Source organism: Streptomyces sp. NPDC001450 (assembly GCF_053597295.1).
The window spans coordinates 109,001-163,836 of the sequence record NZ_JBSFHY010000004.1 but is presented as its reverse complement, the minus strand read 5'-3'; the positions used below and the strand labels follow the sequence as shown (position 1 = coordinate 163,836).

At 72.2% G+C, this 54,836-nt stretch carries 53 protein-coding genes and 2 pseudogenes (2 of these 55 running past the window's edge); 24 read left to right on the top strand and 31 right to left on the bottom strand.

The window, feature by feature from the left end:
* Positions 1-1,801 carry the 3' portion of an ATP-dependent Clp protease ATP-binding subunit gene (locus tag ACWC5O_RS05760; RefSeq protein WP_450582571.1) on the top strand. Its footprint begins 677 nt before the window's first position, so the window shows 1,801 of its 2,478 coding nt (coding positions 678-2,478); the start codon falls outside the window, past its left edge; its stop codon occupies positions 1,799-1,801.
* A gap of 5 nt (positions 1,802-1,806) precedes the next feature.
* Here the strand turns inward: ACWC5O_RS05760 and ACWC5O_RS05755 are convergent, their stop codons facing one another.
* Both ACWC5O_RS05755 and ACWC5O_RS05750 read right to left on the bottom strand, forming a co-directional pair.
* The gene (locus tag ACWC5O_RS05755; protein ID WP_450582569.1) at positions 1,807-2,811 is read right to left on the bottom strand and encodes an LLM class flavin-dependent oxidoreductase; all 1,005 of its coding nucleotides are present in this window, start codon (positions 2,809-2,811) and stop codon (positions 1,807-1,809) included.
* A gap of 139 nt (positions 2,812-2,950) precedes the next feature.
* A complete protein-coding gene (locus tag ACWC5O_RS05750; RefSeq protein WP_450582567.1) occupies positions 2,951-3,334 on the bottom strand; it encodes a (2Fe-2S) ferredoxin domain-containing protein in 384 nt (127 codons plus the stop codon).
* 60 nt (positions 3,335-3,394) lie between these two features.
* Between ACWC5O_RS05750 and ACWC5O_RS05745 the strand changes: the two genes are divergently transcribed.
* Entirely contained in the window at positions 3,395-3,886 is a 492-nt protein-coding gene (locus tag ACWC5O_RS05745; protein ID WP_450582565.1) for a phosphatase domain-containing protein, read from the top strand.
* Between the two features lie 6 nt (positions 3,887-3,892).
* Here ACWC5O_RS05745 and ACWC5O_RS05740 read toward each other — a convergent pair whose 3' ends face one another.
* Positions 3,893-4,108: a dodecin gene (locus tag ACWC5O_RS05740; protein ID WP_450582562.1), complete on the bottom strand. Its 216-nt coding sequence runs from the start codon at positions 4,106-4,108 to the stop codon at positions 3,893-3,895.
* A gap of 218 nt (positions 4,109-4,326) precedes the next feature.
* Here ACWC5O_RS05740 and ACWC5O_RS05735 point away from each other — a divergent pair, with 218 nt between their 5' ends.
* Positions 4,327-5,583, top strand: a complete 1,257-nt coding sequence (locus tag ACWC5O_RS05735) for an extracellular solute-binding protein (protein WP_450582560.1) — start codon at positions 4,327-4,329, stop codon at positions 5,581-5,583.
* Between the two features lie 6 nt (positions 5,584-5,589).
* On the opposite strand, the gene egtD is transcribed toward ACWC5O_RS05735, so the two are convergent.
* The 4 genes from egtD to egtA are packed head-to-tail and all read right to left on the bottom strand — an operon-like array spanning position 5,590 to position 10,014.
* A complete protein-coding gene (gene egtD, locus ACWC5O_RS05730; RefSeq protein WP_450582558.1) occupies positions 5,590-6,552 on the bottom strand; it encodes an L-histidine N(alpha)-methyltransferase in 963 nt (320 codons plus the stop codon).
* Positions 6,549-7,364 carry an ergothioneine biosynthesis protein EgtC gene (gene egtC / locus ACWC5O_RS05725; RefSeq protein WP_450582556.1) on the bottom strand — a complete coding sequence of 272 codons (816 nt, stop codon included), beginning with the start codon at positions 7,362-7,364 and terminating at the stop codon, positions 6,549-6,551. Before egtC ends, egtD begins: the two co-directional genes overlap by 4 nt.
* On the bottom strand, positions 7,364-8,701 hold the full coding sequence (gene egtB, locus ACWC5O_RS05720; protein WP_450582554.1) for an ergothioneine biosynthesis protein EgtB: 1,338 nt from the start codon (positions 8,699-8,701) through the stop codon (positions 7,364-7,366). The genes egtC and egtB overlap by 1 nt, the downstream gene beginning before the upstream one ends.
* The gene (gene egtA / locus ACWC5O_RS05715) at positions 8,698-10,014 is read right to left on the bottom strand and encodes an ergothioneine biosynthesis glutamate--cysteine ligase EgtA (RefSeq protein ID WP_450582552.1); all 1,317 of its coding nucleotides are present in this window, start codon (positions 10,012-10,014) and stop codon (positions 8,698-8,700) included. Before egtA ends, egtB begins: the two co-directional genes overlap by 4 nt.
* Positions 10,015-10,289: 275 nt before the next feature.
* Between egtA and ACWC5O_RS05710 the strand changes: the two genes are divergently transcribed.
* Positions 10,290-11,117 (top strand): TIGR02452 family protein, encoded by an 828-nt coding sequence (locus ACWC5O_RS05710; protein WP_450582550.1) that lies wholly within the window; start codon positions 10,290-10,292, stop codon positions 11,115-11,117.
* A gap of 6 nt (positions 11,118-11,123) precedes the next feature.
* Here ACWC5O_RS05710 and ACWC5O_RS05705 read toward each other — a convergent pair whose 3' ends face one another.
* The 7 genes from ACWC5O_RS05705 to ACWC5O_RS05675 form a co-directional block, all read right to left on the bottom strand.
* Positions 11,124-11,570 (bottom strand): type II toxin-antitoxin system PemK/MazF family toxin, encoded by a 447-nt coding sequence (locus tag ACWC5O_RS05705; protein ID WP_450582548.1) that lies wholly within the window; start codon positions 11,568-11,570, stop codon positions 11,124-11,126.
* 80 nt (positions 11,571-11,650) lie between these two features.
* On the bottom strand, positions 11,651-12,889 hold the full coding sequence (locus tag ACWC5O_RS05700) for a hypothetical protein (protein ID WP_450582547.1): 1,239 nt from the start codon (positions 12,887-12,889) through the stop codon (positions 11,651-11,653).
* Complete coding sequence (locus ACWC5O_RS05695) at positions 12,886-13,374, bottom strand: hypothetical protein (RefSeq protein WP_450582545.1); 489 nt, start codon at positions 13,372-13,374, stop codon at positions 12,886-12,888. Before ACWC5O_RS05695 ends, ACWC5O_RS05700 begins: the two co-directional genes overlap by 4 nt.
* A gap of 61 nt (positions 13,375-13,435) precedes the next feature.
* On the bottom strand, positions 13,436-14,314 hold the full coding sequence (locus ACWC5O_RS05690; protein WP_450582543.1) for a polysaccharide deacetylase family protein: 879 nt from the start codon (positions 14,312-14,314) through the stop codon (positions 13,436-13,438).
* Between the two features lie 247 nt (positions 14,315-14,561).
* The gene (locus ACWC5O_RS05685) at positions 14,562-16,052 is read right to left on the bottom strand and encodes an SPFH domain-containing protein (RefSeq protein WP_450582542.1); all 1,491 of its coding nucleotides are present in this window, start codon (positions 16,050-16,052) and stop codon (positions 14,562-14,564) included.
* A 133-nt stretch (positions 16,053-16,185) separates the two neighbouring features.
* The gene (locus ACWC5O_RS05680) at positions 16,186-16,404 is read right to left on the bottom strand and encodes a hypothetical protein (protein WP_386576775.1); all 219 of its coding nucleotides are present in this window, start codon (positions 16,402-16,404) and stop codon (positions 16,186-16,188) included.
* A gap of 26 nt (positions 16,405-16,430) precedes the next feature.
* A complete protein-coding gene (locus ACWC5O_RS05675; RefSeq protein ID WP_450582541.1) occupies positions 16,431-17,852 on the bottom strand; it encodes an amidase in 1,422 nt (473 codons plus the stop codon).
* 507 nt (positions 17,853-18,359) lie between these two features.
* Here ACWC5O_RS05675 and ACWC5O_RS05670 point away from each other — a divergent pair.
* The 3 genes from ACWC5O_RS05670 to ACWC5O_RS05660 all read left to right on the top strand — a co-directional run bounded on the left by ACWC5O_RS05670 (position 18,360) and on the right by ACWC5O_RS05660 (position 21,635).
* A complete protein-coding gene (locus tag ACWC5O_RS05670) occupies positions 18,360-18,662 on the top strand; it encodes a hypothetical protein (protein WP_450582539.1) in 303 nt (100 codons plus the stop codon).
* Positions 18,663-19,071: 409 nt separating this feature from the next.
* Positions 19,072-21,150 (top strand): molybdopterin cofactor-binding domain-containing protein, encoded by a 2,079-nt coding sequence (locus ACWC5O_RS05665; RefSeq protein WP_450582768.1) that lies wholly within the window; start codon positions 19,072-19,074, stop codon positions 21,148-21,150.
* A gap of 26 nt (positions 21,151-21,176) precedes the next feature.
* The gene (locus ACWC5O_RS05660) at positions 21,177-21,635 is read left to right on the top strand and encodes a (2Fe-2S)-binding protein (protein ID WP_450582537.1); all 459 of its coding nucleotides are present in this window, start codon (positions 21,177-21,179) and stop codon (positions 21,633-21,635) included.
* 3 nt (positions 21,636-21,638) lie between these two features.
* Here ACWC5O_RS05660 and ACWC5O_RS05655 read toward each other — a convergent pair whose 3' ends face one another.
* Entirely contained in the window at positions 21,639-22,619 is a 981-nt protein-coding gene (locus ACWC5O_RS05655; RefSeq protein ID WP_450582535.1) for an alpha/beta hydrolase, read from the bottom strand.
* Complete coding sequence (locus ACWC5O_RS05650; RefSeq protein WP_450582533.1) at positions 22,559-23,962, bottom strand: MFS transporter; 1,404 nt, start codon at positions 23,960-23,962, stop codon at positions 22,559-22,561. Before ACWC5O_RS05650 ends, ACWC5O_RS05655 begins: the two co-directional genes overlap by 61 nt.
* Positions 23,963-24,018: 56 nt before the next feature.
* Here ACWC5O_RS05650 and ACWC5O_RS05645 point away from each other — a divergent pair, with 56 nt between their 5' ends.
* Positions 24,019-24,996 (top strand): metalloregulator ArsR/SmtB family transcription factor, encoded by a 978-nt coding sequence (locus tag ACWC5O_RS05645; protein ID WP_450582531.1) that lies wholly within the window; start codon positions 24,019-24,021, stop codon positions 24,994-24,996.
* Positions 24,997-25,056: 60 nt separating this feature from the next.
* Here the strand turns inward: ACWC5O_RS05645 and ACWC5O_RS05640 are convergent, their stop codons facing one another.
* Positions 25,057-25,614, bottom strand: a complete 558-nt coding sequence (locus ACWC5O_RS05640) for an NAD(P)H-dependent oxidoreductase (RefSeq protein WP_450582529.1) — start codon at positions 25,612-25,614, stop codon at positions 25,057-25,059.
* 102 nt (positions 25,615-25,716) lie between these two features.
* On the opposite strand from ACWC5O_RS05640, the gene ACWC5O_RS05635 reads away from it, so the two are divergent.
* Positions 25,717-26,397, top strand: a complete 681-nt coding sequence (locus tag ACWC5O_RS05635; RefSeq protein WP_450582527.1) for a TetR/AcrR family transcriptional regulator — start codon at positions 25,717-25,719, stop codon at positions 26,395-26,397.
* Between the two features lie 7 nt (positions 26,398-26,404).
* Here the strand turns inward: ACWC5O_RS05635 and ACWC5O_RS05630 are convergent, their stop codons facing one another.
* Together ACWC5O_RS05630 and ACWC5O_RS05625 are read right to left on the bottom strand one after the other, a co-directional pair.
* Positions 26,405-27,553, bottom strand: a complete 1,149-nt coding sequence (locus ACWC5O_RS05630; RefSeq protein WP_450582525.1) for an FAD-dependent oxidoreductase — start codon at positions 27,551-27,553, stop codon at positions 26,405-26,407.
* Positions 27,554-27,578: 25 nt separating this feature from the next.
* Entirely contained in the window at positions 27,579-28,241 is a 663-nt protein-coding gene (locus ACWC5O_RS05625; RefSeq protein ID WP_450582524.1) for a TetR/AcrR family transcriptional regulator, read from the bottom strand.
* Between the two features lie 149 nt (positions 28,242-28,390).
* On the opposite strand from ACWC5O_RS05625, the gene ACWC5O_RS05620 reads away from it, so the two are divergent.
* Both ACWC5O_RS05620 and ACWC5O_RS05615 read left to right on the top strand, forming a co-directional pair.
* A complete protein-coding gene (locus ACWC5O_RS05620) occupies positions 28,391-29,437 on the top strand; it encodes a LacI family DNA-binding transcriptional regulator (protein ID WP_450582522.1) in 1,047 nt (348 codons plus the stop codon).
* Positions 29,438-29,611: 174 nt separating this feature from the next.
* Positions 29,612-31,045, top strand: a complete 1,434-nt coding sequence (locus tag ACWC5O_RS05615) for an aldehyde dehydrogenase family protein (protein WP_450582521.1) — start codon at positions 29,612-29,614, stop codon at positions 31,043-31,045.
* A 46-nt stretch (positions 31,046-31,091) separates the two neighbouring features.
* Here ACWC5O_RS05615 and trxA read toward each other — a convergent pair whose 3' ends face one another.
* Positions 31,092-31,466: a thioredoxin gene (gene trxA, locus ACWC5O_RS05610; protein ID WP_450582519.1), complete on the bottom strand. Its 375-nt coding sequence runs from the start codon at positions 31,464-31,466 to the stop codon at positions 31,092-31,094.
* A gap of 175 nt (positions 31,467-31,641) precedes the next feature.
* Between trxA and ACWC5O_RS05605 the strand changes: the two genes are divergently transcribed.
* Positions 31,642-33,072: a dihydrolipoyl dehydrogenase family protein gene (locus tag ACWC5O_RS05605; protein ID WP_450582517.1), complete on the top strand. Its 1,431-nt coding sequence runs from the start codon at positions 31,642-31,644 to the stop codon at positions 33,070-33,072.
* A 9-nt stretch (positions 33,073-33,081) separates the two neighbouring features.
* On the opposite strand, the gene ACWC5O_RS05600 is transcribed toward ACWC5O_RS05605, so the two are convergent.
* Positions 33,082-33,726 carry a peptide deformylase gene (locus ACWC5O_RS05600; protein WP_450582516.1) on the bottom strand — a complete coding sequence of 215 codons (645 nt, stop codon included), beginning with the start codon at positions 33,724-33,726 and terminating at the stop codon, positions 33,082-33,084.
* A gap of 134 nt (positions 33,727-33,860) precedes the next feature.
* On the opposite strand from ACWC5O_RS05600, the gene ACWC5O_RS05595 reads away from it, so the two are divergent.
* The 3 genes and pseudogenes from ACWC5O_RS05595 to ACWC5O_RS05585 all read left to right on the top strand — a co-directional run.
* Positions 33,861-35,273: a PepSY-associated TM helix domain-containing protein gene (locus ACWC5O_RS05595; protein ID WP_450582514.1), complete on the top strand. Its 1,413-nt coding sequence runs from the start codon at positions 33,861-33,863 to the stop codon at positions 35,271-35,273.
* 205 nt (positions 35,274-35,478) lie between these two features.
* A complete protein-coding gene (locus tag ACWC5O_RS05590) occupies positions 35,479-35,910 on the top strand; it encodes a BlaI/MecI/CopY family transcriptional regulator (protein ID WP_450582512.1) in 432 nt (143 codons plus the stop codon).
* 6 nt (positions 35,911-35,916) lie between these two features.
* Positions 35,917-36,578 (top strand): annotated as a pseudogene (locus ACWC5O_RS05585) (M56 family metallopeptidase); the annotation flags it as partial.
* A gap of 223 nt (positions 36,579-36,801) precedes the next feature.
* On the opposite strand, the gene ACWC5O_RS05580 reads toward ACWC5O_RS05585, so the two are convergent.
* The 8 genes and pseudogenes from ACWC5O_RS05580 to ACWC5O_RS05545 form a co-directional block, all read right to left on the bottom strand.
* Positions 36,802-37,158: a tetratricopeptide repeat protein gene (locus tag ACWC5O_RS05580; protein WP_450582766.1), complete on the bottom strand. Its 357-nt coding sequence runs from the start codon at positions 37,156-37,158 to the stop codon at positions 36,802-36,804.
* Positions 37,159-37,220: 62 nt separating this feature from the next.
* A complete protein-coding gene (locus ACWC5O_RS05575; protein ID WP_450582511.1) occupies positions 37,221-37,694 on the bottom strand; it encodes a MarR family winged helix-turn-helix transcriptional regulator in 474 nt (157 codons plus the stop codon).
* Positions 37,695-37,964: 270 nt separating this feature from the next.
* Entirely contained in the window at positions 37,965-38,822 is an 858-nt protein-coding gene (locus ACWC5O_RS05570; RefSeq protein ID WP_450582509.1) for a Cgl0159 family (beta/alpha)8-fold protein, read from the bottom strand.
* 30 nt (positions 38,823-38,852) lie between these two features.
* Positions 38,853-39,146 (bottom strand): annotated as a pseudogene (locus ACWC5O_RS05565) (PfkB family carbohydrate kinase); the annotation flags it as partial.
* Positions 39,147-39,382: 236 nt separating this feature from the next.
* Positions 39,383-40,963 carry an alpha/beta hydrolase gene (locus ACWC5O_RS05560; protein WP_450582507.1) on the bottom strand — a complete coding sequence of 527 codons (1,581 nt, stop codon included), beginning with the start codon at positions 40,961-40,963 and terminating at the stop codon, positions 39,383-39,385.
* A 198-nt stretch (positions 40,964-41,161) separates the two neighbouring features.
* On the bottom strand, positions 41,162-41,290 hold the full coding sequence (locus ACWC5O_RS05555) for a hypothetical protein (RefSeq protein ID WP_450582505.1): 129 nt from the start codon (positions 41,288-41,290) through the stop codon (positions 41,162-41,164).
* Positions 41,291-41,417: 127 nt separating this feature from the next.
* Positions 41,418-41,606 (bottom strand): hypothetical protein, encoded by a 189-nt coding sequence (locus ACWC5O_RS05550; protein WP_450582503.1) that lies wholly within the window; start codon positions 41,604-41,606, stop codon positions 41,418-41,420.
* A gap of 519 nt (positions 41,607-42,125) precedes the next feature.
* Positions 42,126-42,548 (bottom strand): pyridoxamine 5'-phosphate oxidase family protein, encoded by a 423-nt coding sequence (locus ACWC5O_RS05545; protein ID WP_450582501.1) that lies wholly within the window; start codon positions 42,546-42,548, stop codon positions 42,126-42,128.
* 290 nt (positions 42,549-42,838) lie between these two features.
* Between ACWC5O_RS05545 and ACWC5O_RS05540 the strand changes: the two genes are divergently transcribed.
* From ACWC5O_RS05540 to ACWC5O_RS05505, 8 genes are all read left to right on the top strand, one after another.
* Positions 42,839-44,098, top strand: a complete 1,260-nt coding sequence (locus ACWC5O_RS05540; RefSeq protein WP_450582499.1) for a nitrate/nitrite transporter — start codon at positions 42,839-42,841, stop codon at positions 44,096-44,098.
* Positions 44,099-44,116: 18 nt separating this feature from the next.
* Positions 44,117-44,590, top strand: coding sequence for a hemerythrin domain-containing protein (locus ACWC5O_RS05535; protein WP_450582497.1), 474 nt, complete (start codon positions 44,117-44,119; stop codon positions 44,588-44,590).
* 344 nt (positions 44,591-44,934) lie between these two features.
* Positions 44,935-45,915, top strand: coding sequence for a LysR family transcriptional regulator (locus ACWC5O_RS05530; protein WP_450582495.1), 981 nt, complete (start codon positions 44,935-44,937; stop codon positions 45,913-45,915).
* 148 nt (positions 45,916-46,063) lie between these two features.
* Entirely contained in the window at positions 46,064-47,665 is a 1,602-nt protein-coding gene (locus ACWC5O_RS05525; RefSeq protein WP_450582493.1) for a M4 family metallopeptidase, read from the top strand.
* A gap of 362 nt (positions 47,666-48,027) precedes the next feature.
* The gene (locus tag ACWC5O_RS05520; RefSeq protein WP_450582491.1) at positions 48,028-48,168 is read left to right on the top strand and encodes a hypothetical protein; all 141 of its coding nucleotides are present in this window, start codon (positions 48,028-48,030) and stop codon (positions 48,166-48,168) included.
* A 187-nt stretch (positions 48,169-48,355) separates the two neighbouring features.
* Positions 48,356-49,654, top strand: coding sequence for a phosphatase PAP2 family protein (locus tag ACWC5O_RS05515; RefSeq protein WP_450582489.1), 1,299 nt, complete (start codon positions 48,356-48,358; stop codon positions 49,652-49,654).
* 136 nt (positions 49,655-49,790) lie between these two features.
* A complete protein-coding gene (locus tag ACWC5O_RS05510; RefSeq protein ID WP_450582488.1) occupies positions 49,791-50,075 on the top strand; it encodes a hypothetical protein in 285 nt (94 codons plus the stop codon).
* A 464-nt stretch (positions 50,076-50,539) separates the two neighbouring features.
* Positions 50,540-51,178: a hypothetical protein gene (locus ACWC5O_RS05505; RefSeq protein WP_450582487.1), complete on the top strand. Its 639-nt coding sequence runs from the start codon at positions 50,540-50,542 to the stop codon at positions 51,176-51,178.
* Between the two features lie 167 nt (positions 51,179-51,345).
* Here the strand turns inward: ACWC5O_RS05505 and ACWC5O_RS05500 are convergent, their stop codons facing one another.
* Together ACWC5O_RS05500 and ACWC5O_RS05495 are read right to left on the bottom strand one after the other, a co-directional pair.
* Positions 51,346-53,040, bottom strand: a complete 1,695-nt coding sequence (locus tag ACWC5O_RS05500; protein ID WP_450582485.1) for a DEAD/DEAH box helicase — start codon at positions 53,038-53,040, stop codon at positions 51,346-51,348.
* Positions 53,041-53,126: 86 nt separating this feature from the next.
* The gene (locus ACWC5O_RS05495) at positions 53,127-53,330 is read right to left on the bottom strand and encodes a cold-shock protein (RefSeq protein WP_020943502.1); all 204 of its coding nucleotides are present in this window, start codon (positions 53,328-53,330) and stop codon (positions 53,127-53,129) included.
* A 462-nt stretch (positions 53,331-53,792) separates the two neighbouring features.
* On the opposite strand from ACWC5O_RS05495, the gene ACWC5O_RS05490 reads away from it, so the two are divergent.
* A protein-coding gene (locus ACWC5O_RS05490; RefSeq protein ID WP_450582483.1) for an SLC13 family permease crosses the window boundary here: on the top strand, positions 53,793-54,836 show its 5' portion. Its footprint extends 213 nt past the window's final position; 1,044 of the gene's 1,257 nt are visible here — the first part of the coding sequence; its start codon is at positions 53,793-53,795; its stop codon lies beyond the right edge, outside the window.

Below are 54,836 nucleotides of genomic sequence, written 5' to 3'. Positions count from 1 at the left end.
CAACCCCGTCCTCATCGGCGACCCCGGCGTCGGCAAGACGGCCGTGGTCGAGGGCATCGCCCAGCGCATCGTGGCCGGTGACGTGCCGAAGACCCTCGAAGGCAAACGGCTGGTCTCGCTGGACCTGGCCGGGATGGTGGCCGGCACCAAGTACCGGGGCGAGTTCGAGGAGCGGCTGAAGAAGCTGCTGGAAGAGGTCCGCGGGCACGCCGACGAACTGGTGCTGTTCCTCGACGAGCTGCACACCGTCGTCGGCGCCGGAGCCGGCGGCGAGGGCGCCATGGACGCGGGCAACATGCTCAAACCCGCTCTGGCCCGCGGCGAGTTGCACCTGATCGGCGCGACGACCGTGGACGAGTACCGCAGGCACATCGAGAAGGACGCCGCCCTGGAGCGCCGTTTCGCGCCCATCCTCGTCGGCGAGCCCAGCGTGGACGACACCATCGAGATCCTGCGCGGCCTGCGCGACCGGTACGAGGCCCACCATCAGGTCCGCATCACCGACGAGGCGGTCGTCGCCGCGGCCGAGCTGTCCGACCGGTACATCACCTCCCGCTTCCTGCCCGACAAGGCCATCGACCTGATGGACCAGGCCGCCGCCCGGGTCCGGCTGCGCGCCAGGACCCCCCTGGCCGACACCCGGGAGATCGAGGACCGCATCGCCGCCCTCAACCGGGAGAAGGACCAGGCGGTCGCCGACGAGGAGTACGAGCGCGCCAGGGACCTGCGCGACCGGATCAAGGAGGCCGAGGCCCAGCTGGCCGCCGCGGGCAAGGCGGAGGAACACGTCCCGAAGGTCACCGCCGAGGACATCGCCCAGGTCGTCTCCCGCACCACCGGCATCCCGGTCTCCCAGCTCACCGAGGAGGAGCGGGAACGGCTGATGAAGCTGGAGGAGCACCTGCACGAGCGGGTCGTCGGCCAGGACGAGGCGATCACCGCCGTCGCCCGCGCGGTGCGCCGCGCCCGCGCCGGCATGAGCGACCCCAACCGCCCCATCGGCAGCTTCCTCTTCCTCGGTCCGACCGGTGTCGGCAAGACCGAGCTGGCCCGCGCCCTCGCCGCCGCCCTCTTCGGTGACGAGAGCCGCATGACCCGCCTCGACATGAGCGAGTTCCAGGAACGGCACACGGTCTCCCGCCTGGTCGGGGCGCCTCCCGGCTACGTCGGCCACGAGGAGGCCGGCCAGCTCACCGAGGCGGTGCGCAGGCAGCCGTACACCGTGCTGCTGCTGGACGAGGTGGAGAAGGCCCACCCGGACGTCTTCAACACGCTGCTGCAGCTCCTGGACGACGGCCGGCTCACCGACTCCCAGGGCCGCACGGTCGACTTCAAGAACACCGTGGTCATCATGACGTCGAACATCGGCGCCGACCGCATCCTGGCCGCCGGCACCGAGGACTACGCCAAGGTCCGCGACGCCGTCATGCCCGCCCTCCAGCAGCACTTCCGGCCCGAGTTCCTCAACCGCATCGACGAGATCATCGTCTTCCGCGGCCTGGACCGCACCCAGCTGCGCCAGATCGTCGACCTGCTGCTGGAGCACACCCGGCGCCGGCTGCACGCCCAGGACGTCACGATGGAGGTCACCGACGCGGCCGCCGAACTCCTCTCGAACATCGGCTACCAGCCCGACTTCGGCGCCCGCCCGCTGCGCCGCACCATCCAGCGCGAGGTGGACGACCGCCTCGCCGACATGCTGCTGTCCGGGCAACTCGTAGCGGGTGACCGCGCCGTGGTGGACGCGGTGGACGGCTCCATCGTGATGCGCGCGGACAGGCCGGCCGACGTGCAGGGCTGAGCCGCTCAGCCGCGGGGTGCGATGAGGGCGGCGAGGCGCCGGTAGGAGTCCAGCAGCGCCGTACGGTCGTACGAGCTGGTCGTGACGAGGACCTCGTCCGCGCCCGTCTCCTTCAGCACCGTCTCCAGCTCGTGCGCGACCTGGTCCTCGGTGCCGGCGAGATGACCGGCGAGACCGGACTCGTAGAAGTCCCGCTCCTTCGCGGTCATCGCGCGGGCCTCGATCCCCTCGGCCGGCGCCAGGGGCGGGAAGGTGCCGTGGGTCCGCGCGTGCGCCATGGCCCAGGCCTCCGGGACCAGCAGCCGCCGCGCGGCCTCCGGGGTGCCGGCGACCGCGATCGTGCCCGAGATCACCACGTACGGCTCGGACGCCCACGGGGAGGGGCGGAACTGGGCGCGGTACCGGTCGACGCCGCGCAGCATCTTCTCGCGGCCCCGCAGGTCGCCGATGACCATCGGCAGGCCGGCGCGGGCCGCGATCCGCGCGCCCTCGCCCATGGCCAGCACGAACGGCGGCACCCGCAGGCCCTCCGCCGGCCGGGCGTGCACCCCGGTCGACGAGGTGCCCTCGAACCAGCCGAGCAGCTCGCCGAGTTGCGCCGCGAAGTCCTCGGCGTCGTCCTTGTCCCGCCCGAGGGCCTTGCGCACCCCGTCCGTGAAGCCCACGGAACGGCCGAGCCCCATGTCGACCCGGCCCGGGAAGAGCGACTCCAGCACGCCGAACTGCTCGGCCACGACCAGCGGTTGGTGGTTGGGCAGCATGACCCCGCCGGTGCCGACCCGGATCGTGCGGGTCGCCGCGGCCACGGCGGCGGCGAGCACGGTCGGCGCCGACCCGGCGACCCCGGGCACGCCGTGGTGCTCGGACACCCAGAAACGGTGGTAGCCGAGCGCCTCCGCCTCCCGCGCCAGCGCCACCGTGTCCCGCAGCGCCTCGCCTGGCGGGTGTCCCGCACGGGTGCGGGAACGGTCGAGGACGGAGAAGCGGGTCGCGGCGGTCACGGAACTCATACGAGGTTCAACACCCTGGAGCCCGCAGGATTCCTCACGGCGCGATGTTGTGGTTCGGACGGAACAGGTTGCCCGGCTCGTAGCGCCGCTTCGGCTCGACCGGACGGGGCGTGGGCTCGCCTTCCAGCGGGCGCGGCACTCACCGTCCCGACCGTGTCCGTGCGCCTCGTGGGGCCTCGATCATCTGCAGCTCCAGGGCGAGCGGCGGCTCGGCCAGCCCGGGCCCGCCCGTCCGGGCCCATTCGGCGACCTCGGCCGTGCAGTCGTCGTCCAGGGCGAAGCCGATCCACACGGGCCTGCCGCCCGCCCGCCGCCCCTCGGTGGAGGGGCGTACGACCACGACGTTCGCCTGGTCGCACGGCCCCAGGCAGTCGGTCGTGCGCACCGCGAAGCCGCCCTCGGCCGCGGCGGCCCGCAGCCGGTCCAGCTGACTGTCGTGGTCGGTACCGGGGTGCTTGACCGGGTCGCCGCAGCAGCAGCCCCGGCAGACGACGAGGGTGGGAACAGAGGGCACAGAAGGCATGGGACAAGCATGAGGCCCGCACCCCTGGGGAGTTGGCGCAGGGGTGGCTAGGCTGGCTCCGTGACAGACAGCAGTGCGCGCCCGGTTGCCGTGTTCGACCTGGACAACACCCTTGCCGACACCGCCCATCGGCAGCACTTCCTGGAGGACCGGCCGCGGAACTGGGCCGGGTTCTTCGCGGCCGCGCCCCAGGATCCGCCGCTCGCCGAGGGCGTGACGCTCGTCCTGGAGCAGGCCCGCGAGTGCGAGATCGTGTACCTCACGGGGCGGCCCGAACGGTGCCGGCGCGACACACTCGACTGGCTCGCCGGGCAGGGGCTGCCCGAAGGGCGCATCCACATGCGCAGCAACGCCGACCGCAGGCCGGCCCGGTTCACCAAGCTGGAGATCCTGCGTCGGCTCGCCCGCGACCGCGAGATACGGTTCCTCGTCGACGACGACGAACTTGTCTGCGACGACGCCGAGCGCGCCGGATTCGCCGTCGTACGGGCCCGCTGGGCCGCGAAGTCCGCCGCGCTGGAGGACGCCCAGGAGCGCGAGGGGCGGACCTGAAGTCTTCTACTCGCCGTCCTCGAGGCGGAAGCCCACCTTCAGGCAGACCTGCCAGTGCTCGATCTGCCCGTTGTCGAGCTGGCCGCGGATCTGCGTCACCTCGAACCAGTCCAGGTTGCGCAGGGTCTGGTGGGCGCGCGCGATTCCGTTGCGGATGGCCTGGTCGACGCCCTCGTGCGAGCTGCCGACGATCTCGGTGAGCCGGTAGGTGTGGTTCGTCATCAGGGTGCTCCTCTCCGCTGTTCCGCCGTGACGGGTGTGTCACGCGTCACTCCACGGTGCCGTATGCGGGGGCGGAGCGCGAGGCGTCGCGGCCGTACCCCCGGTAGCCCTTGACCGCCGCATTGGTCCATACCAAAATCCAGACACCCGTACGAGCCCTGGCTCGTCCCCCCATGTCGGGCCCCTTCCCCTGTCCGTCAGACAGAACAGGACCCCTCGTGAGACGTCGTCTGCTCGCCCTCCTCTGCGTCACCGGCTCCCTCGTCAGCGGCTGCGGTCTCCTCCCGGGTGGCCAGGACCGGCACACCGTCACCGTGTGGCTGATGAAGGGCAGTGCCTCGAAGGAGTTCCTGCGGCGCTTCACCGAGGACTTCGAGCGCACCCACAAGGATCTGCGGCTCGACATCCGCATCCAGGAGTGGACCGGCATCGTGGAGAAGGTCCAGAAGGCGCTCAAGAGCGACGCGAAAGACGGCCCCGACGTCATCGAGGCGGGCAACACCCAGGTCCCGCAGTACGTCGACGACGGCCGGCTCGCCGACCTGACCCTGGAATCGATGCGCGACTGGGGCAAGGAGCACTGGCTGCCCGGCCTCGCCGAGCCCGGCAAGGACGGCAACAAGCAGTACGGCGTGCCCTGGTACGCGGCCAACCGGGTCGTCATCTACCGCAAGGACCTCTTCGCACAGGCCGGCATCACCGCCCCGCCGAAGACCCGCGACGAGTGGCTCGCCGACACCCGCAAGCTCGACTCCGGCGGCAATCAGGGCATCTACCTGGCCGGACAGGACTGGTACACCCTCTCCGGCTTCATCTGGGACGAGGGCGGCGAGCTGGCCGAGCAGAAGGACTACGAGTGGCGCGGCACCCTGGACACCCCGCCGGCCCTGCGCGGCATGGACTTCTACCGGCGGCTCCAGGCGCTCGGCGAAGGACCCAAGGACGCGGACGAGGAACACCCGTCCCAGGCCGGGGTGTTCGCGGGCGGCAAGGTCGCGCAGATCGTCGCCGTACCCGGGCTCGCCCAGTCCGTCGTGCAGCAGAACCCCGGACTCAAGGACGAGCTCGGCTTCTTCCCGGTGCCCGGCAGGACCGCCGCCAGGCCCGGCACGGTCTTCACCGGCGGCTCCGACCTCGTCGTCCCGCAGAACACCGACGACCAGTTCGCCGCGACCGCCGTCGTCGGGGCGCTCACCGGCGCCAAGTGGGACACCGAACTCGCCCGCACCATGAACTACGTGCCCAACAAGACGACCCTGGCGGGCGCGGTCGCGGGGGAGGAGGGGGTCGCCGCCATGGCGGCGGGCGCCGCGCACGGCCGGGCGACCCCCAACAGCCCGCAGTGGGCCGCGGTCGAGGCCGACAACCCGATCAAGGGCTACATGACCAAGGTCCTCGGCGGCGCCGCCCCGGCGACCGAGGCGCGCCGGGCCAGCCGGAAGATCACCGAAGCCCTCACTGTGAACCTGGGCTGACCCGACTCACCGCGCCACGCTGAGCGACAGCGCGAAACGGCCCTTGGCGTCCGTCCACCAGTGGGTCAACTCCAGCCCGGCCGCGTCGAGTTCTGCGGTCACCCCTTCCTTGCGGAACTTCGCCGACACCTCGGTGCGCAGCTCCTCGCCCGCCGCGAAGTCCACGGCGAGGTCCAGCGCGGGCACCTTCACGGTCTGCGCGGTGCGCGAGCGCAGCCGCATCTCGATCCACTCCTGCTCGGTGTCCCACAGCGCCACATGGCCGAAGGCGTCCGGGTCGAAGTCGGCGCCCAGCTCCCGGTTCATGACGGCCAGGACGTTCTTGTTGAACGCGGCCGTCACCCCGGCCGCGTCGTCGTACGCCCGGACCAGCACCCGTTCGTCCTTGACCAGGTCCGTGCCGAGCAGCAGTCCGTCGCCCGGTGCGAGCAGGGCGCGCACCGAGGCCAGGAACTTCGCCCGTTCGGCGGGCAGCAGGTTGCCGATCGTGCCGCCGAGGAACGCCAGCAGCCGGGGTCCGGGCGTCTCGGGCAGCGTCAGCGGGGCGGTGAAGTCGGCGACCAGCGCGTGCACGTCGAGTCCGGGACGCTCCTCGATGAGCGCCTGCCCGGCCTGGGTGAGGGCGCTCTCGCTGACGTCGACGGGGACGTACGCGGCCAGCGAGGTGAGCGCGTCGATCAGATGGCGGGTCTTCTCCGAGGAGCCGGAGCCCAGCTCGACCAGGGTGCGCGCGCCGCTCGCGGCGGCTATCTCGCCGGACCGGGCGACGAGGATCTCGCGCTCGGCCCGCGTCGGGTAGTACTCGGGCAGTTCCGTGATCTGCTCGAACAGCTCGCTGCCCCGGGCGTCGTAGAACCACTTGGGCGGCAGTGTCTTGGGGTTGACGGTGAGGCCGGCGAGGACGTCCGCGCGCAGGGCGGCGTCCGTCGCGTCCTCGGGGAGAGTGCGGGTGACGCGCAGGGGACTCACGTACAGGGCTCCTTCGGTGATGGGGCTGCCCCCGCTCGAGCGGAGTCGGGAGTGGGGCAGGACGCCGGGTCCTCGATCGGGGCGAGCAGCACGCCGGCGCGGCTCGCCGTGAGCACGGTGCGGTCGGGGACCTCCTGCCAGAGCGGGTCGTCGTCATACGGTTCGGAGGCGACGACCGTGCCGGTGCCGGGCTCCGTGCGGTACCAGAGGCTGTCGCCCCAGGCGGTGGCGGTGATGGTGGTGCCGTCGGTGAGCAGCAGGTTCAGCCGGGAGGCGGGGGCCGCCTCGGCCAGCTCGCGAACCGTTGCACCGAGGGCGTCGACGGGATCGTCACCGAGCCGCAGCCGGTGCAGCACCAGCGCCCAGACGAACGCCGAGTCGGTGCGCGCCTCCAGCGACAGCAACTCGACCGGGGGCAGGGCGGACACCAGCGGTGCCGCCGAATCCGGCCAGCCCGCGATCGCGCCGTTGTGGCTGAACAGCCACCGGTCGGCGGCGAAGGGTGCCGCCGCGGCCTCGGCGTCCGCGCCCGCCCGGGTCGCGTCGCGTGCGGCCGCGAGCAGGGCACCGGCGCGCACGACCCGCGCCAGGTCGGTGAAGGAAAGGTCCGCCCAGATCGGCCCCGACCGCCGGTAGCGGGCCGGGACCGGATCGCCCGGGGCGTACCAACCCACACCGAAACCATCGGCGTTGACCGTCCCGTACCGCTGCCGCCGGGGCGCCCACGACTGCCGGAACAGGCTGTGCGGGGGCTGCACGAGGACCCGGCCGAGCGGCTCCTCGGGTCCCAGGTAGGCCAGATGACGGCACATCAGAGGGCCTCCGAGCGGGCGGTGCGGAACCCGGAGAAGATCTGCCGCCGGATCGGGTAGTCCCAGTTGCGGAACGTACCCCGGCAGGCCACCGGGTCCACGGCGAAAGAGCCGCCGCGCAGCACCTTGTGGTCGGAGCCGAAGAACACCTCCGAGTACTCCTTGTACGGGAACGCCTGGAAGCCCGGGTACGCCAGGAAGTCGCTCGCCGTCCACTCCCACACGTCCCCGATCAACTGCCGCACGCCGAGCGGGGACTCGCCGGCCGGGTAGCTGCCGGCGGGGGCGGGCCGGAGATGCCGCTGGCCCAGGTTGGCGTGCTCGGGTGCCGGGTCGGCGTCGCCCCACGGGTAGCGGGTGGAGCGGCCGGTGGCCGGGTCGTACCGGGCGGCCTTCTCCCACTCGGCCTCGGTGGGCAGCCTGCGCCCGGCCCAGCGGGCGTAGGCGTCCGCCTCGTACCAGCACACGTGCAGCACCGGCTCGTCGGGCGGCACGACCTCGGTGATCCCGAAGCGGCGCCTGAGCCACTGGCCGCCGTCGCGGCGCCAGAACAGCGGGGCGGTCAGGGAATGCTGCCGGATGTGTGCCCAGCCCTCGGGCGTCCACCAGCGTTCGGTGTCGTAACCGCCGTCCTCGATGAACGCCCGGTACGCCGCGTTCGTCACCGGGGTCGTGTCGATCCAGTACGGCGCCAGGTCCACCGGATGCGCCGGGCGTTCGTTGTCCAGCGCCCACGGCTCGGTGGAGGTGCCCATGGTGAACGGGCCGCCGGGGACGAGGACTTCCGCCGGGCCCGTGAACAGCGGGGCCGGTTCGGGTTCGGGGGCGGTCAGGGCCTGCGGGCCCTTGCGGAGCTGATGGGTGATCAGCATGGTCTCGTCGTGCTGCTGTTCGTGCTGCGCGATCATCCCGAAGGCGAACCCGGCCTCGGTCAGCCGGCTGCCGTGGAAGTCCGCGGCCCCCAGCAGGTCCAGGGCCCGGCCGCGCACCTCGGCCGCGTAACTCCGGGCCTCGGCGGGCGGCAGCAGCGGCAGCGAGGGCCGCTCGGAGCGCGGGTGCTCGAAGGCGTCGTACAGGCCGTCGATCTCCGGCCGCATCGCCTCCCGGCCGCCGACCGCCCGCACCAGCCACAGCTCCTCCTGGTTGCCGATGTGGGCGAGGTCCCACACCAGCGGCGACATCAGCGGGGAATGCTGCGCGGTGAGGTCGGGGTCCTCGACGCAGCTGGTCAGCAGTGTGGTGCGGGCGCGGGCGGTGGTGAGCGAGGCGAGCGCCCGCTCGCGCAGCGCCTCGGTGTCGGGCTCGGCGTCCGTGACCTCGGTCTCCGGGGCGGTCATGTGCGGATGTCCTTCCTCCCGTGGGCACGACGGTCCGTGTCGCGCAGGCGGTCCAGCAGGTCGTCGGCCGGGCAGCGGCCCCGGGCGACGTAGCGGTGCAGATACGCCGCCACGGCGTCCATGACCGCGGGTGTGGCGCCGAGCCGGGGCAGGGCCTCGAGCGCCGCCGCGAAACAGGCGACGGCGGCCTCGCGCAGCTCGGGGTCGGCGAGCCCGTGCCGGGCCGCGTCGATCCACAGCGGATTGTGCGGGGCCGGCAGGTTCAGCGTGCGCTCCGCCAGGGGTTTCACCGCCTGGTGCGCGGACTCGGTGGCCTCCGGGTCGTCGAACAGCGCCGCCGTCACCGCGAGCGGCACGATCCAGCCGTCCTCGCCGGGCTGCGCGTCGATCATGCGCAGCTCCAGGTGGCCGCGCGGCCGGACGGGCGGGAACAGGGTGGTGAGGTGGTAGTCGAGATCCGCCCGGGTGGGCGGCCGGGGTGTTTGCGAGCGGGTCCACTCGCGGAAGGTCAGGCCCTCGGGCACCTCCCACGGGCCGCCCTCGCGGCGGACGCACATCACCGGGGCGTCCAGCACATGCCGGGCCCAGGCGTCCCGCGGCTCCCCGTCCGGCGAGGGCCCGCCCGCCCGGCCGGCGACGCCGATCTCCATCCACAGCAGCTGCCGGGTGGACAGCCAGCCCGTGGGCTGCCGGCCGATCAGCGGGGAGTTCGCGAACGCGGCCACCAGCACCGCGCCCAGCAGGTGCGCCAGCTGCCAGCGCCGCTCGTGCCCGAGCAGCCCGGGCTCCTCGTAGCCGGCGTCCACACACACCTGGACGGAGGCCGAGGTGCACATCATGTGCCGGCCGGCCGTGCCGGTGCGGTCGAGGCAGGCCTCCATGGCGTCGTAGCGCGGTTCGTGCAGGAACCGGCGGGGTGGGTGCCAGGGGTCGTGGCCGACGCCGACGAGTCCCAGGCCGGCCTCGGCGAGGACCGCGCGGACCGTGTCCAGGTCGGCCGAGACGGTGTCCACGCACTCCGTCAGGGAGGTGGCGGGCGGTGAGCTCAGCTCCAGCTGGCCGCCGGGTTCGATCGTCAGCGGCGACTTCAGGGGCACGGCCCGCAGGGTGGCGTAGGCCCCTTCGAGCCGCTCGGGTGTCACCGGGAGCTGCGGCTGCCGCAGCTCGTGGACGAGCCATTCCACTTCGACCCCGAGCGTGCGGGGCGGGCCCGTCTTGAAACAGATGCCGCGGACGAGAGCCTCGACCTCGGCCTCGGTGACCGCTGTGCGGTGCTCCTTACAGTCGCCGCCATCGGTTATTGAGTCGGACATGTCGGGATCCTCCTGAGATTCCACCATGTCACCGGCCCGGCGTTCGGTGAGCCGGGCAGGCACTCGTTCCACCCAAGACCCTCGGAACGATTCGCACAAGGGTGCCCATCGGGGCGTTCCGGATCGGTAATCTCCGTTTTCTTGGGCGTTTCCAGGCCGTTCCGGGGCCCGGAAACTCCGTTGCACCGCATCACCAGCATCACCCAGGATGCGTGCATGAGCACGACGGGGGAGGCTGCGCGGGCCGCGGTCATGGCGCCCACGGGGGTGGCGCCGTGAGCGCGCGCCTGCGCGCCATCGCCACGGAGACCGAGCAGATCGTGGCGTCAGGGATGTACCGCCTGCCGGACGGCCGGGAGGTGTCCCTCGTGGCGGCGATCGAGGCCGCCCGGGCGGGCACGCGGCTGTACGGTCCCGGGCCGGTGCCGGTGTCCGCGACGGCGGATGCGGAGACGTCTTTCCAGGTCACGGGCGAGAGCAGCATGGAAGCCGCCCGTCGGCTCGCCGACGCCCCGGTCGCGGTCCTGAACTTCGCCTCGGCCCGCAATCCCGGCGGCGGCTATCTGAACGGCGCCCAGGCCCAGGAGGAGGCCCTGTGTCGCGCCTCCGCGCTGTACACCTGCCTGCTCCAGGCCCGGGAGTTCTACGACCACCACCGAGCCCACCGCGACCCGTTCTACACGGACCGGGTGATCCACACCCCCGCCGTGCCGGTGTTCCGCGACGACCAGGGCCGCCTGCTGCCGGAGCCGTACCTCGCGGCCTTCCTGACCGCCGCCGCCCCCAACGCGGGCGTCGTACGGCGTACGGCACCGGAGCGTGCCGGTGAACTGCCGGCCGCCCTGGCCCGGCGGGCCGAGCGGGTCCTGGAGACCGCCGCCGCGCACGGCTACCGGAGGCTGGTGCTGGGCGCCTGGGGGTGCGGTGTCTTCCAGAACGACCCGGCGCAGGTCGCGGGCACCTTCCGCACGCTCCTCGGGCCCGGCGGCAGATTCGCTCGGGCATTCGAACAGGTGGTGTTCGGCGTCCTGGACCGTACGCCGGGAGCGACGGTCCGGGAGGCCTTCGTACGGGCGTTTCCGCAGCGCCTGGCGCAGCCCTAGGGGATGTCAGGTCCAGCCGTACCGCTCGTGGAGCCGCTGGCGGACCAGGTTGAACCGCATCCGGTCGAGCGCGCACGCCTCCCGGCGCATCCCTTCCTCGTGCAGCCGCAGCACACGGTCCACGTCCACCCACGAGTCACGGCCGGACCGGTCCCACGGCCCGCTGCCTATGGCCACCCACTCCCGGTCGCCGTCATGCCGCTTGCTGGACAGTTGGACAGCGAGGAACGTTCCCGCTGCCTCCCGGGCCACGACCAGCACCGGGCGGTCCTTGCCCCGGCCGTCGTTCTCCTCGAACGGCACCCAGGTCCACACGATCTCGCCCGGGTCGGGGTCGCCGTCATGGGCGGGGGAGTACTCGGTCCGCACCTTGCCGACCTCGCGCGGGTCGGCCTCCATGGTGGCGGAGGGGCCGTGGCGGCCGGGGATGTCTTCGTCGGTAAAGGCAGTCACGGGGGCACCCTAGGGCGTACGCCGAGGAGTTGGGCAACCGCCCTCCGCTCGCGGTCCGTGACCGTCACCGGCCGGAGCTCTCACGTCGACGTGGGCGGCACGGGCCCCGGGTCGCCGGTCTCCTTCGGGATGGTCCGCCAGGTCCGGGCCGTCGGCACCCCGCGCCGGTGCAGACCCAGCAGGGCCGGGCGGGTGCGAGCCCACAGTTCGCGGATGATCTGCCCCTGGATGTCGGCCAGTTCGAGCGCCACCCGCACCCTGCCGGCATCGGCCGTCTGCGGCAGGACCGCGCGGAGGCGCTCCTTGCGCAGATCGGACGGCGGGTGGGAGCCCAGTTGACGGGCGTGCTCGTCGCCCGTCTGGAGCAGGGCGACGGCACGGTCCATCACGTCCAGGGCGTCGAAGAACAGACTGACGCCCAGGAACCCCACCCACAGGTCGCGGTTGTCGTGCTCGATCCCCGCGTTGAGGGACAGGACCATGCCGATCAGGTCGGCGTCGAACTCCTGCCGCCACGAGTACGCCAGCACCTCGGCCTCCTCGACCGGCAGGACGCCCTTGCGCCGGACCGCGGAGTCCAGGTGGCCGCTGATGATGTGGGCGTACTCGTGGCCCATGACGAAGTACTCGAGGGAGTCACGCAGCATCCCGGCGAGGTTGAACGGGCCCGGCGGCAGCAGGTGGTGGCCGGCGTCGCCGACCCGGCCCGTGACGGCGTAGGCCACGACGATGTCCGTGAAGCGCTCGGCGACCTCCGGCACGGTCTCGATCCGCTCGACCGCGGCGGGCAGGTTCCACCGGACGTCGATCCGGCCCTCGGCGTCGGCCGGTCCGTGGGGGAAGGCCCAGGCGACCGCCTTGCTGAGTTTGGAGGCGAAGAGCGGCATCTGGTCCTCGACGAGCACCAAGTGGGCACCGTGGCGGCCGGGCACGCGCATGCTCACCGCGTTGAGCTGCCCGGTCCGCAGATGGCCGATGAGCGGGCGCACGGCTGCGAGGTCCAGGCCGTCGCCCTGTATCCGGTCCTTGGCCGTCCGCTCGATGTGGTCCTGCATCCCCGCGAACATCTCGGCGAACACGTCGTCCTGGTTCCGCAGGTTGCGGGCGGCCTCCTGCTCCACCAGCGCCCGTACGTGAGGGTCCTCTCCCTGCTCGGCGTCGAAGCTGTCACGCAGGAGCCGTTCCGTCAGATCCCGCACGGCGGCCCCGGTTCCCGGCGGCCGGCCGGACGTGCCCTGTTCGGCCTGTGCCTGCGCCCTGAGCAGGGCGAGGAAGTCCTGTGCCTCCTGCTGCCGCCCCCGCTCCGTCTCCCCGCTCATGCCTCACCGCCCGGCGTCGGTCGCCCGGCCGCGGGCCGGACCTCCACGTCGGCGCCGAACGTCGCCGAGACGGTCGCCGTGATCTGCCCGGTGCCGCTCCCGCCGGCGGAGAGGAGGTTCGGCAGGGCGGAGATCACCTTGCCGAACATGCCGTCCGGTTCCTTGACCTCCACGGTCACCGAGCCGTCGGCCGCGAGGACGACCACCGTTCCGTAGACGACGTCCGGGGTGCGGTAGACCGCCCGTGGCGCGCCCGGTCTGAGGTCGATCACCTGGCCGCCCTTGCGCTGTTCCAGGGCGTGTTGCAGGGCGCCGACGGCGGTCGCCGCGCCCATCAGGACCAGAGTGGCGGTGGTGACGGGTTCGATGCCGCGCCGCGGGACCTCCTGCAGCTCGACGCCGTGGGCGGCCGCCAGCTCACGTGCGGCGGGCAGGTCCGCGGGGTCGAGAACGACGAGGGCCTGCGTCTGAGCCGACTCGGCCACCTGAACTCCCCTTTGTCCGACGGTTTTTCACGCCAGAAGCATGCCATCCCGGTGCGCCCGGTCAGTGCAGCGCGTCAGAGAGGCGGACGAAGTCATGGCCCGCCGCCTGGAGACGGGGGACGGCCGCGGTGATGCCTCGGGCGGTGCCGCTCTCGGGGTGGTTCATGTGGCAGATGACGATCGAACCGGCCCGGGCGGAGGAGACGGTGGTGCGGACCTGCTCGGGAGTGAAGGTGGCGCCGCCGTCGCCGTTCACGGAGAAGCTGATGAAGCGCTCCCCGAGGTCGCCGACGATCCGTGCCGCGACGTCGTCGCAGTACGCCGTGCCGGAGCGGAAGAAGCGCGGTGGGGTACCCAGCAGGTGGGTGAGCTTGGCGCGGTTGCCGGCGATCTCGTCGTACACCTCGCCGGCGCCGCGGGTGCCGGGGATGCCGTAGGCGGAGCGTCCGGTGACGGACAGCGGGCGGTGCCGGGTGCCGTGGTTGGCGATCTCGAACAGCGGCTCGGCGGCCAGCCGGCGGAAGGCGGCCGGGTTGGCGTCGATCCAGCGGGAGTTGATGAAGAGGGTCGCCGGTATCTCCCGCCCGCGGAGGAAGTCGATCAGAGCCCGGTCGTAGCCACTGCCGCCCGGGCCGCCGCAGGCGTCGAAGGTCAGCGCGACCGCCCGTTTCGTGGTCGGCAGCGCGTGTGTCACTCCGGGCGCGTCGAACCCCCAGGTGTGCGGCACGGAGTGTCCGTAGCGGGCGACGATCTCGGCGCGGGTGACGGTGGGCGCGGTGGCGGGTGCCGTGGCCGAGGGGGCGGCGGGGGTGCGGGTGGCGGTCGCCGAGGGTGTGGGCGGCGTGGGCGCACCCAGGCTGGTCGAGCTCTTCGGGCCCGCGCAGCCGGCGAGCACACTGCCCGTCAAGCCGGCCAGCACCGCACGACGACTGGCAGTCATCCACGCCCCCACCTGGTCGAAGTTCCTCCACCGGGGCCGGCCGACGCCCGTCCCGGAAACCGTACGTGGTGGCGGTGCCGCAACCGGAAAGGGGGCGGTAAGGGTTCGGTTGGGGTTGCCCCAGACGTCGCCCCGGACGTCGCCCCGGACATCGCCCCAGACATCGCCTTCAGCGGACGGGTGCCCCAGGACAGCCCGCCGGGGCCCTCGAGACCGAGAGCCCCGGAACGGATTGCTGGATCGGTGTTCAGTCCTCGTCCTGCTCCACCGGCACCTTCTGCGCCGGCGGTGCCGCGTGCCCGTTGAGGGACGGTGCGGTGCCGTTCTGCGCCTGCCCGTTCTGGTTCATCGAGGAGAGGAGCTGACGGGCGAGCCCGAGGCCCGTGCCGCCCATGGTGAGTGCCTTGGCGAACAACTCGGCCATGCCGTCGGCGCCGTTGAGCAGCACCATGTTGTCCACGTTGCCGAAGGCGGACGCGCCGGCCTGGACGATCTCCGGCCAGTTCTGGGCGAGTTGCTGGGCGACGACCGCCTCCTGGTTCTCGGCGAGGGCGGCGGCCCGGGCCTTGATGGCCTCCGCCTCCGCGAGACCCTTGGCCCGGGTCGCCTCGGCGTCGGCCAGACCCCTGGCCTGCGCGGCCGCGGCCTCCGCCTCGCCGGTGGCCCGGGTCGCCGCGGCCGTGGCCGCACCCCGGGTCTGGGTGGCCTCCGCCTCGGCGCCCGCGGCCGTCTTGACCCGGGTCGCCTCGGCCGCGGCCGCCAGTTCCGTCTCCTTCGCCTTGGCCTGGGCCGCCGAGATCCGCGCGTCACGCTCGGCCTCGGCCAGCGTGCGCTTCTCGTAGGCCTTGGCGTCGGCCGGCTTGCGGACGTCCGCCTGGAGCTGCTGTTCCCGCCGGTGCGCCTCCAGCTCGGCGACCCGCGTCTCCTGGACCACGACCTCCTGCCGGGCGCCCGCGTCGGCGAGCGGACCGGCCTGACGGGCGCGCGCCGCCGCCTTGTCCCGCTCGGCCTGGTAGCCCGCCTGCAGGATCTCGCTGTCCCGGGTGGCCTCCGCCATCCGGGCGAACGACTGCTGCTCGGCCTCGGTGGCGAGACGATTCGACTCCGCCTGCGCGATGCGCGCGTCCCGCTGGACGGCGGCGGCGTGCGGGGCGGCCAGGTTCTGGATGTACCCCGTCGGGTCCTCGATCTCGTGGATCTGCAGCGAGTCGACGATCAGACCGAGCTTCTCCATCTCCGTACCGCAGGCCGCCCGGGTCTGTCCGGTCAGCTTCTCCCGGTCGCGGATCATGTCCTCGACCGTCAACCCGCCCACGATGGACCGGAGATGACCGGCGAAGACGTTGTGCACCCGCTCCGACATCATCCGCTGCTGGTCCAGGAAACGGCGGGCCGCGTTGGCGATCGACACGAAGTCGTCGCCCACCTTGAAGATGACCACCCCCCGCACCTTCAGCGGAATGCCCTGGTGCGTCACGCAGTCCACGTGCAGCTCGGTCTCGTTCAGGTCCAGAGAGAGTTTGCGCACCGCCTGCACCCCGGGCAGCACCAGCGTGCCGCGCCCGGTGACGATGCGGAAGCCCATGCCCTCCTCGAGGCCCTCGGTGCGGTGCTTGGACCCGGAGATGATGAGCGCCTCGTTCGGTTCGGCGACCCGCCACATCATCTTGAACAGACCGATCAGAACGAGGACGGCAACGACGACCGTCCCCGCAACGACGCCGACAACCATCGGCATTCGCCCCCTTTGCATGGTGCCCTTTCGGCACCGAACGAAGGGAGTGTGCGCCTGCGGGGACACACCGAGAAGACGCTGGCGGATCCTTGTTGCAATCTTGACGCACACGCCCCTCACCTGGGGCGGAGTCCGCTCAACTGTCGTATGCGGCAGTGACGTAGACCGTCCTCGGCGGCAGGTACTCCACCACCATCACCACCGTGCCGCGCTCGATCCGGCCGGTGCCGTCGGCCGCGTAGGCGAGGAAGTGCTCCGCACCGCCGCGCACCCGGACGATCACCTCGCCGACCAGCCCCGGCCCGATCGTCCCCGTCACCCGTCCCACGAGCCCGACCATCGACGCATCGTCCATGGTCACAGGGTACGGGCGGAGGGCGTTCATGCCGCCGTGCCGTCGGCGTCCGCCTTCTGCGGCGGCCATCGCTCGTGCCAGCGCAGCTCCGCCTCCAACTGGGCGGCCAGGGAGACCAGCAGGGGTTCGCTGTTGGCCGGACCGAGCAGTTGGGCGCCCACCGGCAGGGCACCGACGAACCCGGCGGGTACGTTCACGCCGGGCCAGCCGAGGACGTTCCAGGGCCAGGCATACGGGCAGGCTGCGATCATCGCGCGGTCCGTGGCGAGCCCGCCGAGCCGGTACAGGGCGCCGATCGCGGGCGGGGGAGCGGCCGTCGTCGGGGCCAGGACGACGTCGTACGACCCGAAGAACGCGCCGATCCGCCGGTGCAGGACCGCCTCGGCGCGCCGGGCCGCCCGCAGCGGGGCCCCGCCGAGCAGCCGGCCGAGCCGGGCCGCGTCCCGGGTGCGCGGGTCGAGCAGGGCGGGGTCGGGGGTCTCGCGGACGTGGTCGGCGATGCCGGCGGTGGCGCGGGGCACGAAGGTCAGCCCGATCTGGCCGTAGGGCGGGTCGGCCTCCTCGACGGTGTGCCCCAACGTGCTGAGTTTCTCGGCGAGTTCGAGGATCCGAGCCCGGACCTCCGGGCGCAGCCGCGCGGGTACCGCCGTGAATGGCGGCTTCAGCGACAGGGCGATGCGCAGCCGGCCGGGGTCGCGGCCGACCGCGTCCGACACCGTGAGCGCGGGCGGCCGGTGCGGGTCCCGGTCGTGGTTGCCGCTCGCCGCGTCCAGCAGCAGGGCCGCGTCGGCGACCGTTCGGGCCAGGGTGCCGTTGACGGTGATGCCGTGGAAGGCCTCGCCGCGCGGCCAGGTCGAGATGCGGCCGCGCTGCGGCTTGATGCCGATCAGATGGGTCCAGGAGGCCGGGATCCGCACCGATCCGGCGCCGTCCGAGCCGAGCGCGGCCGGGACCAGCCCGGCGGCGACCGCCGCGGCAGAGCCGCCCGACGAACCGCCGGGTGTGTGGCCGGTGTGCCAGGGATTGCGGGTCTCCCCGAACGCCGGGCCCTCCGTGAACGGCCACTGCCCCAGCTCGCAGGTGTTCGTCTTGCCGACGATCACCGCTCCGGCCGCCCGCAGCCGGCGTACCGCCTCCCCGTCCCGGGCGACCGGCGGAAAGTCGCCGGGGCAGCCGAACGCGGTCGGCTCGCCGGCCACGTCCATGTCGTCCTTCACCGCGACCGGCACCCCGAGCAGCGGGCGCCGCGCTCCGGCGGCCAACTCCCGGTCGGCGGCGTCCGCTTCGGCGAGCGCGACCTCGGTGCGTACGATCCGGAAGGCGTTCAGGGTCGGCTGGGTGGCCTCGATCCGGGCCAGCGCCCGCTCCACCAGGGCGCGGGAGCTCACCACCCCTTCGGCGAGCGCACGGGCGGACTCCGCAAGGCCTGCGGCACGGTCGGGCGTCATTGCGGGAGCACCTCCGGGAGCCTCCTGACACGATGTCTACTGAACGGTAACCGCAGAGCGGCCGGTGCCGTACAGGTTTCGCACAGGTGGCATCGAGTCAAGTTCAAAGCATTGACGTGAACCTGCCCGCATCTTAGTTTCTGGGAGATTTATCGAACCGTTGTCGAAATATCGTACGCACGAGTTCAGGAGAGCCGCCCGTGAGTACGGCCCCCACCCCGTCCCGCCGCACCCTGCTGCGCGCTGTGGCCGCCCTGCCCGCCGCCGCGGTCCTCCTGGGCGAGACACCCGGCCTGCTCGGCAGGCACTGGCCGCCGCGCCCCCGAACGCACGGACGAGCGCTGGCTAGGATGAGTCATGAAACCGAACTCCATGCATTCTGAAACGAATTGGAGCCTCGGGCGCGCGGCGGCTCTGGCTTCCTTGCTGAGTGCGGCGGCCCTCGGATGGACTGCGGTCGCACTGAGCGTGCACACGACCGGCTCGAGCGCACCGGAACCCGGCGGCGTGACCGATGCCGATCTGGCCCGGCTGGGCGCTGCCGTGATGGCCGGCATCGCGGCGGTGGCCGCCGGACTGTGGTGGCGCCACTGGGCGACCGTACGTCGGCCGATGACCGGCGGGGGCTGGGCTCGGGGCGCGTTCGCCGTCTCCGCCGTCCATTCGATCTTCGTCCTGCCGGTGATCGGGCTCGCCTCCTGGGAGTGGAGTGCCCCTGCGATCCTGTTCACGTGCGCGGTGATCGCCGGCGGTGTGCGGGAGGCCGCCCGGGTGAGCGCGCCGGCTACCGGGGCCGTCGCTTCGGGGTGAGGACGTCGCGCGGGGCCGGCACCGGTTCGGTCCCGGCGCGTCGGCCGGATCGGAGCGTTGTTGAACCCGGCGACCACGGCGGCGCGGACGGCACGCATGGGGCGGCCGACGCCGGCACCCGGTGCGCGACGAAGGAGGAGGCCGCGGCCCGTGCGGGGGCCTCCGGAAGGTGCACGCCCTCAGCCGGGCCTGAGGTGTGCCTCTTCGGTCATCTGCGGGTTGACGGACCGGATCGGGATCCGTCAGGCAACCGGTGCGCGGTCAGGGCCCTCCTACCTGTCGAGTGAGCCGACCCCAGGACAGGTGCCGCCCTGCGTGCCGTGTCCCGACCGCCCCACGCGCCGACAGGAGCCCTCGTTTGGACCGCACCGAGCCCCTGCCCTCCGCAGGCCCGTCCCGCCGTGGATTCATGGTGTACACGGTGGCCGCGGCCACCTTGACGGTCGCCGCCCCGCTCGCCTGCACCCCCTCGCGCGCGGAAGGCGCCGAGCCCGACCGGGCCGACGCCGGCTCCCACGTCCTGGTGACCGGTACCGACGAGGAGATGCTGGTCCTGGAGGTCACGGAGGCCAATCACGTCGTCGTGCGGCTGCCCCGGGCCGAGGTCGGCCAGGGCATCACCACCGCTGTCGCCATGATGATCGCCGAGGAGCTGGACGCCCGCCTCGCCGATGTGCGCATCCCGCTGGCCGACGCCCGCACCAAGGGCAACCAGTACACCGGCGGTTCCAGTTCGGTGAGTTCGCTGTACGGCCCGGCCCGGCAGCTCGCCGCCACCGCCCGGGCCAAGCTGGTGACCGCCGCCGCGCGCCGCTGGCACCTGCCCGCCCGGACCCTGCGCACCCGCGACACCATGGTCGTCGCCCCGGACGGGCGCACGGCCACCTTCGGCTCGCTGACCGCGAGCGCGGCCCGTGTCCACCGGCCCGCCGTCCCGAGCACGCCCAAGCCGGCGTCCCGGCACCGGGTGATCGGCCGGCCGACGACCAGGATCGACGCGCGGGACATCGTCACCGGCCGGGCGAAGTACGCCGGGGACGTGGCGGTGGCCGGGGCGAAGCCCACGGTGGTGGCCCGGCCGCCGACGATCCGGGGCAAGCTCGTCTCGGTCGACGACCGGGCCGCCCGCGCCCTGCCGGGCGTCCACGCGGTCGTCCGGCTGCCCGGCGGTGTCGCCGTCGTCGCGGACACCTTCCACCACGCCTTCCGCGCCCGGGACGCCCTCCGCCTCACCTGGGCGCCCGGCCCGCTGCACGCCCTGTCGGACGCGCAGATACGCTCCCGGCTCAAGGCCGCCGTGCCCCGGCTCGGCACCCCGCCGCACGGATCGACCCCCGTGGAGGCCGAGTTCGCGTTCGCCTTCGTCGGGCACGCCCCGATGGAGGTGCTCACGGCGGTGGCGGACGTCCGCGCCGACCGCGCGGAGCTGTGGTTCTCCTCCCAGACCCCGATGGACGCGCGGGACGCGATAGCCCAGGCCGTCGGCCTGCGCCCGTCGAAGGTCAAGGTCCATGTGGTGCGCGCCGGAGGCTCGTTCGGCCGTCGGCTGAACTACGACGCGGCGATCGAGGCGGCGCTGGTCTCCAAGGCGGCCCGCCGCCCGGTGAAGCTGATGTGGAGCCGCGGCGACGACATCCGGCACGGCCGTATGCGCCCCGCGAGCCACCATCGGATCCGGGCCAGTGTGGCCGGGGGCCGGGTGGTGGCCTTCGAGCAGGTGATGGCCTCGGTGTCGGAGTCGTACGACGGCGCCGGGCTGTCCGCGCAGGGGGGTGTGCGGGCCGCGTCCGGCCCGCTGCCCAGCCGGTCGGGCCTGTACAACTTCGGGCGCGTGTCCGGTGATTCGGGCGGCATCGAGCTGGCCGTGCCGCTCGGCGCCTGGCGGTCGGTGGACTCCGGGACCGTGCGGACCGCCGAGGAGATCGTCGTCGACGAGATCGCCCGCAAGCTCGGGAAGGACCCGGTGGCCTTCCGCCGGACCACCTTGCGGAACAAGGCCGTCCGGGCCGTCCTCGACAAGGCGGCGGCCGCGGGCCACTGGGGCCGTTCCATGCCGGCCGGACGCGCCCAGGGCATCGCCGTGCACGAGGAGTACGGCTCCTGCGTGGCCTGCCTCGCCGAGATCGACGCGACCGACCCGAAGAACCCCCGGGTGACCAAGGTGGTGATGGCGGCCGACGTGGGCACCGCGGTCAACCCTCGTGGCCTGGAAGCCCAGTTGATGGGTACCGCGATCGACGGCATCTCCGTGGTCCTGCAGGCGGGCCTGCACATCGACCGGGGCGCCGTACGCGAAGGCAGTTTCGCCGACTTCCGCTACGCCCGCCAGCGCCACGCCCCGCTCGTCTTCGAGGCGCACATCCTGCCCTCGACCGGGGAGCCGGGCGGCGCCGGCGAACTCGGCGTCCCCGCGGCGTCCGGCGCGGTCGCCAACGCCTACGCCCGCGCGACCGGCACCGCACCGCGCAGCTTCCCGCTCACCTTCTGACCGCCGACTCACCTTCCGAGGCACCCATGCGTTCGTACTCCTTCACCCTCAACGGCAGACAGGTGACCGTTCAGGCCCCCGCCGACATGCCCCTGCTGTGGGTCCTGCGCGACCTGCTCGGCGTCACCGGCCCCAAGTACGGCTGCGGAGTGGGCGTCTGCCGTGCCTGCACCAGCCACCTCGACGGCGCCGAGATCCAGCCCTGCGTGGTCCCGGTCTCCGACTGCGCGAACCGCACCGTGACCACCATCGAGGGCCTGGCCGACGGCGACACCCTGCACCCGGTCCAACAGGCCTGGCTGGACTGCGACGTGGCCCAGTGCGGCTTCTGCCAGCCGGGCCAGATCATGGCCGCCACCGCCCTGCTGAAGCGGACCTCGCACCCCACGGACGCCGACATCGACGCCATCGAGAACATCTGCCGCTGCGGCACGTACGCCCGCATCCGGGAGGCGATCAAGAAGGCCTCGGAGAGCGGTGGCTGACCCTCAGTCGGTCAGCAGCCGCCGCAGCCAGTCCAGTCGGGCCGTCCGGGCCGCCTGGGACAGGGCCGCCTGCGGGACGAAGCCGTCGAAGCCGTGGAAGCCGCCCGGCCAGACGTGGAGTTCGGCCGTGCCGCCGGACTGCCAGATGCGGGAGGCGTAGTCGACGACCTCGTCCCGGAAGGTCTCCGCGGAGCCGACGTCGAGGAAGGCCGGCGGCAGGCCGGACAGGTCGGTCGCGCGTGCGGGGGCGGCGTGGGGCGGGACGTCGGGGCGGCCCCGGCGCTCACCCAGCAGCGCCGTCCAGGCGGTCTCGTTGGCGGTGCGGTCCCAGGCGCCGAGGCCCGCCATCTGGTGGCTGGAGACCGTTTCGTTGCGGTCGTCGAGCATCGGGCACATCAGCAGTTGGCCGAGGACCGCCGGGCCCCGGCGGTCGCGCAGGAGGAGGGCGAGCGCTGCGGTCAGGCCGCCGCCGGCGCTGGCGCCCGCGATGACGATCCGGTCCGGGTCGCCGCCGATCTCCCCGGCGTGCGCGGCCGTCCACAGCAGGCCCGCGTGGACGTCGTCGATCGGCGCCGGGTGCGGATGTTCGGGCGCGAGGCGGTACTCGACCGACACGACGACCGCGCCCAGCTCGCGCGCCCAGGTCAGCGGGCCGTCCACGCCGGCCCGGTTGTCGCCGAGGACCATGCCGCCGCCGTGCACGTGGTAGATCACCGGCAGCGCGGTGGCCGGGTCGGCGGACGTGGGGCGGCAGACGAGCAGGGAGATCTCCGGCGCCCCCTGCGGGCCCGGCACCGTGCGGTCCTCCGTCCCGAAGGCGCCGCCCATCGTGAGGTCGAGTTGTCCCGGCAGCTCGATGCCCGCGCCCTGCCGGACGGCGGCGATCTCCTCCATGGTGAGGCCGGGCGAGATCTGGTCCTTGATCAGCTCCAGCGCGGCGGCGAGTTCCGGGTCGAACGGGGGCGGGGGCGGGACCTGGGGCATGGCTTCTCCTCACCTGACTCATGCGGCTCGGGCCACCCGTCGCGCGACTCGTCCGACCGGCGATGGCTCCTGCGGCCATGATCCGCGTATCCCGAGGAGCCCGGAGGCCGACGGACGGCGGAACCTGTCCGCCGGACGGCGGGGGCCCGGAACAGGCCCAGGTGCCGCAGCAGCCCCAGCGCGGTGAGCAGGGCGACCAGGGCGCAGACCCCGGCCCAGCCGAACCGCCCGTAGGCCCGCGTGGCCAGCCACGACCCCAGGCTGCCACCCAGGTAGGCGCACGTCATGTACGCGGTGTTGAGGCGGCTGCGGACCTCGGAGCGGAGGGTGTAGATCCGGACCTGGTTGGCGACCATGCCCGACTGCATGCCGACGTCCAGCAGGAGCGTGCCCGCCACCAGGGCGGCCAGACCGGATGTGCCGCCGAGCGAGCCCAGGGCCAGCACTCCCGCCGAGCCGGCGACCAGCAGGAAGCACACCAGGTTCACCCCGTCCGGCCCCCGCCGGTCCACCAGGCGTCCCGCGAACGGCGTGACGACCATGGTCGCGGCGTTGACCAGCGCCAGCAGCCCGACCGCGTCCGCGCCCAGGCCGTACACCGGGCCCGTGAGCAGCAGGGCGACGCCCGTCCACGCGGCGGAGAAGCCGGCGAACACCGTCGCCTGGTAGAGGCAGGAGCGGCGCAGGGCCGGTTCCGTGCGCAGCAGGCGCAGCGGCTCGGTCAGCAGCCGGGGGTACCGCTGCCGGGAGGGCGGGGCCGAGTCGGGGAGCGCGCGGGCCAGGAGGAGGGCGGCCGCGAGGGTGAGCAGGGCCGCGAGGACGTACGGCGCCCGCCAGCCCAGCCGCTCGCCCAGGGCGCCGCCCGCCGTGCGGGAGAGCAGCATGCCCGCGATGGAACCGCTCAGCAGCGTGCCGCCGACCACGCCCCGGCGCTCCTCGGGCACCAGGCCGGCCGCCAGCGCCCCGGCGAGCGGGGCGATCACCGTCGTCGCCCCGACCAGCACGCTCGCCGCGAGCAGCGGCGACAGCGCGGGCGCCCCGGCCGCGGCGCACAGACCCAGGCCGGTCAGCGTGAGCAGGGTGACCAGCAGCGGGCGGGGCGCAAGCCGGTCGCCGAGCGGGACGAGCAGGAAGATGCCCGCCGCGTAGCCGAACTGGGTCGCGGTGACCACGCCGGCCGCCGCGTCGGGGGAGACGCCGAGGCCCGCCGCGGTGAGCGGGACGACCGCCTGCGGGAAGTACACGTTGCCGACCCCGACCGCGCAGGCCATGGCCAGCAGCGGAATCAGCCGGGAGGAGCGGGGAACGGGCGCGGTACGCTGCGCTGCGCTGTGATCCGACATGTGCCGAAGTCCACGGCACGCACGGGCCGTTGCCAAAGGATTTAGGCCGGGACTACATGATCAGCTTCCTGCTCGGTGTCGACGACCTCGCCGACACCCGGTTCGCGATCTCCCCGCTGTCCGAGGTCATGGGCAGCCTGCGTGCGCTGCGCGCCCCCGCCCTCTACCCGCTGCACGCCCGGTGGCGCGCGTCCGTCCTGCGCATGCTCGACCCGGCCGACCTGCGGCTGCTCTCCGCCCTGGTGGGCGACACCCTGACGCTGCCCGACTTCCTGACACCGAGGCCCACGGCGTTCGCGCCCACGATCGAGGACGAGCTGACCGTCGTACGGGCCACACCCGTGGAGGTCGTACGACGCGACCTGTACGCCGCCCACGTACCGAGGCCCCTCCCGGACGCCCTGCGCCAGGCCGCGGCCCCCGGCGACCCGGACGTCCTCGAACTGGTCGAGGGGATCTGCTCGTTGCTGCGGCGCTACTGGGAGTCGGCCCTGCTGCCGCACTGGCCGCGGATCCGGCTCGTGCTGGAGGCCGACATCACGCACCGCGCCCGGCAGCTGGCCACGGGCGGTGCGCGGCTGCTCTTCGCCGAACTGCATCCGAACCTGCGCTGGCGGGACGGCGTCCTGACCATCGACCAGATGATCGGCCACCACCAGGTGGACGGATCGGGGCGCGGTCTGCGGCTGGTCCCGTCCCTGTTCGCGCACAAGCCGGCACCGCCGATCAGTGCCGAGGAACCCCCGATGGTGGACTATCCGGGCCGGGGCGCCGCCACCCTGTGGGAGCCGGAGCCCGACCCCGACGCCTCGGCGCTCGGCTCGCTGCTCGGCGCACCCAGGACCACCCTCCTGCGCCTGCTCGCCGAACCCCTGCCGACCGTGGAACTCGCCCGCCGCCTGGGCGTGACACCCAGCGCCGTCTCCCAGCACCTGCGGGTGCTGCACGCCACGGGCCTGGTCACCCGCGCCCGGGACGGCCGCCGGGTGCTGTACCGCCGCAGCCCGCTGGGGGAGCGGCTGGCGTCGGCGTGACCTCGGTGACGCGCGAAAGGGGCCGGAGCATGGCTCCGGCCCCTCGCTGGTGCCCACGAGTCAGGCAGCCGCGCCCACGTTGCCGTGCAGGCGGGCGACGACCTCGGTCAGCTGGGCGGCGACCTCGGCGTCGTCGGCCGGGTGGGTCTCGGCGAAGCGGGTCACGGAGCCCGGGATGGACAGCTTGATGTCCTCGATCACCTTGCCGCCGGCGATGCCCACGGCCTTGCGGGCCTCGTCCTGCGCCCACACGCCGCCGTACTGGCCGAAGGCGGTGCCGATGACGGCGACGGGCTTGCCGCCGAAGGCGCCGGCGCCGTAGGGGCGGGACAGCCAGTCGATGGCGTTCTTCAGGACGGCCGGGATCGTGCCGTTGTACTCGGGGGAGAAGAGCAGGAAGGCGTCGGCGGCCCGGGCGGCCTCACGCAGCTTGGCGGCGGTGGCCGGGACGCTGCCCTCGACGTCGATGTCCTCGTTGTAGAAGGGGATCTCGGCCAGGCCCTCGAACAGGTCGACCTCGGCACCCTCCGGAGCGAGCTTGACGGCTGCCTCGGCGAGCTGGCGGTTGTGCGAACCGGCGCGAAGGCTGCCGACGAGCGCGAGGATACGAACAGACATGGCGGTACTCCAAGGGGGCTGAAACATCGCTCTTACGATCCGGACCGGGGTCCGCTTAAGTTTGTACCAGGCTAACCGGACCGCGGTCCAGTTTCATTCCCGATGCTTTACGCTGGCTTCATGTCCAGCGCCCTGCCGCCCTTCCCGAAGCCTCAGGAGCCCCTCGAAACCCCTCAGCTGCTGGAGGTCGAGTCGGCTCCGGACGAGCCGTGCCTGCGTGCCGACGCGGCCCGCAACCGGGCCCGCCTGCTGGAGGCCGCCGCCCGGCTGATCGCGGAGCACGGAGTGGCCGCAGTGACGATGGAGGCGGTGGCCGCCGCGGCCCAGGTGGGCAAGGGCACGGTCTTCCGCCGCTTCGGTGACCGCAACGGGCTGCTGATGGCGCTGCTCGACCACTCGGCACGGCAGCTGCAGGCCGACTTCCTCGGCGGGCCGCCGCCGCTGGGTCCCGGGGCGCCGCCCCTGGAGCGACTGCGGGCCTTCGGCCTGGCCGTGCTCTACCGGTCGGCCGAGCAGCTGGAACTGCAGCTGGCCGCCCAGCCGGAGCCGGCCCGCCGGTTCTCCCACCCCTCGTTCCAGGCCCTGCGCACCCACGTCGCGATGCTGCTGCGGCAGATCGTGCCCACCGCCGACTGCGAACTCCTCTCCCAGACGCTGATGGCGTACCTCGACCCCGCGCTGGTCCATCACCTGACCCGGCAGCGCGGGATGCCGATGCGGCGACTGGAGTCCGGCTGGTGCGACCTCGTGGCCCGGGTGACGTGCACGGAGCGCTCCGGCTGAGGCGCGGTCAGCCGTGGTCGGCGGTGAACATGTCGAGCAGCCCCTGCGGCGCGTCGGCGCGGAACAGCATCGCGGCGCTGCGCGCGGACTGCGACGCGGAGAACTCGGCGCGCGGGAACATCCTGTCCTCGTAGGCGGCCAGCGCGGCCTCGGTGTCCCCGGGGTGCGCGGCGAGCGCGAGTCCCAGTTCGGCGCCGTCGAGCAGCGCGAGGTTGGCGCCCTCGCCCGCGAACGGCGACATCAGGTGCGCGGCGTCGCCGAGCAGGGTGACCCCGGGGATCCGGTCCCAGCGGTGACCGGCCGGCAGGGCGTGGATCCGCCGCGGCACCAGCGCGCCGTCCGCGTCCGCGACCAGTGCCTTCAGACTCTCGTCCCAGCCGTCGAACTCCTTGAGCACGGCCGCCTTGGCCGCTTCGGTGTCGGTGAAGTCGATGCCGTCCAGCCAGTCCGCAGGCGCCTGGACGGCGGCGTAGACGTGCAGGCTGCCGTCGGACTCGCGGTGCGCGAGGAAGCCCCGGCCCGCGCCGAGCGCGAACAGCATGCCGCCGCCGACCACCCGGGCGCTCTCGGGGTGGCGCACCCCGGCCTCCAGCAGGTCCGCCTCGACGAACGACACGCCGGTGTAGGCGGGCTGTGCGCAGGAGAGCAGCGTACGGACGCGGGACCAGGCGCCGTCCGCGCCGACCAGCAGGTCCGTGGTGAAGGCGCTGCCGTCCGCGAGCGTCACCTCGTGCCGGCCGGCGCCGAGCGGGCGCGCGCCGGTCACCTTCACGCCCCAGCGGACCGTCCCCTCCGGCAGGGAGTCCAGCAACAGGTCGCGCAGGTCGCCGCGGTCGATCTCGGGGCGCCCGCCGGTGCCGTCGTCGGGCTCCTCCAGGCGGACGGTCCCGTCCTGGTCGAGCACCCGCGTGGCCTCGCCGCCGACGTGGACGCGGGCCAGGAACTCCTCGTGCAGCCGGGCCGCGCGCAGCGCCTCCTGGCCGGAGTCGTCGTGGATGTCGAGCATGCCGCCCTGCGTCCGCGCGGCCGGCGAGGCGTCCAGGTCGAACACGGCCGCCTCGATGCCGTGCACGCGCAGCACCCGGGCGAGCGCGAGCCCGCCGAGTCCGGCGCCGACTACGGCGATGGGGTGGTGGGTGAGGGCAGGGGTGGTCATGGTGGCCTCCTGGGAGGTGAGGGGGTCAGTCGGGGACGGCGGTGCGCTCGATGCCGTTGATCAGTGCCTGGAAGGCCCAGGACAGCCGGGCCTCGGGGGTGCCTGACAGCAGCGCGCCACCGGTCGAGGCGATGTGCGGGTGGGTGTCCTCGGACGCCCCGCGCAGGGCGCTGTCCAGCGCCTGCCAGTCGCCCGGGGATTCCTCCCCGGCGTGCTCGGCGGCGGTCGCCGTGGCGTGCTGCAGCAGCAGGTCGACGCCCCACGCCGCCCGCTCGCGCGGCACCCCGCCCTCGTCGAGCAGGGCGAGCAGCGTCTCGATCAGGTTCAGGTAGTGCGGGCCGCTCGGCCGGGCGGTCAGCGCCGAGCGGGCGAGGCTCGGATGCTCCAGCAGCATCCGCGTGTACGCGGTGAGCACGCGCTCCAGCCGCTCGCGCCAGGTGCCCTCGGCCGGAGCGGGCCCGACCGTGCCGAGCAGTTCGTCCAGGACGGCCGCGTGCAGCTCGTCGGTGTTGCGGACGTAGACGTACAGCGAGGCGGGACCGGTGTCGAGCTCCTGCGCCAGCCGCCGCATCGTCACCTTCCGCAGTCCTTCGGCGCGCAGGATCGCCACTGCGGCGGCGACGATGCCCTCCCGGGTGAGAGCGGGCTTGGCGGGACGCTCGCGACGGGAGCGGGGGGAGGCTGTCATGCGTCCACGGTAACGAACATGTTCGTCCCGAACAAGTTCGTAGCGAACGTGTTCGTGCGCGAGGTCGGCCCGCGTCTGTTCGGCGGCACTTTCGTTCAGTGGCGAACCACCCTCCCCCGCTCGCTCCCGCCCACCGCTCCTCTGCCAAGATGCGGTCTGTCATGGTGCAGATACCGAACACGTCCCCGTCCGCTGCGCCCGCACCGCACTCCGTCCCCACGAGTGCCGATGTGGCCCGGCTGGCCGGCGTCTCGCGCGCGACCGTCTCCTACGTCCTCAACAACACCAGCGCCGTACGGATCAGCGAGCCGACGCGTCTCCGCGTCCGCGAGGCCGCGCGGGAGCTGGGGTACGTGCCCCACGCGGCCGCCCGCAGTCTGCGTGCCGGACACAGCCGTATGGTCCTGATGCCCGCCCCGACGATCCCGGTGGGCCCCCTCTACAGCCGCTTCCTCGGTGATCTCCAGTCGGCCCTCGGCCGCCTCGACTACACGGTCGTGCAGTACGGCACCGTCGGCCTCCAGGGTGACGAAGCCGCCCGCGCCTGGGCCGAGTTGCGTCCTGTCGCGGTCCTGGTGCCGGGCGCGGGGCTCGGCCCGCAGGGTGTCGCGGTGCTCAAGCGTTCCGGCGCCCGCGCCGTGGTGACCCTCGGCCCCGAACGCGTCGACGGCGCACATGCTCTGCTCATGGACCACGACGTCGTCGGCCACTGCGCCGGCGCGCATCTGTACGCCCGCGGCCGGCGCCGTATCGGTGTGATCGTCCCCGAGGAGCCGGGTCTGGAGTCGTTCTCCCGGCCCCGGCTCGCCGGTGTGCACCAGGCTCTGCGCGGCACGGACGCGACCGTTACCGCGCTGCCGCTCGCGTACACGGAACAGGCCGCCGCCGAACTCGCCGCTCGCTGGCCCGAGTGGGGACTTGACGCGGTGTTCGCCTACAACGACGAGTACGCCATGCTGCTGATGTGCGCCCTGCAGGACCAGGGTGTGCGCATCCCCGCAGACATCGCTGTCGTCGGCGCCGACGACCTGATGCTCGGCCGGCTGCTGCGGCCCCGGCTCAGCACCGTCCACATCGAGCTGCCCTCCGGCCGCGAGCTCGCGGAACTGGTCGACCGCGCGGTGCGCGACCCCGGCGCTGAGCCCGAGGTGCGCAGGGTGCTGGGCGCGTCGCTCGTCCAGCGCGACTCCAGCTGAGCCGGCTTTCGGCAGTGGTCAGGGTTCCGGAGAGGCGTGACCGCAATGTAGTTTCGCGCTCAACAAAACAGGGCTGCGCTCGGCAAATCAGGCCGCGCTCCACTCGACAGGCGCGTCCCCGGACCCGGCCCGCGCGCCGAGTCGTACCGCCCGGCGACCGATCGGAGAGCCGACATGCCGCTGCTCGACCCGAAGACCTGGCAGACTCGCACCCCGGCGGGGCCCGAGTACACCGTCACCGAGCCCGCCACCGGCGACGCGCTCGCCGCCCTCGCCCTCGCCGCGCCCCAGGACGTCGCCCCGGCGGCCCGGGCCGCCCGCACCGCCCAGCGGGAGTGGGCCCGCACACCGCACTTCGTGCGAGCCCAAGTGCTGCGCAGAGCAGGCGACTTGTTCGCCGAGCACGCCGACGAACTGCGCACCTGGCTGGTCCGCGAGGCCGGGTCCGTCCCCGGCAAGGCGGACTTCGAACTGCATGTCGCCGCCCAGGAGTGCTACGAGGCCGCCCTCGCCTCCCGCCCCGCCGGACAGGTGCTGCCCAGCGAGGCGCCCCGGCTGTCGTACACCCGCCGGGCCCCTGCCGGGGTGGTCGGCGTGATCGCGCCGTTCAACGCCCCGCTGATCCTCTCCGTCCGCTCCGTCGCCCCCGCCCTCGCGCTCGGCAACGCGGTGGTCCTGAAACCCGATCCGCGCACCGCGGTCTGCGGCGGACTGGCGCTCGCCGCCGTCCTCGCCGAGGCGGGCCTCCCGGAGGACCTGCTGCACGTGCTGCCCGGCGGTGCCGAGGTCGGGCAGGCGCTGGTCGAGGACCCGCTCGTCCCCGTCATCTCCTTCACCGGGTCCACGGCGGCGGGCCGTGCCGTCGCTGAGCTGGCCGGCCGTCACCTCAAGCGCGCCCACCTCGAACTCGGTGGAAACTCGGCCCTGATCGTGCTGGCGGACGCCGACCTGGACGCGGTGATATCCACGGCGGCCTGGGGCTCCTTCTTCCACCAGGGCCAGATCTGCATGACGACCGGCCGCCACCTCGTCCACGCCTCCCTCTACGAGGAGTACGTCGAACGGCTCGCCGCCAAGGCCGACTCGCTCGCCGTCGGCGACCCGTACCGCGACCGGGTGCACCTGGGCCCTGTCATCGACGCGGGCCAACTCGCCAAGATCCACGGCCTGGTGGAGACGAGCGCCGCCCGCGGCGCGAGACTGGCCGCGGGCGGCACCCACGACCGGCTCTTCTACCGGCCGACCGTGCTGGCCGGCGTCGACGACCACACCCCCGCCTACGCCGAGGAGGTCTTCGGCCCGGTCGCCCCGGTCCGCTCCTTCGCCACCGTCGACGAGGCGGCCGCGCTCGCGTCGGACAGCGCCTATGGCCTCTCCCTCGGCATCGTCACCCGGGACCCCGCACGCGGCCTGGACCTCGCCGAACGCGTCCCGACCGGGATCGTCCACATCAACGACCAGACGGTGAACGACGAGGCGGTGGCCCCGTTCGGCGGCGTCGCCGCGTCCGGGATCGGCGCCCGCTTCGGCGGCGAGGCCAACCTGGAGGCCTTCACCGAGCTGCGCTGGACGACCGTACGCGGCGACGTGGCGCCGTACCCCTTCTAGGGCTGCCAAGAGCCGACAAGGGCTGTCCAGGGCTGCCGCCCGGGCGTCACTCGCCCTGTGCCTGCTGGGCGGCGATGCTCTTGCGGACCTCGTCCATGTCCAGCTTCCGGGCCTGTCCGATGACGTCCGCGAGGGCGGCCTCGGGCAGGGCGCCCGGCTGGGCGAAGATCGCGACCTGGTCCCGGACGATCATCAGCGTCGGGATCGACTGGATGCCGAAGGCCTGGGCCAGCTCCGGCTGGGCCTCGGTGTCCACCTTGCCGAACACCAGGTCGGGGTTGTCCTCGGCGGCCTTCTCGTACACGGGCGCGAACTGACGGCACGGCCCGCACCAGGAGGCCCAGAAGTCGATGAGGACGAACTCGTTCTCGGTGACGGTCTGGTCGAAGTTCTCCTTGGTCAGCTCCACAGTGCTGCTCATGGCGTGATCCCTCTTCCTGGTGTGGGGGCTTGTGCCGTCGGCGGAAACACGGCGATGCGGTCGCCTATTCCATGCCTGTTCCATGCGTGTTCCACGCCTGTTCCGTGCGTGCACGGCCGTGTCCCGCGCGTGTATCCGTGTGGCCCCCGCGCCGACCACCCACCAGACTGACTCCATGACGGAAACGGAATCCATCGCGTACGACGTCGTGGTGCTCGGGGCCGGGCCCGTGGGGGAGAACGTCGCCGACCGCACCCGTGCGGCCGGCCTCACCACCGCGGTAGTGGAGAGCGAGTTGGTCGGCGGCGAGTGCTCGTACTGGGCCTGCATGCCCAGCAAGGCGCTGCTCAGGCCGGTCATCGCCCAGGCGGACGCCCGCCGCCTGCCCGGCCTGGGCGAGGCGGTCCAGGGCCCCCTCGGCACGCCCGCCGTCCTCGCCCGCCGGGACGAGTACACCTCGCACTGGCAGGACGACGGCCAGATCCGCTGGCTGGACGGCATCGGCGCCGACCTGTACCGCGGCCAGGGCCGCCTCGCCGGCCCCCGCACGGTCACCGTGACCGGCCCCGACGGCAGCGTCACCACCCTCACCGCACGGCACGCCGTGGCCGTCAGCACCGGCACCCGCGCCCAGCTGCCCGACCTGCCGGGGCTGGCCGAGGTCAAGCCCTGGACCAGCCGCGAGGCCACCAGCGCCAAGGCCGCCCCCGGCCGGCTGATCGTGGTCGGCGGCGGTGTCGTCGCGACCGAGATGGCCACCGCCTGGCAGGCCCTCGGCTCGCAGGTCACCATGCTGGTCCGCGGCAAGGGCCTGCTGGGCCGCATGGAGCCGTTCGCCGGGGAACTGGTCGCCGAGGCCCTCACCGAGGCGGGCGTCGACGTCCGCACCGGCACCACGGTCGAGTCCGTCGCCCGCGAGAACGGCACCGTCGTTGCCGTCACCCACACCGGCGACCGCCTGGAGGCCGACGAGATCCTCTTCGCCACCGGCCGCGTCCCGCACACCGACGACATCGGCCTCGACACCGTCGGCCTGGAGCCGGGCTCCTGGCTGGCCGTCGACGACAGTCTCCTCGTCGACGGCACCGACTGGCTGTACGCGGTCGGTGACGTCAACCACCGCGCCCTCCTCACCCATCAGGGCAAGTACCAGGCCCGTATCGCCGGCGCCGCCATCGCCGCCCGGGCCGCGGGCAACCCCCTGCTGGACGAGCCCTGGGGCGCGCACGCCGCGACCGCCGACCACTACGCCGTGCCCCAGGTCGTCTTCACCGACCCGGAGGCCGCCGCCGTCGGCCTCTCCCTCGCCGAGGCGGAACAGGCCGGCCACCGCGTCCGCGCCGTCGACGTCGAGTTCTCCTCCGTCGCCGGGGCCGGCCTGTACGCCGACGGCTACAAGGGCCGCGCCCGCATGGTGGTCGACCTGGAGAAGGAGATCCTGCGCGGTGTCACCTTCGTCGGCCCCGGCGTCGGCGAACTGATCCACTCCGCGACCGTCGCGGTGGCGGGCCGGGTCCCGGTCGGCCGTCTGTGGCACGCGGTCGCGTCGTATCCGACGCTCAGCGAGGTGTGGCTGCGGCTGCTGGAGGCCTACCGGGACAACTGACCGGTCCGCTCAGGGCAGTTCAAAGCCCAGCGCCTCGGCCGCCGCGTGCGGGGTCGGCTGCCCCCAGCGGGCGGCCACCGCCTCGTTCGTGGACAGGGAACGCGGTTCGGCCCGGTCGAGATAGAGCATGCCGTCGAGGTGGTCCGTCTCGTGCTGGACGATGCGCGCGGGCCAGCCCGTGAACACCTCGTCCAGCGCGCGGCCGTGCTCGTCCTGGCCGCGCAGCCGCACCTCGGCGTGCCGGGCCACCACGGCCTGCCAGCCCGGCACGCTCAGGCAGCCTTCGAAGAACGCGGCACGGGCGGTACCGACAGGCTCGTACGACGGGTTGACCAGCACCCGGAAAGGCTGCGGCACCCGGCCCCGGGCCAGCGCGACCTCCTCCGGCACCGGCGCGGGATCCTCGATCACCGCGATCCGCAGCGGCACGCCGACCTGCGGCGCTGCCAGACCCACGCCCGGGGCCGCGTGCATGGTGACGCGCAGGGCCTCCACGAAGCGGTCCAGCAGAGCGGGACCGAGCTGACCGTCGTACGGTTCGGTGCCCTGGCGCAGTACCGGGAGGCCTGCCGCGACGATGGGCAAGGGGCCGCCGGCCGCGAGGAGTTCCTCGACCCGCTCGGCGAGAAGGGCGCGATCACTGGGAGGTGCCATCGCGTCAGGATGCCATGCCCGCCTGCCGCACCCCGTGGCACAGGTCACCAACACTCCGGGGAACTCGGGCCCTTCGCGATCCGACTACTGGACCGCCCCGCTTCCGACCCGAGTTCCCCCGGAGAAGCCAGCCGATGTCCACCGCTCCCTCGCCCGCCACCGACGAGACACCCGGACCGCCCGCCCCGGCCCCCTCCCCGAGCCGCTGGACCCCGCTGCGCCCCCTCGTACTGCGCCTGCACTTCTACGCCGGCCTGCTCGTCGCCCCCTTCCTGCTGGTCGCCGCCGTCACCGGCCTGCTGTACGCGGGCTCGTTCCAGGCCGAGAAACTCGTGTACGACCATGAACTGACCGTTCCGGCCGGGGACCGCGAACTGCCCCTCTCCGCCCAGGTCGCCGCCGCCCGCAAGGCCCACCCCGAGGGCACCGTCTCGGCGGTACGGCCCGCACCCGAACCCGGTGCGACCACCCGGGTACTGCTCTCCGGCGTCGAAGGCGTCGACCCCGACCACACCCTCGCCGTGTTCGTGGACCCCTCCACCGGGAAGGTGCGCGGGGCGCTCGAACAGTACGGCGCGACCGGGGCGCTGCCCCTGCGCGCCTGGATCGACGAACTCCACCGCGACCTGCACCTCGGCGACACCGGCCGGCTCTACAGCGAGCTGGCGGCCAGCTGGCTGTGGGTGATCGCGGGCGGCGGCCTGGTCCTCTGGTTCTCCCGGCGCCGCGCCCTGCGCAAGGTGCGCGGGACCGGCGGGCGGCGCCGCACCCTCGGCCTGCACGGCACGGTCGGCGTCTGGACCGCCGCCGGGTTCCTGTTCCTGTCGGCGACCGGCCTGACCTGGTCGACGTACGCCGGCGCCCACATCGACGAACTGCGCACCTCGTTCGGCCAGGCCACCCCGTCCCTCTCCGCGGCCGCGGCCGGCGGCGAGCACGCGGGCCACGGCACGGCGGCCGGTAACCGCGGGGACGCCGGGCACGGGGTCGGCCTCGACAAGGTGCTCGCGGCGGCCCGGGCCAAGGGGCTCGGCGACCCCGTGGAGATCGTGCCGCCCGCCGACGCGAACAGCGCCTACGTCGTCAAGCAGGTCCAGCGCAGCTGGCCGGAGAAGCAGGACTCCGTCGCCGTCGACCCGGCGACCGGCAAGGTGACCGACGAACTGCGGTTCGCCGACTACCCGGTGCTCGCCAAGCTCACCCGCTGGGGCATCGACCTGCACACCGGCGTCCTCTTCGGCCTCGTCAACCAGATCGCCCTCGCTCTGCTCGCGCTCGCCCTGATCCTGCTGATCGTGTGGGGCTACCGCATGTGGTGGCAGCGCGGCCGCGGCTCCGCCTTCGGCAGGCCGATCCCGCGCGGGGCCTGGGCACAGGTGCCGCCGTACCTCCTCGTGCCGGCCCTGGCGGTGATCGCCGTACTCGGCTACTCCGTGCCGCTGCTCGGCATCCCGCTGGCCGGATTCATCGCCGTCGACATCGTCCTCGGCGAGATCGCGCACCGCCGCGGTCGCCGCACGTACGGGAGCACGGCCGGCGTGAAGTAGCGTGGCCCGACACGCCGATGCCGGCGCAGCGAGTGAGCCGAAGGGGCGCGTCGGTGTCGAGAGGCCATGGGGGTCTCTCCCGCGCGAGCGTGTTCGAGCTTGGGGGAGCGCCAAGGCCCGCAGGGCTGAGCACGATCGGGCTCTCGACAGCGTCTCCGGCGCACCGGAGGCGAACCGAGCGACAAAAATAGGGGGAGAGCGGGACATGGCGCGGGACGGCGGCCGGGCCCGGCGGCGCGGGCAGGGCGAACTGGAGGGCCAGGTCCTCGGCGCGCTGCGCGAGGCGGACGGGCCGGTCAACGCCGCCTGGGTGCAGGAGCGCCTCGGCGGCGACCTCGCCTACACCACCGTCGTCACCATCCTCACCCGGCTGCTCGCCAAGGACGTCGTCGCCCGCGAGCGGCAGGGCCGCTCCTTCCTGTGGACGCCCACCGCCGACGTGGCCCGGCTCGCCGCCCTGCGCATGCGCCGTCTGCTGGACGGCGAACGGGACCGCGAGGCCGTCCTGGCGAGCTTCGTCACCGGCCTGCCGCCCGGCGACGAACAGGTGCTGCGGGCGCTGCTGGAGGCCGCCGAGCCGGGCTCGGTGAACAACGGGCACACTCCGCACACCGGCGACGGCGGTACGGAAGCCTGACCGCCCATGGGGGTCTTCGTCTTCCTGCCGCCGGTGCCGCCGCTGTCCGCCTGGCCGGCCGCCCGGCTCGCCGAGGTGCACCTGCACCCGCGCACCGCCACCCGGCTGCACACGGCGGTCGCCGCCCGATGGCCGTGTGCAGCACGCTCTGCCTGGCCCTGCTGATGGTCCCACACGCTGTGGCGCCGCCACCGGGTCACCCGCCGGGCCCACCGCGCACTGGCCGCCCTGGCCGTACCGACGGTGGCCGTCCTGCCCGACAGCGCGCCGTAGGCCTACGCCCCGCCTGGCGGCCGGGGACGGATCCTCGTCACCACCGCGCTGCTGGACGGGCTCGCCCGGCCGAACGGCGCGCCCTGTTCGCCCACGAACGCGCCTACCTCGCCGCCCGCCACCATCGCCATCTGCTCGCCGCCCACGTGGCCGCCCTCGCCAACCCCTTCCCGCGCCCGCTGCGCACCGCCGTCGTCCACACGGCCGAGCGCTGGGCGGACGAGGAGGCGGCCCGCGCGGTCGGCGACCGGCGTACGGTCGCCCGCGCGATCGGCAAGTCGGCGCTCCTGTCCCACGGCACCCTGGCCCCCACCCTCGCCGCACCCGTCACGACCGGCCCCGTCCCGCGCCGGGTGGCCGCCCCGCTGGCTCCCGCCCCCGTGACCCGCTTCTGGCTCGGCCGTCACCCTAGGAGCGGTGCCGCCGGACTCGCGGATCACCAGCTACTTCATGCACCCTTCCTGGGCAACGGCACCCCGGCGATGTTCGAGAGCCGGGCTTCACCCGCAGTCGCCGCCTCGGCGAGAGCTACTTGCTGGTCACGCGGACGGTCCGTCGGCCGACCTGAGACGCGCGAAGGGCCCGGCCCCCAAGGAAACCGGGCCCCGTACGGGCCGCTCACTCCACCGGGGAGTCCGGGAAGTCACCCGCGAGCGCGGAGGCGATCCGCAGGTGCTGGTCCGCCTCGTCGTGCCGCGCCTGCCGCTGGAGCGTGCGGCCCAGCATCAGCCGGGCGTAGTGCTCCACCGGGTCGCGCTCCACGATGAGCCGCAACTCGGTCTCCGCGCGGCGCAGTTGGGCCGAGTGGTAGTAGGCGCGGGCCAGCAGCAGCCGGGGGCCGGTCTGCTCCGGCACCTCCTCGACCAGGCCGGCCAGCACCCGTGCGGCGCCCGCGTAGTCCTGGGCGGCGAAGAACTGCTGCGCGCGCTCCCAGCGCTCGGCGGGGGTGCCGTGGTCGTAGTACGTGGTCTCCACTTGCGTCTCCACTCGTGACCTCCTTCGACGGCCACAACGGAGCGCGGTAGTTCAATATTCCACTACTCGGCGCCGGTGGCGGCCGGGTCCAGAGGTGCGTCGAGCAGTGTGGCCAGGTCGCGGGTCAGCTCCCGGGTCCGGGCGCTGTCCAGCCCGCCGAGCGGCTCCAGCAGCTGGGTCAGCAGACCGTGGACGACGTCGATCGCCCGCCGGGTGGTCTCCAGCCCCTCCTCTGTGAGCGCGAGCTGCACCGCGCGGGGGTCGCGCGGGTCCTTGGCGCGCTCCAGTAGCCCGGCGGACTCCAGGCTGCGGGCGAGCTTGGAGACGTACAGCGGTTCCAGGCCGGTGTGGTCGGCGAGGCGCCGCTGGCTGGGCCGGTCACCGGAGCGCTGCATGCCGTACAGCGACGCCACCAGCGAGTACTGGGCGTGGGTGAGGCCCAGCGGGGCCACCGCCCGGTCGACGGCGACCCGCCACTTCATCGACAGCCGCCACACCAGGAAACCCGGGGTGGCCCCTTCGGATGTCTTGCTCATGACGGATACCGTACATGGCTACTATGGCGACCCTGCGATGTGGCTGCTCACTTCCAGGCGGCCAGGTGTTCGTCGGTGACGGTGCGCGAGCCCGTCAGCGGCAGCACCAGGAACTCGGAGGCGCCGGTGGCAGCGGGTGCGCCTCACCCGGCCTCAGGGTGAGGATCCTGCGGCCGGAGTATCCCCAGCCCGCCCACTCTGGCGTGACCAGGATGTCGTAGGGGTCGTCGGTCGAAGTGCCCTTCGGCGGATGGTGCTTGTTCGCGGAGATCACAGCAGGCTCACCGCTCGGTCCACCGCACCGGCGACATCGCTGTCCGAGGGATAGAGCAGCGAGCGGCCCACGACCAGGCCCTGTGCCGTGGGGGGCTTGAGCGCGCGCCCCCAGGAGGCGAAGTCCGCGTCAGGGTCGGTGACCTCGCCGCCCAGCAGCGGCGCGGGCAGCGTGGACGAGGCGAGGACGCGCTCCATGTCGTCGACGACCGGCAGCTTCAACCAGGTATAGGCGGTACGGCGGCCCAGCCCCGACGCGATGGTGATCGACTTGATGACGGCCTCGGGGGAGAGGTCGTTGCGGATCTTCCCGTCCTGCCATGCCGAGACGAACGGCTCGACCATGGCCATCAGTTGACGGACATTCAGCTCGTTCACGGCGCGGGCGGTGTCCACCGGAGCAGACGGAGTCGCCGGGTCGTCCAAGGCGACACGCGTGAGCATCTTGCCGCCGTCGAAGCCCATCGCGGCGATGGTCTCGGCGTCGTAGCCGGTGAACCGGTCGTCGATCTCGAACACCGACCCCGCAAGGCCGCCGCGGTTCATCGAGCCGAACACGCTCTTGCCGTCGAGGACGCCGAGCAGCAGCAGGTCTTCGAGGATGTCGGCGGTGGCCAACACCCCTGTCACGCCCGGCCGCTCCAGGGCGGTGCACACCCGCTCCAGCAACTCGAAGCGGTCCGCCATGGCGCTCGGGTCACCATCCACGCCGTTGGCGCCCCGCGCCGGATGGTCCGCAGCGGTGATCAACGCCTTGCCGTGCTCGCCCAGCATCGAGGTCGCCTTCACGCGGCGCACTGCCGCTGCCGCGATGGCGCCGGGATCGTCGACCCGGGCGGACGCGATTCGGCCCACATTCGGCCCACGTTGTCGGACAGCAACTCGTCACACCTCTCGGAGAAAGTCGTGGGGTGTGGTGGCGTTGACCTTCTCCACCTCGGTCTCGGTCGGCATCGCGTCGGAGCAGGACAGCCGGCTTGTGACGGTGGCGCCGGCGGCATTCGCGAAGGAGACCGTGCGTCGGGTGTCCCAGCCGGACAGCAACCCGTGACACAGCGCACCGCCGAAGGCGTCGCCGGCGCCGAGGCCGTTGACGACGTCCACCGGGACCGGCGGGATCTCGGAGGCCGTCCCGTCGCGGTCCAGGTTGCCGACGGTCACCGTCGTATGCCGCGCAGCAGCCACCGCCATCAAAAGTCATGTCAATAGGATGTCGCTACGTGAATCATCCGCAGGTCGCTCGGCCTGAACTCTGTACGGGCACGGTCGGCCGATCGCACGCCGCACACGCCACCGGCTGCGCGCCCGGCCCCGCTTCTCGCGGATCCTGGCGTGCAGCCGGTCGTCACCGTGCGCCACTTGGTACCGGTGTCCACCAGGCACCGAACGGTGGCATCACGCCTCGGCGAGGCGCGTCAGAAGCGGGGTGCCTGCGGTGTGTTCTGCGGCATCGGGACGACGCGCTGGTTCACACCGGGGCTCCGGCGGCCGGACGGCTTGCAGGTGACGTCCTGCGCCGGCAGTCTGCCGCTGCTGAGGTAGGCGTTGATGGTGCGGTCGGCGCAGGAGCCCGGATCCGTGGAGTAGACGCCGTGGCCCTCGCCGCCCTTGACGTACACCATGCGCGAGCCCTTCAGAGCGCGGTGCATGCCGAGGCCGCTGACCAGGGGCGTCTGGGGGTCCCACTGGTTCTGGACGGTGAGCACGCCGACGTTGTTGTCCACCGCGGTGACGGGCTCGGCCGGCTTGTCCCAGAACGCGCAGGGCGTGATGTTGGAGCCGAAGTCGCCGTAGAGCGGGTACTTGGCCTTGTCCCGGACCGCGTCACGCCGGTACTGCTCGGGGTCGCGCGGCCAGGCCGCGGTGTCGCCGCAGACCACGGTCCAGAAGGCGGCGGTGCCGTTGTCGGCCGGCGGCTGCGCGGCGGCAGCCCCGGACCGGTGCGGGCCCTGCTGATCGTCCGCTGCGGGGGAACGACGGGAGACCGCATGGCCGCCTGCGGCCTTCTTGAGGTCGACGACCTCCTCGGCCGCGTACTTGGGGCTGAAGAACACGGGACGCAGGGAGGCGCGGATGTCGTCCCCGGTGAGCTTCTCACCACCGTTGTCGATGGGGGTGCGGTCGGCCCGGGCGACCAGGTCCCAGAAGGTCTTCTTCACCTTGGCCGGTGTGTCGCCGAGTTGGTAGGTCCGGTGGCGCTGCGCGGTCCACTTCGTCCAGCGCGTGAACGCCGGCTCCGTACCCTCCGCCCAGACCTGGATCATGCCGCGCCAGACCCGTGCGGGGTCGACCGCGCTGTCCAGCACGAAGCGATCGGTCCGCTCGGGGAACATCTGCGCGTAGACGGCGCCCAGGTACGTACCGTAGGAGTAGCCCAGGTAAGAGATCTTCTTCTCGCCCAGCACGCCACGGATGACGTCCATGTCGCGGGCGGTGTTGCGGGTGGTGATGTACGGAAGCCTGTCGCCGTTCTTGGCCCGGCACTTGTCGGCCACGGTCCGGGCCCACTTGACGTCATGGCTGAACGTCCGCGGGTGGTACGGGTGTTCGGTGTTCTGCTCCTTGTCCGTGAGGCCGCACGTGACAGGGCTGCTGCGACCCACACCGCGCGGGTCGAACCCGATCAGGTCGTACTGCTCGCGGAGCTTCTTGGGCATCGCCTCCTTCATCATGACCGGCATGTCCAGGCCCTCGCCGCCCGGACCGCCGGGGTTGAAGAGGATCGCGCCGTGCCGCCTGCCCGGGACACTGGTCTTCATACGGGAGATGGCCAGCTTGATCGTCCTGCCGCCGGGTCGGCTGTAGTCGAGCGGCACCTTGATCGTCGCGCACTGGTACGCGGCGGGCAGCGACGTGTCGCATCTGTGCCACGCGGGCCTCTGGTTCTCGAATCTCTTCAGCGGTTCCGCCGCGGATGCCTGAGCCGGGGCGAGGGCGGGGACCAGCGTTGCCGTGACCCCCACGGCGAGCAAGGGCGCGATGCGTCCTATCCGCACGATGGCCGTTCCTTTCCGTCAACTTCCTGGAAGGTACGACCATTTCGTGTCCACGGAGGTGAACGAATCCATCTGCAGGGCGGTCTTGCTACGACTCCCGGCGTACTCGGAACAAGACGTACGGAGGAGAACCCGAACGGGCTGATCACCGTCCGCGCAGCCAGGGACGGAGTGCTGGCGGGACACCGTGGAGTGCGGTCACCCGGGCCGGTGGACGTCCGGGTCCGGGACGCTGAAGTCGAGGTCCGCCTCCTCCGACTTCGCCGCGACAGCCGAGGAGTTGACGTTGCCGGTCTTCACGTCCTCGGTGCCGTGCGTCCGGCACATCCCCTTCACCCCCACGGGTTCGGCGCGGCGGGGGCGTCTCCGCTCAAGCGCCCCGGTCTGTGGCCGGCCGATCTGGGTCCCGATCGCCCGGCTCGGCGGACCGGTGCGGCTGCGGCCGACCGGAGGGTCAGATGTGCTGTCCCTGCGTCCGGCCGCGCAGCAGGGCGATGCCCGCGCCGAGCGAGACGACACCCATGCCGACGCTGGTCGTCACCCCTTGGGTGCCGTCGACGGCGAAGGGGGCGGCCGCGGCGACGGCGAGGTTGAACAGGAACAGAAACCACAGGACCGGACGGGAGGAGAGCAGCTTCTTCACGGGGGCTTTTCGGGGACGGGCGCGGACTCCCCGGCGGGGCGTCGCTGAACTTGCGTAAGTCAACGATCCCGCTTGCTGTGATTCGCCACGAGGGAGTGCACGACCGGACCTGTGGTGCAGCCGGCTGCACCTCGTCGGCGACCTTGGAGCGCGTGCGGCAGACGAGTCGGCCGGGCGTGTGGCGATGCTGCTCACGGCCGCGGACCGCGATCCCAGTGCCGCGGAGAAGATCCACTCCGGCCTCGTCGCCTTCTGCGACCGCCGCCGACGCCCGCGCCCTCCAGGTGCTTTTCGAAGACCACGTGGCCGAGGAGAACGGGCTCGCCCTCCCGCTGCTCGCCGTGGCACCCGGCGTACGTCTCGCCACGCTGCTCGAGCAGTTGCACGAGCGGGTCTGGTCGGCCACACACCCGACGCAACGCGTCCATGACGCCTACGGGGCCGACTTCCCAGAACCCACGGCCCCCGCCGACCGCTTCCCCGCTGCTGCGGGACGGGCGCCTGCCGGCCGCACCGCGGTCAGTCAGGGGCGCGCGTGCCGGCGATCTCGCGGCCCGTGACCATCTCCGACTCGACGCGCACGAAGACTCCCTCGTCCGTGACCACCCAGGAGCGCGGACCGGTCCGGGACAGCCGTTCATGTTCGGCAGGGTCGGTCACCACGGTTGCCCGGCCGGTGACGACCACGCTCCAGCCCGACCGGGTCGCGACGTCGAAGTCGTCGGCCTCGAAGGCCACCACGACGCCGTCGATGGCGCGGACGAGGTCCGAGCTCGCTGAGATGCGCAGGAGCACGGAGGAGTCGTCGTCCACGGAGAAGTTGACCGGGAGCACGGCGGGCAGTGCCTGCCGGGTGTAGACGACACGGCCGACCGGAACCTTCGCCAGCAGGCGCAGGCACTCCCGCCGATCGAGCGCGCGGAAGCCGTCTTGGTGGATCATCCGTCCATGGTCTCTCGCAGGAGCGGGGCACGTTAGGGCCGTACGGCCCCTGTCCCGTCGTCCGCTGTCACAGCCGGGGCATGCCGGCAGCCTCGTACGAGGGCCCGGGGTCCGGTCGGCGGGGGAACCGGGGACTGCTGGACCGGGGGATGAGGCCGTACGGCCCACCCCGCGGAGTGTCTCCCACGCGAATAGTGGCGGTGGGCCTCGGGCCGCACCGCGCGGCCGGAGGCCCTGCGCTCCCGGCTCCGGCCCGGGGCCGCACCACTGCGAACGAAGGGACGGGCGGCATGCTTCAGCCGTCGAGGAAGCAGAACGAGACACCGGCACCGGCACCGGCACCGACCGCGCCCGTGTCCGGCCAGGCCTGGCTGATGCTGGCGCTGGCCACGGTGGGCTTCGCCGTCAACTTCTGGGCCTGGGCGCTGCTCAGCCCGCTCGGCCCGCGGTTCAAGGACAACCTGGGGCTGTCGTCGTTCCAGCAGTCGCTGCTGGTGGCGGTGCCCGTGGTGGTCGGCTCGCTGGGCCGTGTCCCGGTGGGCGCGCTGACCGACCGCTTCGGTGGGCGCGTCATGTTCCCGCTGGTCTCGGCGGCCACCACCGTGCCGGTGCTCTACCTCGGTCTGGCCGGGCACTCCTCGCTCGCGGCGCTGCTGATGGGCGGGTTCTTCCTCGGCATCGGCGGCACCGCCTTCGCGGTCGGAGTGCCCTTCGTCAATGCCTGGTTCCCGCCGGAGCGGCGCGGCCTCGCCATCGGTATCTTCGGGGCCGGTATGGGCGGCACCGCGATCAGCGCCCTGACCACCGTCAAGCTGGTGAAGGCGCACGGCATGGCCGACCCGTTCCTGCTCACCGCCGCGGTACTCGCGATCTACGCCGTGGTGGCCGCCCTCGTCCTGCGGGACGCGCCCGGCCGAGACGTACCCGCCGAACCGCTGACCCGCCGACTGGCCGCCACCCTGAAGCTCGGCATCACCTGGCAGGCGTCAGCCCTCTACGCGGTGGCCTTCGGCGGCTACGTCGCCTTCTCCGTCTACCTGCCGACCTACCTGAAGACCGGATACGGCCTGACCCAGGCGGACGCCGCGAACCGGATGGCCGGCTTCGTGCTGTTGGCCGTCGCGATGCGGCCGGTCGGCGGCTGGCTCTCGGACAGGATCGGTCCGGTGCGGGTACTGGCCGTGGCACTGACCGTGGTCTTCGCCGGAGCTTTCGTCCAGGCGTTCACGCCGGATCTGGCGCCGGTGGGCACGATCGCGTTCCTGGCGATGGCCGCCGCGCTCGGCGCGGGCAGCGGCGCAGTCTTCGCCCTGGTCGTGCTGCTCGCCCCGGCGGACAAGGTCGGCTCCGTGACCGGCGTCGTCGGCGCCGCGGGCGGCCTCGGGGGTTTCCTGCCGCCGCTGGTGATGGGCTCGCTGTACGGCGCCTACGGCTCCTACGCCCTCGGCCTGGTGCTGCTCGCGGCGGTGGCCGCCACGGCTCTGGTCTTCACCGGCACCGGCGTGCGCCACGCGCTCACCCGGCGCGTCCCCACGGTCCAGGCTCACTGATCAGGAGGAGAGCACTCGATGTGCGAGTACTGCGGCTGCCAGGCACTGGAGTCCATCGACCAGCTGACCATGGAGCACGAGACGGTGGTGAACCTCATCAGCCAGGTGCGCGACGCCCACCGTGACGGCAAGATCGCGTACATGGCGGAGCTGGCCCGGGAGATCGCCGCCGTGCTGGCCCCCCACACCCAGGTGGAGGAGCACGGTCTGTTCCCGGCGATGGCCGCCGACTTCCCCGACAAGATCGCCGCGCTGGAGGACGAGCACCGCCGCATCGAGGCAGTGCTGGCCGAGGCGGACGGACCGTTCCTGACGGATCCGGACTGGCCAGGACGGCTGATCGAGGCACTCGATCTGCTGCGCGACCACATCCTCAAGGAGCAGGACGGCGTCTTCCCCGCCGCACTGGCGCTCCTGAACACCGAACAGTGGGAGGCCATCGAGGCGGTACGCGCCCGAGTCGGCCCCTGCATGCCACAGCGCTCCACCTGACCTGACGTACCCGGGTCCAGCCCACCGTCCGCCCGGCGCAACCTCTGCCGCCGGGCGGACCGCTGCGATCCGGGGCTCTCGTTCGTCGGAGCATCGGCAGGAGACAAAAGCCTGCGTTGGACAGCACCTCGCCGAGCACGGCCAGCAGCTTGGTGAGTCATGCCGATATATGCGGACCGGCACCGTGATACCGGTGAAACGCCGGGGAGTTCGCACGCAGGTTTTACCGTCCCATGGTTGCCGCCCCCACCGGTCCGTCAGACTCTTGGTCACCATGCCGTCGGGCAACTGGTTCTGCAGGTCACGGGGGTGCAGGCGTCCCCCGCGCTGAGCGGGGAATGTTCATGCACCTCGAGTTCCGGCACCTCCGTATCCTGCTCACTGTCGCCGAGGCCGGCAGCATCCGCAGGGCCGCCGCGCGGCTGCAGCTCTCGCAGCCGGCCACGAGCGCTCAACTGAAGCGCATCGAACAGGAGCTGGGCGGCCCGCTCTTCATCCGCAGCGCCGACGGGGTGAAGCCGAACGAGCACGGGCAGTACGTCCTTCGCTGCGCCCGTGACCTCGTCGTCGGCTTCGACCGGCTGCGCGAGTACGCGCGATCGGCAGCCGAGGCGGACAGAAAGGCGGCCGCGCCGCTGAGGGCGGGCGGAACCGCCGGCCCTCTGGTGTCCCTGCTGGTCTCGGCCCTCTTCGAACTCGTCCCGGAACGCCGGCTCACCATAGACGCCCGCCGTTCCGTGCACACCCTGGTGAAATCGCTGAGCCAGTCGAAATGCGACATCGCGGTGTTCGGCGAGTTTCCGGGCTTCCCCCTTCCGGCCGGCGAGTCGGTGGCGACGCGCACACTGCTCCGCGAGCCCGTCTTCGTCCTGCTCGCCGAGGACCACCCGCTGGCACGCCAGGAGATGGTGAGTCTCCATGAGCTGGCGGACGAGGAGTGGGTCATGCCGGAGGCTGACGAGAGCGGCGTGCACGCGTACCTTCATCTCACCTGTCGGTCGGCGGGATTCACGCCGCGGATCGCCCATGTGACGCCGGATCTGTCGGTGGCGCAGATCCTGGTCGCCGGCCGCCGTGCCGTCTGCGGCATATGGCCGACCGCCGATGTCCCCGCCCAGGGCACCGTGCAACGGCCGCTCGTGGACGTCCCGTTCCACCGGCGGCTGCTGCTGGCCTGGAACACGCAGTCGGTTCCGCCCGAGCTCGCCGACGCGGCCGGCGCGCGTGTTCTGGCCGCCTATCTGTCGCTGGTGCGGCAGCGGCCGCAGTACCTGGCCTGGTGGCAGGACGGGGGCGAGGAGTTCGCCCTCGGCGAGGGTACGTGACCGGCCGGGCCACGGTTCCCCCTGCCCTATAGCTCTGGGGTTATATCCCAGATGGAGTCACGTCAGGAACATGTCACCTGGTGAACACTTCGCGTCAACGTCCCCCAGGACGTCGTCACCCCACGACGAGCGAAGGAATCACCCAGTCATGCCCCGTCCCCTTCTTGCTCTTTCCGCGATGGTCGCAGCCGGCGTCATCACCACGGGCGCGATGGCCGTACCCGCGCACTCGCAGACCAACGCGGTGAAGGGCGGAATTTCCGTCCGCGACACGGCGATATCCCAGGCCAAGGCGAACGTGACCCGGCACGCCGACACCTTCGGTTTCGGCGCGGGCCAAAGACTCCACGTCAAGGACGTCGTGATCGACGCCGACGGCACCCAGCACGTCCGCTTCGAACGGACCTACCACGGCCTCCCCGTCGTCGGCGGCGACTTCGTCGTCCACCAGAAGGCCGACGGCTCGCTCAAGGGATCCACCCGCGCCAAGGCCCACAAGGTGGCGCTGAAGTCCGTCACCCCTGCCGTCGACGCCAGGGGCACCGCGGCCGGCGCCCTGAAGCGCTCGCACGGACTGGTGCGTAACGCCAGGACCACCCCCGAGCTGATCGTGTGGGCCGCCGACGGCACCCCCCGCCTGGCCTGGCGCACCACCGTGCAGGGCCTGGGCGACAAGGGTCAGCCGCACGGCGAGGTCTTCGTCACCGACGCCAACACCGGCGCGGCGATCGAGAACTACGACGTGGAGCACGAGGCGACCGGCACCGGCCACTCCGAGTACACCGGCGACGTCAGCATCGACACCACCCAGCAGGCCGACGGCACCTTCGCCCTGATCGACCCGCTGCGCGGCCACGTCACCAAGGACGCGCACAACATCTCGTCCTCGTCCCTGAAGAGCACGTCCGGCACCCTGTTCACCGACGCCGACAACATCTGGGGCGACGGCAGGAAGTTCTCCACGGACCGTGCCACCGCCGCCGTCGACGCGCACGCCAACACCGCGGAGACGTTCGACTACTACAAGACGACCTTCGGCCGCAACGGCATCAAGAACGACGGGCGCGGCGCCACCGTCTTCGTCCACGTCGGCACCAACTGGGACAACGCCCAGTGGTCCGACGCCTGCTTCTGCATGATGACCGGCGACGGCAACGGCAGCACCGACCCCGAGCAGGTCGACCTCGACACCATGGGCCACGAGATGACCCACGGCGTCACCTCCGCCACCGCCAACCTGCGCTACAGCGGTGAGTCCGGCGGCCTGAACGAGGCCACCAGCGACATCCTCGGCACCATGGTCGAGTGGTACGCCAACAACCCGGTCGACACCCCCGACTACCTCTTCAGCGACCAGTCCACCCCGCCGTGGCTGCGCCGCTTCGACAAGCCGTCCCTGGACGGCCGCTCCGCCGACTGCTGGTCGAAGTCGGTCGGCCGGCTCGACGTGCACTACTCCTCGGGCGTCGGCAACCACTGGTTCTACCTCGCGAGCGAGGGCAGCGGCGCCAAGGCCATCAACGGCGTCTCCTACAACAGCCCCACCTGCAACGGCTCCACCGTCACCGGCATCGGCAACAAGAAGGCCTCCGCCATCTGGTACCGGGCGCTGACCGTCTACATGACCTCCACCACGGACTACAAGGGCGCCCGCATCGCGACGCTGAACGCGGCGAAGGACCTCTACGGCGCCACCAGCCCCGAGTACGCCACCGTGGCCGCCGCCTGGAGCGCGGTCAACGTCTCCTGACGCACCGACACACCACCTGATCCGCGCGAGCCGGCCCGGACGACGACGGGTACTCGGTGCATGCTGCCCGAGCATGCACGGTCGTCCGGGCCGAGCCCGCTTTCGACCCCCGCCGGGCCGTCCGGATGAGGAGTGCGGCGCCCGGGCATGTACCGACGCCGCGTACGCGCTCAGTGCCGCGTTCTCCGTACGCTTCCGCCGCAGGCCCCGGCGCTTCGTGAACGCACCGGTCACACCCCGCCCGCGCCGCACGTCCTGGAAGCGGATGCACCGGTTCGGTGAAAGCGCTGCCATCAACGCCGTCGGCGACCGCCCAAGGCCTGATCGGCAGCCCTGCCCCGGAGCCGTACCGCTCCGACTCGATGACCGACGAGGACGCCGCCCTGCTCGGAATGCCCGCCCGCCACGGCTCCTTCCGGGACAGGCTCATTCCCGCACCGCATCGAGTGACCTTCGTCCCGCCCGTCACCAGCGCAGCCACCGGCACCGCTCCGATGGCATGATCGGCTCTCGACGAGCGCGCCCTCATCGCCCGTGCTTCACCGGAAAAACCATGCTGTCCGGCATGAAAAGTGACCTATATGACTGACATCTAACAAATCGGCCGAACAATTGATACCTAAAGTCTCGCGGGTGCTCTCGCGAATAAACGGCAGAACTGTGTCCGCCGCGTGGCGTCAACCACGGGCGATGCTGTGGGCCATGGCGGGTGTGGTGGCCCTCGGACTCCTCATCACGCTGGAGGTCGCCGCGCGTCGCTGCGGCGGCGTACCGGGACCGATGACCAACCAGGCGAAAGAGGTGATATTCGCCCCCAAGCCGGGGCCGCTGTACGCCGGTATGGCGTTGATGATGGTGGTGCTCACCTGGCGGCAACGGTTCATCGCGGCTGGTGCCGCGATCGGCATCGACGTCGTCTTCGTGCTGGTGCGGTGGGCGGTCGACGCCAAGACGCCCGCCGACCACTTCTTCGGCAACGGCGCGTTGTGGGTGATGCTGGGCTGTGCGGTCATCGCTGTCACACGCCGTACCGGCCGGGAACGTGTCCTGCTACTGAAGGGTGTCGGGCTGGGCCTGCTGCTGGTGGCCGGCCGCAAGACCGGCGACACCTGGCTGCTCATCACGTCGAAGACCCGCCCTTTGGTGCTCGACCCGTACGTGGCGACCGCCGATCACGCGCTGGGCAACCCGTCGTGGCTGGTAGGCCGGATGGTCAGGGCCACCAGCCCGATCGGCACCCATCTTCTCCACGGGGTCTATGCGCAGCTTGCGGTGGCCGCGGTCGTCGTCGCGCTGTACCAGCTGCGCAACGTGGCGGCCGAGCGCCGTTTCCCGCGCCATCATCTGGTGCGCACGTTTCTGGCGATCGGCCTCCTCGGGCCGGCCGTCTACATGCTCTTCCCGGTGGTCGGACCGGTCTTCGCCTACGGTCCGGGCGCCTCCGGCACCGGCGGCGTGCACTGGGCGGTGGCCAACCTGTGGCCGGACACGCCACCGCCGATCAACCCCCCGCACCCGGTGCCGTACGACTCGATCACCCCTCGCAACTGCATGCCCAGCCTGCACACGGCGTGGGCCACCGCGATCTTCATCCATTCCCGCAAGGGTCCGCGGGCTCTGCGATTCGCAGGAACGTTCTGGCTGATTGCCACACTCGGCGCGACGCTGGGCTTCGGCTACCACTACGGCGTGGATCTCATTGCCGGCGTGGTGTTCGCGCTCACGATCGAGACAGCTCTGCGCGCGCTCGACCGTGGCTGGGACCGGGCGGGAATCCGGCTGGTCGCCTACGGCACCACGGTCTTCGCTACGCTCCTGGTGGCATATCGCTACCTGCCGATGGAAATGGCCAGGTATCCCTACCTGTTTGGACCGCTTCTCATTCTGGCGATGACCTCAGTGGTCTACGGCTACGTACGAACCACCAGACTGTGGGAACCGAAGGCCGCACCAGCGCTGCAACCGGAACCACAACCCGAACTGGTTTGAAGTGGGAGGCCTTGTGTTCCTCTTCCAGGCCGGGAGATCGGCTCTGGTGATGATGCTCGCCATGCACCGGGGAAGTCTGCCGGCAAGGTGATCGGCGCCCTGACCGTGATGGGGTTGCTGTCCGCGCTCCCGGCGCGTGAATCCCAAGGTCGTGCGGACCGGCCCCGCTGCCCTCGTCCTGCGGCGCGGGGTTGAGCGGACCGTCGGCCACGCCCGCGAGGCGGCCGGCCTCGCCGACCAGGTCCACTCCGAGGTCCAGGTCGGCGGCGGCTGCTGTCCCCTCACGGGCAGCGTCGCCCGTGGTCCCCGCATCGCCCTGCGCCTGCACCCGGAGTACCGCACCGTGACCGCGGGCGACACCGCTCCCGTCGAGGCCGCGCTGTGCCGACTGGCCGCGATGCGCGCCGCTGATGACGCATAACGACCGCTTCGGCTTCACCACCCGCTCCAGCCAGCTCCACGAGTCCTGATGCTGAGTATCGGCGGCCCGCCGTCAGCGGCTTCGGCCTGCTGCTGTAGCGCCGAGTGCGGGTACCCGCCGTACGCCGTGCGACCAGCCGCAGCGACCGTGCGACCCACCCGGTCCCCGCGCTCGTCATGCTCGCCGGGTTCACCGCCACCGCCTCGTCGGCGGCCAGCCAAACTGCCCACCAGTGACCGGCGGGTCTCCGGCATTTTCGGCCCGTCGGCTGTCTGAATGTGACGGCGACCTTTCCGAACGGACAACTGGTGCTGTAGACACGTCAGTTGTTGCGTCTCCTGGATCGCAACAGGCGGTGATCGCGGCAACTTCAGTAGCTCTACCTGCGATCGCCGACCCCCCCCTCATGCACAGTGAAAGGCACATGTATGGCGAACGACCGCAGGATGCGCCACGGCGGACGAATGCTGGCGCTCTCAGCGGCTGCCCTGGGCATGGTCGCGGCGATAGCCGTTCCGGCCTCGGCCGATGACCAGCCCACCCGGGCGCAGCTCATAGCCGACTGCGACTCGGGTGCAGGGAAGTGCACCTTCAACGACCCGCAGTTGGGCCAGGCGTATCTCGGAGACTTCCACCGGGTCTCCGACTCGCTCTACAACTGCAGCACCTCGCCTGCCACCCAGTCGATGACCTGGTCCGACACGGTCGGTTCCACGGACTCGGCGGGCGTGTCCGTGACCGTCGGCGGCAAGATCGCGGACATCATCGATCTCAGCGTGACGGCGACTTACAGCCACACCTGGTCGAGCACGCACTCGGAGACCAGCTCCGTCAACATGACGGTGAAACCCGGTGAAGTCGGCTGGATCTCCCGTGCGCAGGTGATGCAGACCGTCTCCGGCACCTGGCAGACCCATTACGACGACCGGAAATGGGGGCACTACTTCTGGTTCGTCCCCGACGTCATCACCGGGCCTGCCCCGAACGGGACGGACGGCCAGAGCAACGCGGTGGTCGTCAAGTCCAGGAAAATGACCGCTGAGGAGAAGCAGTCCTGCTCCAGCCGCTCCGGTAAGGCCAAGACGTTCGTCGTCCAAGGCTGATCCACCGATCGCGCGCCTGGCTGCCTCGCGGTCCGTACACCCGCGAGGCAGCTCGGGCATGGCGAGGTGGGAGACCACACGCCGGACTCCGGCTTCCTCACCCAGTTGGTGGGTGACGAATGACTCGTACTCGGCGTGGTCGCGACAAGCACGCCCAGGACGAACTCCTACGAAAAGTGGTCACCAGGGCCGACCTTGCCTGATGCGGCACGGGTGGCAGAGGTGCGGCGGCCGCCTCGGCGGTCGGAGCGGCGGCCTCCGGTCCCGGCCGTGCCACCCGTGGCTCCGCCGGCCGCCGCACGTCGGCCGGATCCGCGGACAACCTGGCCGGAGGCGGCGCCGGTCGCCGCACCGGCCGCGGACTGGCGGTCGGAGCTGCGGCCGCCCGCGCCGACGGCATCGCCGGATCCCGCCCGGCGGTCGGAGCCCCGGCCCCCCGTCCCGGTGGCAGCACCTGTCGGCGCTTTGGCCCCGCCGCCGTTTCGGCGTCGGCGGCCGGACCGCCCGCCGGGCTTGGTGTCGGGCTTGCGGTCCGGGCGGGACGCCGTCGGTGTCGCCGGCTGGGGGACCTCGATGGTGACGGCCACGCCGGACGGCTCGCGGGCGCCGGTGATGGTGGCCAGTTCCGCGTCGCTCGACGTGATGCGGGCCGTCCGTGGGCGGATGCCCGCGTCCGACATGAGCCGGGTGACGTCCCGTTTCTGATCGGGCAGGACGAGCGTGACCACGCTTCCGGAACCGCCGGCACGGGCCGTGCGGCCGCCCCGGTGGAGGTAGTCCTTGTGGTCGGTGGGGGGATCGACGTTCACGACGAGGTCGAGGTCGTCGACGTGTATGCCCCGGGCCGCGACGTTCGTCGCCACCAGGGCGGTGACCTGGCCGTTCTTGAACTGTTCCAGGGTGCGGTTGCGCTGGGGCTGGGAGCGGCCTCCGTGCAGTGCCGCCGCGCGGACACCGACGGCCAGGAGCCGCTTGGCCAGGCGGTCGGCGGACCTCTTGGTGTCGAGGAAGAGAATGACCCGGCCGTCACGGGCCGCGATGCGCGTGGTGACGGCCTTCTTGTCGGTCTCGTCCTGGACGTGGAGCACGTGGTGCTCCATGGTGGTCACCGCTCCCGCGGACGGGTCCACGGAATGCACCACGGGGTCGGTCAGGAACCGCTGCACCAGGCGGTCGATGTTGCGGTCCAGGGTGGCCGAGAACAGCATGCGCTGTCCGTCGGGCCGCACTTGCTGGATCACCTTGGTGATCTGCGGCAGGAAGCCCATGTCGGTCATCTGGTCGGCTTCGTCCAGCACCGTGATGCGTACGTGGTCGAGCACGCAGTCCCCGCGTTCCACGAGGTCGTTGAGCCTGCCGGGCGTCGCCACGAGTACCTCGGTACCGCGCCGGAGCGCACCGGCCTGCTTGGTGATGGACAGCCCGCCGACCACGGTGGCCAGCCGGAGGTTCACCGCCGTCGCGTAGGGGGTCAGCGCGTCCGCCACCTGCTGGGCGAGTTCACGGGTGGGTACCAGCACGAGGGCGAGGGGTGCCTTGGGCTCCGCACGCAGTCCGGCCGTGCGGGCCAGCAGCGCCAGCCCGAACGCGAGGGTCTTGCCGGAACCGGTGCGTCCCCGTCCCAGCAGGTCACGGCCGGCGAGCGAGTTGGGCAGGGTGGCGGCCTGGATGGGGAAAGGGGCGGTCACGCCCTGCGTGGTGAGGGTCTTCAGCAGCCCCGCGGGCATGTCCAGACCGGCGAAGTCCTCGACGGCGGGAAGTGCGGGTGTCGTGCTTTCCGGCAGCCGGAATTCCGTCGGCGACGACGCGGACGGTCGGGGCGACGAGGCGCGCCGGTTCGGCTTCTGGGACCTGCGGGACATGCGGTTATCTGCCTTCCTGGAAACAGCACAAACCGGGGTCCGCACCATGACGGTGCGGACCCCGGCGAGCGGGTACGCGTCCGGGATCAGGCGGGGACGATGTTCTCCGCCTGCGGGCCCTTCTGGCCCTGCGTGACGTCGAAGGAGACCCGCTGGCCCTCCTGCAGCTCACGGAAGCCCTGGGTCGCGATGTTCGAGTAGTGGGCGAAGACGTCCGGACCGCCGCCGTCCTGCGCGATGAAGCCGAAACCCTTTTCAGAGTTGAACCACTTCACGGTTCCCTGTGCCATGACCTTCTCCTTCAATAGGCAGAGGCCCCATCCGGAGACGCCGGAAAACAAATAAGCGCCTGAAGGAGGAACATTCCCGTCAGGCGCACATAGGTTCATGGGTACCACAACTGCAACAGCGGAACCGTAGCACAGCTCGGCGGCCCATGGTGCGTCACCGAGGCGCGCGCGAGCGCACCTCGTCTACAGGCCGCGAACTTCCTCCATATATCACGGATTCGGCCGTTCTTCCCAGGTCAGAGGCATCGAGGACCCTCGGGCGTCAGCAAAAGGCCGGCATCGGACGCCAAGGGGCCACCATCACATGGCAGCACGCACACGCGCCCGCGACACGGGCACCTTCTTCAGACCGAGGAGTCCGGCTTCGGGACTCGAGCATCACGTCTACCCGGCGGTCTGGCCACCCAGCCCAACGCCTTCGACAGGTCGCGTGGGCGGTCGCGGGCGGGGGAAGATCAGGTGGTGAACTCGTCTGTGGCGGAGGCAGTCTCCGTCGTTCTGCTGCTGGCCGTGCTGGCGTGCGCCGTCATTCGCCCGTTCGGGTGGCCGGAGGCGGTTGTCGCCGTCCCGGCTGCGGGTGTGGCGATCGCCACTGGGGCGCTCTCGCTGGGGCACGCCCGTGAGGAGGCGGAGCGGCTCGGGCCGGTGATCGGGTTCCTTGCGGCCGTCCTGGTCCTCGCCCAACTGTGTGACGACGAGGGCTTGTTCCACGCGTGCGGGGCGTGGATGGCCCGTAGCGCGGCGGGCCGCCCGCGTCGCCTGCTGGTGCAGGTGTTCGCAGCCGCGTCTGCGATCACCGCGGTGCTCAGTCTGGACGCCACGATCGTGCTGCTGACGCCGGTGGTGTTCGCCACCGCCGCCCGGCTCGGTGCCCGGCCGAAACCGCACGTCTACGCCTGCACCCACCTGTCGAACACCGCGTCGCTGCTGCTGCCGGTCTCCAACCTCACCAACCTGCTCGCGTTCGCCGCCAGCGGGCTGAGTTTCACGCGCTTCGCCGCCCTGATGGCCTTGCCCTGGCTGGTGGCCATCGCCACCGAGTACGTGGTCTTCCGCTTGTTCTTCGCCACCGACCTGGACGCGGGAGCTCAGGCCCCACGCACCGCCGAACAACGCGAACTGCCGTTGTTCGCCCTGGTCACAGTGGCCTGCACGCTGGCCGGGTTCGTTCTCACCTCCATGGTGGACGTCAACCCCGCGTGGGCGGCCTTCGCCGGCGCCCTCGTACTCGCCGTGCGGGCTCTGGCCCAGCGCCGCACCACGCCCACCGCCATCGTGCGTGCCGCCGCGGTGCCGTTCCTCGCCTTCGTCCTGGCCCTGGGACTGGTGGTCCGCGCGGTCGTCGACAACGGGCTGGCGGCCGGGCTGGGTCACCTGATCCCGGGCGGTACGGGACTGGTGGCCCTGTTCGGCATCGCGGCCCTGGCCGCGGTGCTGGCCAACGTCATCAACAACCTGCCCGCCGTGCTGGTGCTGCTGCCGCTGACCGCCCCGTCCGGGCCGGGC

What these genes read in the sequence shown, in the direction of transcription:
- ACWC5O_RS05620 (WP_450582522.1), top strand. Translation starts at nt 28,391, where the DNA reads ATGCGGTCTGTCATGGTGCAGATACCGAACACGTCCCCGTCCGCTGCG.
- ACWC5O_RS05500 (WP_450582485.1), bottom strand. Translation starts at nt 53,040, where the DNA reads ATGTCCCGCAGGTCCCAGAAGCCGAACCGGCGCGCCTCGTCGCCCCGA.
- ACWC5O_RS05590 (WP_450582512.1), top strand. Translation starts at nt 35,479, where the DNA reads ATGGCGCGGGACGGCGGCCGGGCCCGGCGGCGCGGGCAGGGCGAACTG.
- ACWC5O_RS05605 (WP_450582517.1), top strand. Translation starts at nt 31,642, where the DNA reads ATGACGGAAACGGAATCCATCGCGTACGACGTCGTGGTGCTCGGGGCC.
- ACWC5O_RS05665 (WP_450582768.1), top strand. Translation starts at nt 19,072, where the DNA reads ATGGTGTACACGGTGGCCGCGGCCACCTTGACGGTCGCCGCCCCGCTC.
- ACWC5O_RS05535 (WP_450582497.1), top strand. Translation starts at nt 44,117, where the DNA reads ATGTGCGAGTACTGCGGCTGCCAGGCACTGGAGTCCATCGACCAGCTG.
- ACWC5O_RS05690 (WP_450582543.1), bottom strand. Translation starts at nt 14,314, where the DNA reads ATGACTGCCAGTCGTCGTGCGGTGCTGGCCGGCTTGACGGGCAGTGTG.
- ACWC5O_RS05540 (WP_450582499.1), top strand. Translation starts at nt 42,839, where the DNA reads ATGCTTCAGCCGTCGAGGAAGCAGAACGAGACACCGGCACCGGCACCG.
- ACWC5O_RS05615 (WP_450582521.1), top strand. Translation starts at nt 29,612, where the DNA reads ATGCCGCTGCTCGACCCGAAGACCTGGCAGACTCGCACCCCGGCGGGG.
- ACWC5O_RS05630 (WP_450582525.1), bottom strand. Translation starts at nt 27,553, where the DNA reads ATGACCACCCCTGCCCTCACCCACCACCCCATCGCCGTAGTCGGCGCC.
- ACWC5O_RS05685 (WP_450582542.1), bottom strand. Translation starts at nt 16,052, where the DNA reads ATGCCGATGGTTGTCGGCGTCGTTGCGGGGACGGTCGTCGTTGCCGTC.
- ACWC5O_RS05505 (WP_450582487.1), top strand. Translation starts at nt 50,540, where the DNA reads ATGCTGGCGCTCTCAGCGGCTGCCCTGGGCATGGTCGCGGCGATAGCC.
- ACWC5O_RS05525 (WP_450582493.1), top strand. Translation starts at nt 46,064, where the DNA reads ATGCCCCGTCCCCTTCTTGCTCTTTCCGCGATGGTCGCAGCCGGCGTC.
- ACWC5O_RS05545 (WP_450582501.1), bottom strand. Translation starts at nt 42,548, where the DNA reads ATGATCCACCAAGACGGCTTCCGCGCGCTCGATCGGCGGGAGTGCCTG.
- ACWC5O_RS05675 (WP_450582541.1), bottom strand. Translation starts at nt 17,852, where the DNA reads ATGACGCCCGACCGTGCCGCAGGCCTTGCGGAGTCCGCCCGTGCGCTC.
- ACWC5O_RS05520 (WP_450582491.1), top strand. Translation starts at nt 48,028, where the DNA reads ATGACCGACGAGGACGCCGCCCTGCTCGGAATGCCCGCCCGCCACGGC.
- ACWC5O_RS05680 (WP_386576775.1), bottom strand. Translation starts at nt 16,404, where the DNA reads ATGGACGATGCGTCGATGGTCGGGCTCGTGGGACGGGTGACGGGGACG.
- ACWC5O_RS05515 (WP_450582489.1), top strand. Translation starts at nt 48,356, where the DNA reads ATGCTGTGGGCCATGGCGGGTGTGGTGGCCCTCGGACTCCTCATCACG.
- ACWC5O_RS05655 (WP_450582535.1), bottom strand. Translation starts at nt 22,619, where the DNA reads ATGCCCCAGGTCCCGCCCCCGCCCCCGTTCGACCCGGAACTCGCCGCC.
- egtB (WP_450582554.1), bottom strand. Translation starts at nt 8,701, where the DNA reads ATGACCGCCCCGGAGACCGAGGTCACGGACGCCGAGCCCGACACCGAG.
- ACWC5O_RS05595 (WP_450582514.1), top strand. Translation starts at nt 33,861, where the DNA reads ATGTCCACCGCTCCCTCGCCCGCCACCGACGAGACACCCGGACCGCCC.
- ACWC5O_RS05755 (WP_450582569.1), bottom strand. Translation starts at nt 2,811, where the DNA reads ATGAGTTCCGTGACCGCCGCGACCCGCTTCTCCGTCCTCGACCGTTCC.
- ACWC5O_RS05645 (WP_450582531.1), top strand. Translation starts at nt 24,019, where the DNA reads ATGATCAGCTTCCTGCTCGGTGTCGACGACCTCGCCGACACCCGGTTC.
- ACWC5O_RS05635 (WP_450582527.1), top strand. Translation starts at nt 25,717, where the DNA reads ATGCTTTACGCTGGCTTCATGTCCAGCGCCCTGCCGCCCTTCCCGAAG.
- ACWC5O_RS05575 (WP_450582511.1), bottom strand. Translation starts at nt 37,694, where the DNA reads ATGAGCAAGACATCCGAAGGGGCCACCCCGGGTTTCCTGGTGTGGCGG.
- ACWC5O_RS05530 (WP_450582495.1), top strand. Translation starts at nt 44,935, where the DNA reads ATGCACCTCGAGTTCCGGCACCTCCGTATCCTGCTCACTGTCGCCGAG.
- ACWC5O_RS05750 (WP_450582567.1), bottom strand. Translation starts at nt 3,334, where the DNA reads ATGCCTTCTGTGCCCTCTGTTCCCACCCTCGTCGTCTGCCGGGGCTGC.
- ACWC5O_RS05625 (WP_450582524.1), bottom strand. Translation starts at nt 28,241, where the DNA reads ATGACAGCCTCCCCCCGCTCCCGTCGCGAGCGTCCCGCCAAGCCCGCT.
- ACWC5O_RS05740 (WP_450582562.1), bottom strand. Translation starts at nt 4,108, where the DNA reads ATGACGAACCACACCTACCGGCTCACCGAGATCGTCGGCAGCTCGCAC.
- ACWC5O_RS05600 (WP_450582516.1), bottom strand. Translation starts at nt 33,726, where the DNA reads ATGGCACCTCCCAGTGATCGCGCCCTTCTCGCCGAGCGGGTCGAGGAA.
- ACWC5O_RS05640 (WP_450582529.1), bottom strand. Translation starts at nt 25,614, where the DNA reads ATGTCTGTTCGTATCCTCGCGCTCGTCGGCAGCCTTCGCGCCGGTTCG.
- ACWC5O_RS05495 (WP_020943502.1), bottom strand. Translation starts at nt 53,330, where the DNA reads ATGGCACAGGGAACCGTGAAGTGGTTCAACTCTGAAAAGGGTTTCGGC.
- ACWC5O_RS05660 (WP_450582537.1), top strand. Translation starts at nt 21,177, where the DNA reads ATGCGTTCGTACTCCTTCACCCTCAACGGCAGACAGGTGACCGTTCAG.
- trxA (WP_450582519.1), bottom strand. Translation starts at nt 31,466, where the DNA reads ATGAGCAGCACTGTGGAGCTGACCAAGGAGAACTTCGACCAGACCGTC.
- ACWC5O_RS05650 (WP_450582533.1), bottom strand. Translation starts at nt 23,962, where the DNA reads ATGTCGGATCACAGCGCAGCGCAGCGTACCGCGCCCGTTCCCCGCTCC.
- ACWC5O_RS05700 (WP_450582547.1), bottom strand. Translation starts at nt 12,889, where the DNA reads ATGAGCGGGGAGACGGAGCGGGGGCGGCAGCAGGAGGCACAGGACTTC.
- egtA (WP_450582552.1), bottom strand. Translation starts at nt 10,014, where the DNA reads ATGTCCGACTCAATAACCGATGGCGGCGACTGTAAGGAGCACCGCACA.
- egtC (WP_450582556.1), bottom strand. Translation starts at nt 7,364, where the DNA reads ATGTGCCGTCATCTGGCCTACCTGGGACCCGAGGAGCCGCTCGGCCGG.
- ACWC5O_RS05555 (WP_450582505.1), bottom strand. Translation starts at nt 41,290, where the DNA reads ATGTGCCGGACGCACGGCACCGAGGACGTGAAGACCGGCAACGTCAAC.